General features: G+C 62.4%; 42 protein-coding genes and 1 riboswitch. Of the genes, 20 read left to right on the forward strand and 22 right to left on the reverse strand.

Annotated features, from left to right (window positions below):
• Positions 1 to 194: 194 nt before the first annotated feature.
• Both Q3C01_RS36035 and Q3C01_RS36040 read right to left on the reverse strand, forming a co-directional pair.
• Positions 195 to 1760 carry an indolepyruvate oxidoreductase subunit beta family protein gene (locus Q3C01_RS36035; protein WP_458150025.1) on the reverse strand — a complete coding sequence of 522 codons (1566 nt, stop codon included), beginning with the start codon at positions 1758 to 1760 and terminating at the stop codon, positions 195 to 197.
• Entirely contained in the window at positions 1757 to 3916 is a 2160-nt protein-coding gene (locus Q3C01_RS36040) for a thiamine pyrophosphate-dependent enzyme (RefSeq protein WP_458150026.1), read from the reverse strand. Before Q3C01_RS36040 ends, Q3C01_RS36035 begins: the two co-directional genes overlap by 4 nt.
• A 126-nt stretch (positions 3917 to 4042) precedes the next feature.
• On the opposite strand from Q3C01_RS36040, the gene Q3C01_RS36045 reads away from it, so the two are divergent.
• The 5 genes from Q3C01_RS36045 to Q3C01_RS36065 all read left to right on the forward strand — a co-directional run bounded on the left by Q3C01_RS36045 (position 4043) and on the right by Q3C01_RS36065 (position 8355).
• Complete coding sequence (locus Q3C01_RS36045) at positions 4043 to 5071, forward strand: carbon-nitrogen hydrolase family protein (RefSeq protein ID WP_458150027.1); 1029 nt, start codon at positions 4043 to 4045, stop codon at positions 5069 to 5071.
• Between the two features lie 82 nt (positions 5072 to 5153).
• Positions 5154 to 6260, forward strand: coding sequence for a cupin domain-containing protein (locus Q3C01_RS36050; protein ID WP_458150028.1), 1107 nt, complete (start codon positions 5154 to 5156; stop codon positions 6258 to 6260).
• A 45-nt stretch (positions 6261 to 6305) separates the two neighbouring features.
• Complete coding sequence (locus Q3C01_RS36055) at positions 6306 to 7214, forward strand: fumarylacetoacetate hydrolase family protein (RefSeq protein WP_458150029.1); 909 nt, start codon at positions 6306 to 6308, stop codon at positions 7212 to 7214.
• Positions 7214 to 7651 carry an acyl-CoA thioesterase gene (locus tag Q3C01_RS36060; RefSeq protein ID WP_458150030.1) on the forward strand — a complete coding sequence of 146 codons (438 nt, stop codon included), beginning with the start codon at positions 7214 to 7216 and terminating at the stop codon, positions 7649 to 7651. Before Q3C01_RS36055 ends, Q3C01_RS36060 begins: the two co-directional genes overlap by 1 nt.
• Positions 7648 to 8355 carry an EthD family reductase gene (locus Q3C01_RS36065; RefSeq protein WP_458150031.1) on the forward strand — a complete coding sequence of 236 codons (708 nt, stop codon included), beginning with the start codon at positions 7648 to 7650 and terminating at the stop codon, positions 8353 to 8355. The genes Q3C01_RS36060 and Q3C01_RS36065 overlap by 4 nt, the downstream gene beginning before the upstream one ends.
• Positions 8356 to 8627: 272 nt before the next feature.
• Here the strand turns inward: Q3C01_RS36065 and Q3C01_RS36070 are convergent, their stop codons facing one another.
• The 4 genes from Q3C01_RS36070 to Q3C01_RS36085 are packed head-to-tail and all read right to left on the reverse strand — an operon-like array spanning position 8628 to position 13339.
• Complete coding sequence (locus Q3C01_RS36070; protein WP_458150032.1) at positions 8628 to 9341, reverse strand: ABC transporter ATP-binding protein; 714 nt, start codon at positions 9339 to 9341, stop codon at positions 8628 to 8630.
• Entirely contained in the window at positions 9338 to 11107 is a 1770-nt protein-coding gene (locus Q3C01_RS36075; RefSeq protein WP_458150033.1) for a branched-chain amino acid ABC transporter ATP-binding protein/permease, read from the reverse strand. Before Q3C01_RS36075 ends, Q3C01_RS36070 begins: the two co-directional genes overlap by 4 nt.
• A complete protein-coding gene (locus Q3C01_RS36080) occupies positions 11104 to 12147 on the reverse strand; it encodes a branched-chain amino acid ABC transporter permease (RefSeq protein ID WP_458150034.1) in 1044 nt (347 codons plus the stop codon). The genes Q3C01_RS36075 and Q3C01_RS36080 overlap by 4 nt, the downstream gene beginning before the upstream one ends.
• 43 nt (positions 12148 to 12190) lie before the next feature.
• Positions 12191 to 13339 (reverse strand): ABC transporter substrate-binding protein, encoded by a 1149-nt coding sequence (locus tag Q3C01_RS36085; protein ID WP_458150035.1) that lies wholly within the window; start codon positions 13337 to 13339, stop codon positions 12191 to 12193.
• 14 nt (positions 13340 to 13353) lie between these two features.
• Between Q3C01_RS36085 and Q3C01_RS36090 the strand changes: the two genes are divergently transcribed.
• From Q3C01_RS36090 to Q3C01_RS36125, 8 genes are all read left to right on the forward strand, one after another.
• A complete protein-coding gene (locus Q3C01_RS36090) occupies positions 13354 to 13698 on the forward strand; it encodes a hypothetical protein (RefSeq protein WP_458150036.1) in 345 nt (114 codons plus the stop codon).
• Positions 13699 to 13949: 251 nt separating this feature from the next.
• The gene (locus tag Q3C01_RS36095) at positions 13950 to 14732 is read left to right on the forward strand and encodes an aspartate/glutamate racemase family protein (RefSeq protein ID WP_458150037.1); all 783 of its coding nucleotides are present in this window, start codon (positions 13950 to 13952) and stop codon (positions 14730 to 14732) included.
• A 35-nt stretch (positions 14733 to 14767) separates the two neighbouring features.
• The gene (locus Q3C01_RS36100; RefSeq protein WP_458150038.1) at positions 14768 to 15196 is read left to right on the forward strand and encodes an organic hydroperoxide resistance protein; all 429 of its coding nucleotides are present in this window, start codon (positions 14768 to 14770) and stop codon (positions 15194 to 15196) included.
• Positions 15197 to 15219: 23 nt separating this feature from the next.
• Positions 15220 to 16398 (forward strand): thiolase family protein, encoded by a 1179-nt coding sequence (locus tag Q3C01_RS36105; protein ID WP_458150039.1) that lies wholly within the window; start codon positions 15220 to 15222, stop codon positions 16396 to 16398.
• The gene (locus Q3C01_RS36110) at positions 16395 to 17636 is read left to right on the forward strand and encodes an SDR family NAD(P)-dependent oxidoreductase (protein ID WP_458150040.1); all 1242 of its coding nucleotides are present in this window, start codon (positions 16395 to 16397) and stop codon (positions 17634 to 17636) included. The genes Q3C01_RS36105 and Q3C01_RS36110 overlap by 4 nt, the downstream gene beginning before the upstream one ends.
• 33 nt (positions 17637 to 17669) lie before the next feature.
• Complete coding sequence (locus Q3C01_RS36115) at positions 17670 to 18452, forward strand: cyclase family protein (RefSeq protein ID WP_458150041.1); 783 nt, start codon at positions 17670 to 17672, stop codon at positions 18450 to 18452.
• 54 nt (positions 18453 to 18506) lie between these two features.
• Positions 18507 to 19664, forward strand: coding sequence for an ABC transporter substrate-binding protein (locus Q3C01_RS36120; RefSeq protein ID WP_458150042.1), 1158 nt, complete (start codon positions 18507 to 18509; stop codon positions 19662 to 19664).
• A gap of 11 nt (positions 19665 to 19675) precedes the next feature.
• Entirely contained in the window at positions 19676 to 21322 is a 1647-nt protein-coding gene (locus Q3C01_RS36125; RefSeq protein WP_458150043.1) for an ATP-dependent acyl-CoA ligase, read from the forward strand.
• Between the two features lie 19 nt (positions 21323 to 21341).
• On the opposite strand, the gene Q3C01_RS36130 is transcribed toward Q3C01_RS36125, so the two are convergent.
• The gene (locus Q3C01_RS36130; protein ID WP_458150044.1) at positions 21342 to 21848 is read right to left on the reverse strand and encodes a MarR family winged helix-turn-helix transcriptional regulator; all 507 of its coding nucleotides are present in this window, start codon (positions 21846 to 21848) and stop codon (positions 21342 to 21344) included.
• A gap of 505 nt (positions 21849 to 22353) precedes the next feature.
• Here Q3C01_RS36130 and dusA point away from each other — a divergent pair.
• A complete protein-coding gene (gene dusA / locus Q3C01_RS36135) occupies positions 22354 to 23433 on the forward strand; it encodes a tRNA dihydrouridine(20/20a) synthase DusA (protein ID WP_458150045.1) in 1080 nt (359 codons plus the stop codon).
• Between the two features lie 62 nt (positions 23434 to 23495).
• Here the strand turns inward: dusA and Q3C01_RS36140 are convergent, their stop codons facing one another.
• The 6 genes from Q3C01_RS36140 to Q3C01_RS36165 form a co-directional block, all read right to left on the reverse strand.
• The gene (locus Q3C01_RS36140; protein WP_458150046.1) at positions 23496 to 24164 is read right to left on the reverse strand and encodes an outer membrane protein; all 669 of its coding nucleotides are present in this window, start codon (positions 24162 to 24164) and stop codon (positions 23496 to 23498) included.
• A gap of 154 nt (positions 24165 to 24318) precedes the next feature.
• Positions 24319 to 24831 carry a TIGR02281 family clan AA aspartic protease gene (locus tag Q3C01_RS36145; protein ID WP_458150047.1) on the reverse strand — a complete coding sequence of 171 codons (513 nt, stop codon included), beginning with the start codon at positions 24829 to 24831 and terminating at the stop codon, positions 24319 to 24321.
• A 22-nt stretch (positions 24832 to 24853) separates the two neighbouring features.
• A complete protein-coding gene (locus Q3C01_RS36150; protein WP_458150049.1) occupies positions 24854 to 25057 on the reverse strand; it encodes a DUF1289 domain-containing protein in 204 nt (67 codons plus the stop codon).
• Between the two features lie 43 nt (positions 25058 to 25100).
• Entirely contained in the window at positions 25101 to 26696 is a 1596-nt protein-coding gene (locus tag Q3C01_RS36155) for a sensor histidine kinase (protein WP_458150050.1), read from the reverse strand.
• Between the two features lie 148 nt (positions 26697 to 26844).
• Positions 26845 to 28122 (reverse strand): sodium:proton antiporter NhaD, encoded by a 1278-nt coding sequence (gene nhaD / locus Q3C01_RS36160; protein ID WP_458150051.1) that lies wholly within the window; start codon positions 28120 to 28122, stop codon positions 26845 to 26847.
• Positions 28123 to 28145: 23 nt separating this feature from the next.
• Complete coding sequence (locus Q3C01_RS36165) at positions 28146 to 29015, reverse strand: NAD(P)-dependent oxidoreductase (RefSeq protein ID WP_458150052.1); 870 nt, start codon at positions 29013 to 29015, stop codon at positions 28146 to 28148.
• Between the two features lie 215 nt (positions 29016 to 29230).
• On the opposite strand from Q3C01_RS36165, the gene Q3C01_RS36170 reads away from it, so the two are divergent.
• The 3 genes from Q3C01_RS36170 (at position 29231) to Q3C01_RS36180 (ending at position 32134) form a co-directional block, all read left to right on the forward strand.
• Positions 29231 to 29668, forward strand: coding sequence for a VOC family protein (locus tag Q3C01_RS36170; RefSeq protein ID WP_458150053.1), 438 nt, complete (start codon positions 29231 to 29233; stop codon positions 29666 to 29668).
• A gap of 54 nt (positions 29669 to 29722) precedes the next feature.
• The gene (locus Q3C01_RS36175) at positions 29723 to 30853 is read left to right on the forward strand and encodes an Mrp/NBP35 family ATP-binding protein (protein WP_458150054.1); all 1131 of its coding nucleotides are present in this window, start codon (positions 29723 to 29725) and stop codon (positions 30851 to 30853) included.
• Between the two features lie 192 nt (positions 30854 to 31045).
• A complete protein-coding gene (locus tag Q3C01_RS36180) occupies positions 31046 to 32134 on the forward strand; it encodes a TRAP transporter substrate-binding protein (protein WP_458150055.1) in 1089 nt (362 codons plus the stop codon).
• A 307-nt stretch (positions 32135 to 32441) separates the two neighbouring features.
• Here the strand turns inward: Q3C01_RS36180 and Q3C01_RS36185 are convergent, their stop codons facing one another.
• The 4 genes from Q3C01_RS36185 to Q3C01_RS36200 all read right to left on the reverse strand — a co-directional run bounded on the left by Q3C01_RS36185 (position 32442) and on the right by Q3C01_RS36200 (position 36672).
• Positions 32442 to 33503, reverse strand: coding sequence for a Rieske 2Fe-2S domain-containing protein (locus tag Q3C01_RS36185; protein ID WP_458150057.1), 1062 nt, complete (start codon positions 33501 to 33503; stop codon positions 32442 to 32444).
• Positions 33500 to 33703 carry a hypothetical protein gene (locus Q3C01_RS36190; RefSeq protein WP_458150058.1) on the reverse strand — a complete coding sequence of 68 codons (204 nt, stop codon included), beginning with the start codon at positions 33701 to 33703 and terminating at the stop codon, positions 33500 to 33502. Before Q3C01_RS36190 ends, Q3C01_RS36185 begins: the two co-directional genes overlap by 4 nt.
• A gap of 44 nt (positions 33704 to 33747) precedes the next feature.
• The gene (gene metE, locus Q3C01_RS36195) at positions 33748 to 36078 is read right to left on the reverse strand and encodes a 5-methyltetrahydropteroyltriglutamate--homocysteine S-methyltransferase (protein WP_458150059.1); all 2331 of its coding nucleotides are present in this window, start codon (positions 36076 to 36078) and stop codon (positions 33748 to 33750) included.
• Between the two features lie 105 nt (positions 36079 to 36183).
• Positions 36184 to 36408, reverse strand: a riboswitch (cobalamin riboswitch).
• A gap of 33 nt (positions 36409 to 36441) precedes the next feature.
• On the reverse strand, positions 36442 to 36672 hold the full coding sequence (locus Q3C01_RS36200; protein WP_458150060.1) for a hypothetical protein: 231 nt from the start codon (positions 36670 to 36672) through the stop codon (positions 36442 to 36444).
• Between Q3C01_RS36200 and Q3C01_RS36205 the strand changes: the two genes are divergently transcribed.
• The 3 genes from Q3C01_RS36205 (at position 36653) to Q3C01_RS36215 (ending at position 42834) form a co-directional block, all read left to right on the forward strand.
• Entirely contained in the window at positions 36653 to 37741 is a 1089-nt protein-coding gene (locus tag Q3C01_RS36205; RefSeq protein WP_458150061.1) for a TRAP transporter substrate-binding protein, read from the forward strand. The two genes, Q3C01_RS36200 and Q3C01_RS36205, sit on opposite strands and share 20 nt — an antisense overlap.
• A gap of 303 nt (positions 37742 to 38044) precedes the next feature.
• On the forward strand, positions 38045 to 39154 hold the full coding sequence (locus Q3C01_RS36210) for an alpha/beta fold hydrolase (protein WP_458150062.1): 1110 nt from the start codon (positions 38045 to 38047) through the stop codon (positions 39152 to 39154).
• A gap of 305 nt (positions 39155 to 39459) precedes the next feature.
• Positions 39460 to 42834 (forward strand): AAA family ATPase, encoded by a 3375-nt coding sequence (locus Q3C01_RS36215; protein ID WP_458150063.1) that lies wholly within the window; start codon positions 39460 to 39462, stop codon positions 42832 to 42834.
• On the opposite strand, the gene Q3C01_RS36220 is transcribed toward Q3C01_RS36215, so the two are convergent.
• The 5 genes from Q3C01_RS36220 to Q3C01_RS36240 form a co-directional block, all read right to left on the reverse strand.
• A complete protein-coding gene (locus tag Q3C01_RS36220; RefSeq protein ID WP_458150064.1) occupies positions 42797 to 44329 on the reverse strand; it encodes a winged helix-turn-helix domain-containing tetratricopeptide repeat protein in 1533 nt (510 codons plus the stop codon). The two genes, Q3C01_RS36215 and Q3C01_RS36220, sit on opposite strands and share 38 nt — an antisense overlap.
• A gap of 188 nt (positions 44330 to 44517) precedes the next feature.
• The gene (locus Q3C01_RS36225) at positions 44518 to 45000 is read right to left on the reverse strand and encodes a GNAT family N-acetyltransferase (RefSeq protein WP_458150065.1); all 483 of its coding nucleotides are present in this window, start codon (positions 44998 to 45000) and stop codon (positions 44518 to 44520) included.
• Positions 45001 to 45276: 276 nt separating this feature from the next.
• A complete protein-coding gene (locus Q3C01_RS36230; RefSeq protein ID WP_458150066.1) occupies positions 45277 to 46269 on the reverse strand; it encodes an alpha/beta hydrolase family protein in 993 nt (330 codons plus the stop codon).
• 285 nt (positions 46270 to 46554) lie between these two features.
• On the reverse strand, positions 46555 to 46863 hold the full coding sequence (locus tag Q3C01_RS36235; protein WP_458150067.1) for a hypothetical protein: 309 nt from the start codon (positions 46861 to 46863) through the stop codon (positions 46555 to 46557).
• 22 nt (positions 46864 to 46885) lie between these two features.
• Positions 46886 to 47194, reverse strand: coding sequence for a hypothetical protein (locus Q3C01_RS36240; RefSeq protein ID WP_458150069.1), 309 nt, complete (start codon positions 47192 to 47194; stop codon positions 46886 to 46888).
• Positions 47195 to 47470 lie beyond the last annotated feature (276 nt).

A 47470-nucleotide genomic window follows, 5' to 3' on the forward strand; every position in this document is an offset into this window, starting at 1 on the left:
GCCCAAACGCGGGACCAATGCTCTCTTTGAGTGCTGCCGGCATCGCATAACCATCGAGTACAGAGTGTCTCAGGGAGGGGGAGAATTACAGTGGGTCTTCTGCTCCGATTAACGCCTTGAGAATCGCAGTCAAGACGTCCGATCCTGACGTCCACGGAAGCGAACGGCAATCCAATCCCGTGCCGTTCCCGACGTCATGCGAACGTCTTGATGGTCTGGATCACGCCGTCGAGCTCCTTGCCCGCGCTGTCCTTCAGCGCGGCTTCCCGCATCCGGCGCGCCCAGTCGGCGGCATCCTCGCGCTGTTCAACCAGCTTGATCGCGGCCAGCGTTTTGTCGAACTTCGACAGGCCGCGGCTGTGGGTATCGGAATAGCCTTTGACCAGCCGCCGGCATTGCAGGATCTCGACGCCCAACTGATAGTTGGCCTGGACCGCCTCTGCCGCGGCCTTGAGCCATGCGTCCCGATGGGCCGTTTCAACGGCATGACGCAGCGAGCGGCGGCGCATGCCGCGAAGTCCGCCCACGACATAGAGCGTGAGGAACCAGGGCAGCGCATAGGTCCGCACCCGACGTCCCTTGTTGACGCGACGGTCGAGCCAGCCGAGGAGGCGCGGCTTGCCGCCAAGCCAGCGGCCGAGGCTCGCCGGCAGCATGCCCAGGACCTCCTCCATGCGGGGATGCATGAACTCGGTGGTCTGGAGCACCTGGTCCCGCGACAGCTCGATCTCGTCTTCGATTCGTGCACGGCGGCTGGATCTGGTCTTGAGATCGGCCACGCGAATGACGTCGTCATAGGTCATGGCGTTGGCGAGATATTTTGCTGCGGCCTGCGTGAAGGCAAAGTTTCGGGAGGTGCCGCCAGAGCTCCGATCGGTAGCGTGGAGCTTGCCGAGGATGTCGAGATATTCGCCGCCATAGGCGGCGTCCTGGAAATCGACGACCTTCTTCAGCCCGGCCCGGCTCATGGCCTGTACGGCCTCGGGCAGCTCCTGCGTCAGTCGGGCGATGAGACCGGCAAGACGCGGATCCACAGCCGCGTGAGAGGGAGCGTTATCGGCTGCCCTGGGTGGCAGCGGCATCGCCGGCTCCGAGGATTTGGACTGCACCCGGTCCAACGCAGCCTCGAACGTGCGGATGCTGGCCTGAGCGCCTTTCCCACCGGCGCCGATTACGTCGAGATAGCTCTCGCGGCTAAAGGGCAGCACGCTGGCGCCTGCAAGCGCGCCGAGCATCGCGGCCGAGATGACGCTGCCATTCGCGGTCGCCAGCGCGTTCATGTCGAAGATGATCTCGGTCTTGGCGGCCACCCCGATCGCGCCGGTCACCGCACCCTTGTCGGCGATGCCGTTACCCGGCGCGATCTTCTCGCCGATCGCAAACGACCGGTGATTGGACGCGATCAGAGTGGTGCGGTCGGGCGTCACCAGACCGCGCAGGATCGAGCGTCCGGCCTCCATGAATTCGGCCGCCATGACCACGTCCACATCGCCGGGCGTCGGCATCAGCGAAAGGATCGGCTTGCGGCCATCGAGTGGCGGCATCGCCTCGATGTAGTAGATCGTGGCGCCGGTACGCTGGGCGACGCCTGGCACCGATGTCGACTGCGCGACCCAGCCATGGTTCTCGGCCAGTTGGACGATCCAATCGGTCAGGACGCCGCCGCCCTGACCGCCCATCGCGACGATGGCGATCGAGATCGGCCGCTCGGTCGCGTCACCCGCGGCAGGTAGTGCCAGTCGGACGGTCTCGTCTCTCATGCCAGCGCCTCGAGCGACGGACGCCGGCGCTCACGCCGCCGTTGCAGCCAGCCGATCACGGCCATGGTGACTTTGGACTTGAACTTGTCCCAGCCGGTCGGATTGTGGATGACGTCCGCGCGATAGAACGAGGGACACAGCACGGCCGCTTCCGCGACCTCGCCGCAATTGCCGCAGCCGACGCAGGAGTTGTCGATCGACGCAACGGGATCGTCGCGCAAAGGATCGTCCAGTTGCTTCACCGAGAGCGACGGGCAGCCGGAGAGGCGGATGCAGGCATGGTCACCGGTGCAGACGTCCTCGTCGACGCCGAAACGTTCCTTGACGATGCGCAACCCGTCCTTGATCGCCTTGCTCATTTGCGGCTTCACGCGGCGCTGCTTGTTCAGCATGCATTCGGAGGAGGCGACGATGACCTTGGGACCTTCCTCCTTGGTCGTGAGTGCTTCCTTCAGCGTGTCGCGCATCCGGCCGACATCGTAGGTGCGGTCGATCTGCCGGACCCATCGGCCGCCGATGCCCTTCACGGCCTGCACGATCGAATTGTTGGTGTTACGTCGCTTGTTGATCGCGCGCGACGACAGGATGTCCTGACCGCCGGTCGCCGAAGTGTAGTAGTTGTCGACGATGACGAAGACGCCGTCATGCTTGTTGAAGACCGCATTGCCGATGCCGCTGGTCAGCCCGTTGTGCCAGAAGCCGCCGTCCCCCATCACGGCGATCGACCGCTTGTCGGCCTTGACGTTGAATGCGGAGGTCGAGGCCGGGCCAAGGCCAAAACCCATGGTGGTCGCGCCGATGTTGAAGGGCGGGAGAATCGAGAACAGATGGCAGCCAATGTCGGCGGAGACGTGGTGCTGGCCAAGCTCCTCCTCGACGAGCTTCATGGCGGCGAAGATCGGTCGTTCCGGGCAGCCGGTGCAAAGACCGGGCGGACGCGCCGGCACGACCTGCTTCAGCTTCTCCACTGCGGGGTGATTGAGCACGGGGACTGCGTCCGGCGCCGGCGGCCGGTTGCCGAGCAGCCTCGGCTCGGTCTTCTCGAGGAATTCTCTGACCCCGCCAAGCAGCACCTGCGCGGTATAGTCGCCGCCCATCGGCAGCACGTCCTTGCCGTGGACGCGCGCCTGGATGTCCCTGCGGCGCAGCACCGTGTTGATCGCCTGCTCCAGATATTCCGGCTGGCCTTCCTCGACGATGAGAACGGCGTCCTTGTCGAGACAGAACTCCGCAACCTCCGTGTCGATCACGGGGTAGGTAACGTTCATGACGTAGAGCGGGACCTGCGTGTTGCCATACGCATCCGACAACCCGAGATATTGCAGTGCGCGGATGACGTTGTTGTACATCCCGCCCTGCATGATGATGCCGACCTTGCCCTGCTTCGGCCCCATCCACTCATTCAGCTTGTTGTCCCGGATGAAGCCGATCGCCGCAGGCATACGCGTCTTGATCTTCTCCTGCTCATGCTCGTAGGCCGCCGGCGGCAGCACGATGCGGCCGACGTCGCGCCTGGGATTGTTCAGCGCGTCCTTGATGGTGTGGGCCGGCCTCACATTGTCCTTGCAGGCAAAGCTTCCATGCATGTGACAGGCGCGGACGCGCACCTCGAGCATCACCGGAGTGTTCGAGACTTCCGAGAGCTCAAAGCCCTTCTCGATCAGGTTGACGATGCATTCATGATCGGGGCGCGGATCCAGCAGCCACATCTGCGATTTCATCGCGAAGGCATGAGTGCGCTCCTGCATGATCGAGGAGCCTTCGCCGTAATCCTCGCCAACGATGATCATGGTGCCGCCGGTGACGCCGCCGGAGGCGAGATTGGCCAGCGCGTCGGAGGCAACATTGGTGCCGACCGTCGACTTCCACGCGACCGCGCCGCGCAGGGGATACATCACGGAGGCCGACAGCATCGCCGCCGCTGCCGCCTCATTGGCGGAGCTCTGGAAGACGACGCCGAGATCGTCGAGCACGTCCTTGGCGTCGGCCAGCACGTCCATCAGGTGCGAGATTGGCGAGCCCTGATAACCGCCGACATAGGCAACGCCCGATTGCAGGAGTGCCTTGGTGATGGCGAGGATGCCTTCGCCGCGGAAGGTGTCGCCGTCGCCGAGCCGGAGATCCTCGACTTCGCGAGCAAAAGACCGTTCAGCCATTGCGCCCTCCAGAAATATGCGATAGCATACTTTTACATGTGAAGTAAGTCAACGCTGCGCTATGTAGTCACGCTTGCGGACCTCTGCTCCGGAAGGCGATCATGAGCCAGCGACAGGGTAGTGCCAATGCTGAAGCTGCCGCGCTTTAAAGCTGCCGCCGTCCAGGCTTCACCTGTATATCTCAACGCGAGCGCGACCGCTGACAAGGCAGCCTCACTGGTGCGTGAGGCAGCTGGCCATGGCGCGCAGCTCGTCGCGTTCCCCGAAGTGTTCGTTCCAGGCTATCCCTACTGGAACTGGATCACCGATCCCGTCACGGGAAGCGCATGGTTCGAGAAGCTCGCCAAGGCATCGGTCCTGGTGCCGGGTCCGGAGATCGACGTCGTCCGGAAGGCTGCACGCGATACCGGGTGCTACGTCGTCCTCGGCGTGAACGAGCGCAGCCCGGTGTCCCTGGGAGCAATCTACAACACGCTGGTCTTCATTGGCCCGGACGGCGCGCTGCTCGGCAAGCACCGCAAGCTGGTGCCGACCTGGGCAGAGAAGCTGACCTGGACCGGCGGTGACGGGTCGAGCCTGCGCGTCTATGATACCGAGATCGGGCGTCTCGGCGGGCTCGCGTGCGGCGAGAACACCAACACGCTCGCGCGCTTTGCGCTGTTGGGGCAGGGAGAGCTCGTCCACGTTGCGAGCTACATTTCGCTCCCCGTCGCGCCGGCGGACTACGACATGGCGGAGGCGATCAAGTTGCGCGCCATTGCCCATTCCTTTGAAGGCAAGATTTTTACGGTCGTCTCCTGCTCGACGGTCTCGGAAGAGATCATTGCGGCGATGGAGGCCATCGTTCCCGATGCGCGGGCGCGCCTGCAGCGCAAGTCGAGCGCATTTTCGGGGATCATCGGGCCGGACGGCCGCGTGGTCGGTGCTCCCCTGATCGACGATGAAGGCATCGTCTACGCTGACATCGATCTCGACCGCTGCATTCAACCGAAGCAGATGCATGACATCGTCGGGCACTACAACCGCTTCGACATTTTCGATTTGCGGGTCAATCGCCGTCCGCTGGGGCCGCTCGGCTTTGTGGAGGGCGAACGTTTCGCACCGGACGCCGCCGAGCAGGCAGGCTTCACGTCAATTCCAGACAAGTCGGAATGATGGTTTGGGACGCGTCGCGCCAGCGACGCCATGAGACAGGACTTACGAGGCAAGACTCACAAGTCGGGACTTGGAGGATGGGATGCGCGAAAACGTCATCGGCCGGGCCAATGTCGAGGATACTCCGGAGCTCAAGGCCTACTACAAGGATCTCGAGAAATTCGAAGCCGGCGCGCTGTGGACGGTCGCCAACAAGATCGAGCCGTGGCAGCCGCAGTCGGCGTCCGTTGCCGTGCTCTGGCGCTACAGTGATCTGCGCGAGCACGTGCTGCGCTCGGTGGAGCTGGTCTCGCCGGAGAAAGCGGGGCGCCGGGTGATCTACCTCAACAACCCTGGTCGCCGTGATGTGTCGGCGGCGGTCGGCTGGCTCTATTCGGGATTGCAGGTGATGCACCCCGGTGAAGTCGCGACCGCGCACGCGCACTCGGCCTCCGCCCTGCGCTTCATCATGGAAGGGGCGGGCGCTTATACGATCGTTGACGGTCACAAGATGACGTTGGGGGCGCGCGATTTCGTGCTGACGCCGAACGGCACCTGGCACGAGCATGGCGTCGAAGGCAACGGCTCGGTCTGCATCTGGCAGGATGGGCTCGACATCCCGCTGGTCAATGCGCTGGAGGCCAATTTCTTCGTCGTGCATCCAAAAATCCAGCAGGAGGAGTCCGGCTACCCCGTGGACGACATGACCAGGACCTGGGGCAATCCCGGTCTTCGGCCGGCTGACTCCAAATGGTCGAAGGGCTATTCGCCCATGTTCAAGTACGAGTGGGAGCCGACCTACGACGCTTTGCGGAAATATGCCGCCGCGACCGACGGATCGCCCTACGACGGCATCCTCATGAACTACGTCAATCCAATCACCGGTGGGCACGTGATGCAGACGATCGGCGCGAGCATGCAGTTGCTGCGGCCGGGCGAGACAACGAAGTCGCACCGGCACACCGGAAGCTTCGTCTACCAGGTCGCCAAGGGGCACGGTTGTTCCGTGATCGGCGGCAAGCGGTTCGAATGGGAGGAGCGCGACATCTTCTGCGTTCCGTCCTGGGCGTGGCACGAGCACGGCAACGCGTCTTCGAGCGAGGACGCCTGCCTGTTCTGCTTCAACGATCTGCCTGTCATCGAGGGCCTCAGTCTCTACAGGGAAGAGGCCTATGGCGACAATGCCGGCCATCAGCCGGTCGCCGCCTGACGCGTCCTTGCAGAATTCAACCAGAAGAGCCGGATAGAAGCTTACATGCGTCTTGTCACCTACACCTCCGGCACCAGCGGTGCCCGCCTCGGGGTTGTCGTCAACGGATTGGTCGTCGATGTCGAGCGCCTCGGTGCGTCGCGCAATCTCGCATGGCCGAACGACATGCTCTCGTTCATCGACAACGGCGTGACCCTGTTGCCGGCGCTGAAGGAGTGCCTTGAGAACGCCAATGGCCGCTTCGCGGCCGGCTCGGCCGTTCCAGTCGAGGACGTGAAACTGCAAGCCCCGATCCCGCGCCCGCGAAAGAACATTTTTGGCATCGGGCTCAACTATCGCGCCCATGTCGCGGAGTCCGCCAAGAGCCTCGATACCGACAAGGACCTGCCGAAGCAGCCGGTGGTCTTTTCCAAGCCGCCGACCTCCGTGATCGGTCCCGGCGCAGCCATCCAGCACAATGCGAAGATGACGCAGCAGCTCGATTGGGAAGTCGAGCTCGCCGTCATCATCGGCAAGACCGCCACGCGCATCCCAGTCGACAAAGCGATGGATCACGTCTTCGGCTATTCAGTGATAATCGATATTTCCGCGCGCGACAATCGCCGCGCGGGCCAGTGGATCTTTTCCAAAGGCATGGACACCTATGCGCCGTTCGGCCCCTGCATCGTGACGGCGGACGAGATTCCCGATCCGCATGACTTGCGGCTCTGGCTGACCAAGAACGGTGTCATGAAGCAGGACTCCAATACCAAATACATGATCTTCGACATTGCGGTTCTGATTTCCGACATTTCATCGGGCATGACGCTCGAGCCCGGCGACATCATCGCGACGGGTACGCCTGAAGGAGTTGGCGCCGGCCTGTCTCCGCAGGAATGGTTGTGGCCGGGCGACGTGGTGGAAGCCGGGGTTGATGGCGTCGGTGTCATCAGGCACCCGGTCGTCGCAATCTGATGACGCAGTTCTCCTTCGACCGCGAGCTAAGGTTCGGGGATTGCGACCCCTCCGGCATCGCCTACTTCCCGTCCTATCTGAACATCCTCAATGGCGTCGTCGAGGAGTTCTGGGCAACGATCGGTTTTCCATGGCCGGAATTGATCACGGTCCGGAAGATCGGGACGCCTACGGTGCATCTCACCTGTGATTTTTCCCGGCCATCGAAGTTCGGCGCCCGCCTGACGTTCGCGCTGCACATCGTCAAGGTCGGCCGCGCCTCGCTCCATTTGGCGCACGTCGTCTCGGGTGCGGACGGGACGCGGTGGAAGGCCCGCCAGATCCTCGCCGCGACGTCGCTGGTCGACCACCATGCCATACCCTGGCCCGACGACGTCCGCGCCGCGCTCGTGGCGCGTTGGCACGCTGGGGAGGGAACGGAGATAGTTCCCTCATGATCTCGTTCTTCATGACGTTCTCTGATCCGGCCGGCGAACGCCGGATCCAGTCCGATGATATTGCCGCCGCGGCGGCCATGATCGGATCGATTCCGCATATGACCGAGGGCTTGCTGTTCACGCCGCTGGAGCATTCGGTCGATCACCCCTATGGGGCCGATGGTCCGGGGCCGACTTTAGCCGTCCAACTGCGCTTTCCGGACCTCTTCGCCTGCGAAGCGGCACTCGACGGCGGCGGAGTTCTCGCTGGCCTCGCGGTGGGTGAAGGCCTGCCGAGCCTTGCGGGACTCGATGTCACGCACCAGGCGATGGTGACGCGCTCGTTCCCGGTCGACCTTGCCGCGCATCACGAGGGAACGACGAACCCGTGCAGCTACCTCGTCCACTATCCCGGGCCGGCTGACGACCTCAATGCGTGGCACCTGCATTATCTCGACCATCACCCCTCGATCATGCGGACCTTCCCGAACGTTCGCCAGGTCGAGATCTATACTGGGATCGACTGGGTCGACCGGTTGCCGTCGCAGCGGGTCGCGTACATTCAGCGCAACAAGCTGGTGTTCGATAGTCCCGAGGCGCTGTCGCACGCGCTGGCATCAGACGTGATCAAGCGCATGCGCGCCGACTTCGTGCAATTCCCGCCCTTCCAGGGCGGCAACAAGCATTTTCCGATGCTGACGAGGACCGTCCGGTCTGCGGTCTAGAGCTCGGTGAGGTTAAGTTCGGCTTGATCGCCGGCACCGTTTCACCTCTCTCCAGCGGCAGAGGTCGGATCGTGCCTGTATCGACGGGTCATGCAAGGGCTTTGCCCATCCGACAACTGCGATGATGGCATCTTGCAGGTGATTTGCCCGACGTGTCAATCCAATTTCGTAAAAGGCGAAAATTGTGGCGCCGGCGTCCGGCTACTTTGCATGGGGTTGTTTTCGATGTTTTTGGTGGTACGGCCACGAACGCCTCTGGCCGAACCTGGTCTTCAGTGTCCACCGAGATAGGCCGTGATCAGCCGGGGATCGTGGATGAGGTCCTTGGCCGGGCCTGACTGCACGATCTCACCGGTCTCGAGCACGTAGCCGTAGTCGGCCGTCTCGAGCGCGGCGCGGGCATTCTGCTCGACCAGCAGGATCGAGACGCCCAGCTCGCGCAAGGATGCGATGGTGCGAAAGATCTCGCGCACGATCAGCGGTGCGAGACCGAGGCTTGGCTCGTCGAGCATCAAGAGCTTCGGCTTCGCCATCAGGGCCCGGCCGAGTGCGAGCATCTGGCGCTCGCCGCCGGAGAGCGTGCCCGCGGCCTGTCGCTGCCGCTCCTTCAGCCGCGGGAAGCGATCATAGACCTCATCCAGTGTCTTCTGCACGCCCGAGCGGTCGCGCAGGCTATACGAGCCCAGGAGTAGGTTGTCGGCAACCGACATCTCGGAGAACAGCTCGCGCTTCTCCGGAACGAGGCATAGCCTGCGCTCGACGCGGTCCTCGACGGATATCCTGCCGATGTCGCCGCCTTGGAACATCATGCGGCCGCGCGACGCGAGCAGTCCGATTGCGGCCATCAGGAGCGTGGTCTTGCCGGCCCCGTTCGGGCCGATGACGGTGACGATCTGCCCTTCCTCGACCGACAGCGAGACGTTGCGGACGGCTTCGACGTTGTCGTAGCAGACCGTTACATCGGTCATGGAAAACATCTCGCTCACGCGACGCCTCCGAGATAGGCCTCTTGCACCCGCTCGTCGTTGCGGATCGCGCTCGGTGCGCCCTCGCAAATTTTGGATCCGAAGTCGAGCACGACGATGCGGTCGACCAGCGACATCACGAATTCCATGTCGTGCTCGACGATGAGGATGGTGAGGTGATCCGCCCGCAGCGAGCGCAGGAGCTCTGCAAGCCTCAACTTTTCCTGCCGGCGCAGGCCGGCTGCCGGCTCGTCCAGCACCAGCAAGGAGGGGTCTGCGGCGAGCGCGCGCGCGATCTCCAGTATGCGCTGATTACCGAGGGGAAGATTGCCCGCGAGCTCGAACGGCTTGTCGCCAAGCCCGACGCGCTCGAGCTGCATCAAGGCCTCGTGCCGTGCACTGGCTTCCTCGCGCTGGTTTAGGCCGAAGGCACCGGAAAGCAGGCCGGTGCTGGTGCGGGCGTAGGTGCCGAGCATCACGTTCTCCAGGAGGCTCATGCGCGGCCTCAGCTTGACGTGCTGAAACGTCCTCGCGATGCCGGCCTTGGCGATGCGGGATTGCGCGTCGCGCGTAATCTGGCGCCCTGCAAAGACGATCTCGCCCTTGTTGACCCGGAGCGCGCCGGTCAGGCAGTTGAACATCGTGCTCTTGCCGGCGCCGTTCGGGCCAATGACGGCGAGAATTTCGCCTGACCGCACCTCGAAGCTGACTTTATTGACGGCGATCAGGCCGCCGAACCGGCGCTCGGCGCCATCGACTTTCAGCAGCAACTCGCCTGGCGTCGGCCGCATGCGGCGAGGCAGGGGCGGTGCCGGCGGCGGTCGCTCGCGCTGAATCTTCGGCAGGAAGCGCGCAACGAAGGGCACGATACCCTGCCGCGCCCATTGCAGGAACAGGATGAACAGTGCGGAGAAGGCGACGATCTCGAGCTGTCCGGACGCGCCCTTGGCGATCAGCGGCAGATAGTCCTGCACGCTGTTCTTGAGCAGCGTGACGATGGCAGCCCCCACGACGCCGCCGAGCAGGCTGCCGGCGCCGCCCACCATCGACATCATTAGATATTCGATGCCCATGCCGGCATCGAACGGACCCGGGCTGATGAAGCGGCTCATATGGGCATAGAGCCAGCCGGAGAGCGAGGCAAGGAAGGCCGCGATCACGAAGGTAACGAGCTTGATCTGGAAGGCATTGATGCCGAGGCTCTCGACCAGCGTGTTGCCGCCGCGCAGCGCCCGCATGGCGCGGCCGAGCCGCGAATCCAGGAGGTTGTAACCGAGGAAGAGGACCGCGGCGACAATCCCCCAGATCAAGAAGAAGATCTGGACGCTCGAAACCAGTGCGAACGAGCCGAAGTTGATCGGCGGGATCGACGAGATGCCGTTGAAGCGGCCAAGCCCCTCGACATTGCCAAACAGGAAGCCGATCGCAAGGCCCCATGCGACGGTCGAGAGCGAGAGGAAATGGCCCTGAAGCCGCAGGGTGACGACGCCGAGAACGGCTGCGACACCGCAGGTCAGCACAACGCTCAATACCAGGCCAAGCCAGGGCGAATGCCCGTTCAGCGCGGAGACCCAGGCCGTGGCATAGGCCGCAACGCCCACGAAGGCCGCCTGCCCGAACGACACGATGCCGCCGACGCCGGTGAGCAGCGCAAGTCCAATGGCGACGAGCGAATAGATGCCGATGTAGTTCATCAGCGTAATGCTGAAGGGGCTGAGCACGAAGGGCGCGACCGCAAGGCACACCACCGCCGCCACTGCCGCGAGCTGAACATGAAAGCGCATCATTCCTCGATCTCCTCCTCGGAATGCAGCGAGGCGAGAGACCGCCAGATCAGGATCGGAATCAGCAGCGAGAACACGATGACGTCCTTCAGAGCACTACTCTGAAAGGATGCGAAGCTTTCGAGAATGCCGACGCCGACGGCGCCGATCGCGGCTCCGGGGTAGCTGGTCATGCCGCCGACGATGGCGCCGACGAACGCTTTGAGGCCGATCAGGAAGCCGGAATCGTAGAACACAGTGTTCACCGGCGCGATCAGGATTCCCGATACGCCGGCCATCAGCGAGCCCAGGAGATAGGCGATGGTGCCGGCCCGCGCCGGGCGTATTCCCATCAGCCGGGAGCCGGTTCGGTTCACGGCCGTCGCGCGCAGGGATTTGCCGACCAGCGAGAAGTCGAAGAAGAGATAGAGCAGGCCGCTGAAGACGATTGCGGCGATCACGATCAGCATGGTCTGGCCCGAGATCAGGACGCCGGCGAATTCCGTCGAGAGCGAGGTCAGCGGCTCGGTTCGGACCCCTTCAGGGCCGAAGAACAGCAGGCCGAGACCGACCAGCGCGAAATGCAGCGCGACGGAGACCGTCAGTAGCAGAAGCACCGTTCCATCCGCGATCGGGCGGAACACGATCCGGTCAAGCAGCGGCGCGATCGGCGTGATCAGCATCAGCGCGAGCAGGAGCCGCACTGCAAGGGGCGGATCGATGCGCATCACCAGCCACACGGTACCAACTGCGGCCAATGGCAGCACGAGGTAGAAGAGTAGCGCGCGTGGCAGCATCCGGAGTTCGCCGGCGCGCAGCAACGAGAGAATCTCGATCAGGGTCGCAAGGCAGGCCAGTATCACGACGAGCGCCCCCGTGCCGGGAAAGCGCTTCGCGTCGAGCGCTGCAAGTGTCAGAGCGGTAAATGCGGCGATGTCGCCGAAGGGGATGAAGATGACCCGCGTCACCGTGAAGATGAGGACGGTCCCGATTGCCACCAGCGCATAGATTGCGCCGGTGGCGATCCCGTCGATCGCAAGAATGGCTGCGATGTCGCTCGTCATGTGAGACGCCGTTCTCCCGTTTTATCCGCCAGCCGCTTATCGACTACGGCGCGTACTTCCAGGCGCCGCCGGTCAGACGCACCACGACCAGGGAGCGCTCGTCGACGCCCGTCACCGCACCGGGCTTGAAATTGTAGACGGCGTGTACGCCCGGGAGCTCCTTGGTGCTCAGGATCGCATCTCGCAGCGCTGTGCGAAATTCAGTCGTCCCGGGCTTTGCGATCTTGAGCGCGCGCTCGGCGGCGTTGGCGAAGATCAGCCAGGCGTCAAATGAGTAGGCGGAGAAGCCGTCGGTGGTCGGAATGTTGTGGGTCTTCTGGTACACGGCGCGGAAATCGAGTGCGATCTTCTTGGCAAAGTGCTCGTCCGGAAGCTGCTCGGCTACGATCACGGGGCCGGCGGAGACCTGAATGCCCTCAGCGGCCTTGCCGCCCACATTGACGAAGTCCGGATTGACCAGCGCCACCGTGCCGTAGGTCTTGCCCTTGAAACCGCGCTCGGCAAGGCTCAGGAGGGGCAGCGCGCCCTGTGTACCCGACCCGCCGTCCAGTACAGCATCAGGCCGTGCGGCGAGCACTTTAAGGGTTTGCGCGGTCACCGAAGTGTCGGTCCGGGCATAGCGCTCGTTGGTTTGCACCTTGATGTCGTCAATCGCCTCGGCGGCCTTGGCTCCATTGTAGACGAGATCGCCCCACGCGTCCGAAAACCCGATGTAGCCGATGTTCTTCATGCCGTCGCGCTTCATGCGGTCGGCCACGATCTTGACGAGGAGGGACGCGGGCTGCGGCACTGAGACGACCCATTGCTCCGGCGATTCCGGTAGTCTGCCGATCGGCGAGACCGCGATCATCGGCACCTTCAGTTCGCTCGCTACCGCTGCCATGGCAATGGTCGACGGCGCCGTGGCGGTCCCGATCAAGAGGTCCACCTTCTCTTCTTCCACGAGCTTGCGCGCATTGCGCGTCGCGGCCGACGGATCGGAGCCGTCGTCAAGCTGGATCAGTCGAACGGTCTCGCCGTCGATCGTCTTCCTGTATTCATAGGCGGCGTTGATGCCCCGGCCGTAGGGAATGCCGATCGAGGAGCCGTTGCCGCTTAGCGAGGTGACAAAGCCGATGGTGATGTCGGCCCGCGCGGCTGGCGCCGCTAGGACGCCGACAGCAAGTGCGAGGAAGCTCAGAGTCTTGCGCATTCGCGTTCTCCTCCATGGGTGCAGGGCATCAATGCCTGAAAGCCGGTAAGGGGCTTCCGGTTGCAAAAGAACCGATTGAAAGGGATGTTGCGGCGTCCGAGCCGGGCGCGATGACGATGAGCTTGCTGGGCGAAAACGTCAGCAGCCATGGCGACGCAGGCCGCGCGAACGTTGGGCGCCTGGGCGGAGATCACTGGCCGACTGATGCAGAGATGAGCGATCGCGATGCGCGGCCGGCGATGCTGCTGCCGGCTGTTCAAGCCCGACGACTGTCCACGCGATCGAGATTCTCAAAATCGGTGCCCTGCAACATCGTTGCCTTGCCGCCGGCGCGGGCCGGTGGATTATTTAAAGCCTAAAGTATTCCCGGTGGGGCCGTCAACACGTGTCACGGGGCTGTCAGAAAAAAATGTTGCTGCATACAATTTTTGTCAGGCTCCGCCACTTCCAAGGCATCTTGGACCTCAGAAGAGGGCGACACTGCCGTTCGCGGCCGACCTGGTCCGTTGCCGTTGTCGCGCACATTTGACGGGTCAATTAGTTTATGGTTGAAATATATTGTCGACTACCGAAAACCGATCCTCCGATGAGCCACTCGAGGAGAAGGACGATGCGCATCTTCTGGCAAAGCTTCGTTGATGCGAGCGTCAACGCGCCCTACATGGCGCTGCTGTCGGAATACCTCAACACGATCGCGGCGCACGGCACGACGGTGCATGTCGAAGGGATTTCGCCGCCGGACCGCGAGTTCGGACGGCTCGCCGAATTGCGCTGCGCCGTTCAGGCGATCGACAACGGCATCGCGGCCGAGGAGGGCGGGTTCGACGCCTTCGTGATTGGTCATTTCCAGGATCCCGGACTTTACGAGCTCCGCTCGACGCTCGACATTCCCGTGATCGGGACCGGCGAGGCGACGTTGCTTGCGGCCTCGCAACTCGGCCGGCGCCTCGGCCTCGTGACACTCGATCCCGTCTTCGAGGTCTGGCACTACGAGCAGGCTGAACGTTACGGCCTCGGTCATCGCGTCGTCCACGTGACGGGCCTTGGCTGCAAGCCCGAGGATTTCGCAAGCGCGTTCGCGGGCGATCAGGCCGCCCATGCCCGGATGATCGAGGATTTCATGACCTGCGCCCTTCCGCTGGTGGAGCGCGGTGCCGACGTGGTGATACCCGCGGGTGTGCTGCCGGGCCTGCTGATTGGGCGGGAGCACGGTCTGAAGGTCGGGCACGCGCCGGTGGTGAATTGCGCCGCGGTGGCGTTGAAGAGCGCCGAGATGTGGGTGCAACTCAGGCGGCTCAATGGCACCGAGCCGAGCCGCGGGCCGAGCTTCAAGCGTGCCAGCGCACTCGCTCGTGACGATTTTCGGGCGCTGCTTGCGCGCAACAAGCGTTAGCGCCGGAAGGGCCGGTCAAGTCTGGAGAGCAAGATATGATGAGACCCGAAAAGATCCTTTACGAGACCGAGGTGACGGCGATGGGGGGCCGCGACGGCAAGGCCGCGAGCGCGGATGGCTTGCTGTCGGTGTCGCTGTCCTTGCCGAAGTCGCTGGGCGGACCGGGCGGCGAGGGGACCAATCCGGAGCAACTCTTTGCGGCCGGCTATGCCGCGTGCTTCCTTGGCGCGGTCAAGCTCGTGGCGCGCACCCGGAAGATCGTTCCCTCTGCCGAGCCTTCGGTCACTGCGAAGGTTGCCATGGGACCGGTGCCTGTCGGGTATGCGCTCGCAGTCGAACTGAAGGTTTGCCTGCCCGGGATCGAGAAACCGGTGGCGGAGCAAATCGCCGCAGGAGCGCACGAGCGGTGTCCCTATTCGAACGCGACTCGCGGCAATATCGACGTCAAGCTGACGGTGATCTGAGGCGGGTCAAAGGCAGGCGGCAGGTGAAAAATTCGCTGCGCACACCCTACGACGGAATCGTGATGGCGGCGCCTGTCACGATACCCTATTTGCGCTATTCCATCGAGAGCGCGCAATGGTGGATCGGCCGCGCGCTGAGCGCGCTCGTCGCGCAGGCCGGCATCAAAGCCTCCGACATCGACGGTCTGTGCGTCTCGAGCTTCACCATAGGAACTGACAGCGGAATTGGACTGACGCAGCATTTCGGACTGTGCGTGCGATGGTTGGACACCATCCCGCTCGGCGGCGCCAGCGCCATCGCCGCATTGCGGAAGGCCGCACGCGCGGTGCAGGCGCGCGATGCCGACATCGTGGCTTGCGTGGCCGGCGACACCAACCACGTCGATTCCTTCCGCCTGACGCTAGAGAACTTCTCGCGGTTCAACCAGGATGCTGTCTATCCCTATGGTGCGGGCGGCGCCAATGCGAGCTTCGCGCTGATTGCGCGCAACTATATGCGGACGTTTGGCATCACGCGCGAGGATGTTGGCAGGATCGCGGTCGCCCAGCGCGCCAACGCGCTGCGCAACCCGCACGCGCTGATGAAGACGCCGCTGACGATCAAGCAATATCTGGCGGCCCGTCCGATTTCCGATCCCATTCATCTCTTTGATTGCGTCATGCCCTGCGCCGGTGCCGAGGCCTTCCTTGTGATGCGGGACGAGACCGCGGCATCGCTGGGATTGCCGGCTGCACGATTGCTGTCGACGATCGAGCGGCACAACGCCTTCGCCGACGACGAGATGCAGGTGAGGGGCGGCTGGGCAATGGACGTCGGTGAGCTCTACGCGATGGCCGGCGTTAGGCCTGACGATCTTGATATCGTCCAAACCTATGACGACTATCCGATCATCACGATGATGCAGTTCGAGGATCTCGGCTTCTGCGACAAGGGCGAGGGCGCAGAATTCGTGCGCCAGCACGATCTCACGATTGACGGCGACTTCCCGCACAATACCTCGGGTGGACAGCTGTCGGTCGGGCAGGCCGGCGCAGCCGGCGCCTATCTCGGTCTCGTCGAAGGGCTGCGGCAGGTCCTGGGAGCAGCGGGTCCCACACAAGTGAAGGATGCAAAGCTCGGTTTGGCCTCGGGATTCGGTATGATCAACTATGACCGCGGCCTGGCCTCGGGTGCCGCGATCTTTGCAGGGCCTTCGCGATGATCGATCCGATTGAGCCGCCCCGGCGCAAGAACCCGCTGCTGCGGACGCGGCTTCCTACATCGCCGCCGCGGCCGCGCAGCAGAACATCGCACGGGTTCACGCGCGCTGCCGCCGAAGGACGCTTCATGCTCCAGCGCTGCGAGGGCTGCGGTGCCTTCGCGTATCCGGCGCGCGAGGCGTGCCCCGCCTGCCTGTCGGCCGGTCTTGCGTTTGTCGATGCGCCGCGTCGCGGCACCCTGCTGGCAGAGACGACGGCGCGCGTGCCGAGCGACGTCTACTTCCGCGAGCGGGTGCCCTGGCGCATCGGCCTCGTCAAGATGGACGTCGGTCCGACGATGGTTGCGCATCTCCATGCCGACTGCGTCGAGGGCGCCCCGGTGCGCATGTCGCTTCAAATCGACAAGAGCGGGCAGGCCGTGGCCTTTGCCCGACCCGAGGCAGAGACTCCCAATATGGCAGACGACAGACAGTGGCGGGAAATGACGGCCGATCCAAAATTCAGGCGGGTGCTCGTCACCAACGGCCGCAGCGTGATCGGCCAGGAAGCCGTCGCAGCCCTGAAGGTCTCGGGCGCGAAGACCGTGTTCGTTGGCGTAGCCGAACCCTGGCGGCCTTTCGCCGGTGAAAAACTGCTGCGCGAGCAGGACGGGGTCGAGGTCGTCACGCTCGATGCTGCCGACGAAAAATCTGCCGCCGATCTTGCCGCAGACATAGGCGGCAAGGTCGACATCCTCGTCAACACGACGGAACATGTGCGGCCGGGCGGCCTGCTCGACCGCAGGGGCACGAGCATCGCGCGGGACGAGATCGATCAGGCCTATCTCGGCTTCATCAATCTCGCACAGGCCTTTGGACCCGCCATGCGCATGCGCGGCGCCGACGGCATCAACAACAGCGTCGCATGGGTCAACATCCTGTCAGTCTATGCGCTCGCGAACTGGCCCGCCTTTGGAGCCTACTCGGCCTCACAGGCCGCGTGCCTGTCGCTGTCGCACTGCCTTCGTGCGGAGCTACGCCCCGGCGGCATCAAGGTTATGAACCTATTCACCGGGCCCGTCGACACCGAGTGGTTCCAGACCGTTCCACCGCCGAAGGTCGCGCCGCGAGCCGTCGCCCAGGCGATCGTGTCCGGGCTCCGGGGCGGACTCGAAGAGATGTATGTCGGGGATGTCGCCGAAGAGATTCGGCAACGTCTCGCAGCCAATCCGAAAGCGCTCGAGCGCGAGCTCGACAGGTGAACCGGGATTTCAACCAAGCCGGAGGACGTGACGATGGAAAGCAAAAATCTCCTTGAGCTGGCAGGTGCGATTTCTTCCGGCGCGGTGCGCGTCGTCGATCTGACCTTCACGCTAAGTCCGGATTTTCCGGTCATCGTGCTGCCGCCGGAATTTGGGCAGGCGGCACCAGTCCGCATCCAGGAGATTTCGCGTTACGATGGTCGCGGTCCGGCCTGGTACTGGAACAATGTGACGTTCGGCGAGCACACCGGCACGCATTTCGACGCGCCCATTCATTGGTTCACCGGCAAGGATCTGCCGAACAATGCCGTCGACACTATGCCGTCAAAGGACATGATCGCGCCGGCTTGCGTCATCGACTGCTCCGCAGAGGCGGCGAAGGATCCGGACTTCCTGCTGACGGTCCCGCTTGTCGAAGTCTGGGAGGCGAAGAACGGACGCATTCCCGAGCGTCACTGGGTTCTGCTACGCACCGACTGGTCGAAGAAGGGTTGGCGCGATTACTCCAGCCTCAGGGATGACGGCGCGCACACACCGGGCCCGAACCCGGCCGTCATGAAATGGCTGGTAGAGGAGCGCGGCATCATCGGCTTCGGCACCGAAACCATCGGCACCGATGCGGGGCAGGCCGGCCATTTCGAGCCGCCTTATCCGGCGCATCATTTCCTGCACGGCGCGGGGCGCTACGGTTTGCAGTGCCTCTGCAACCTGGACCAGCTTCCCGCCACCGGCGCTGTCATCGTGGCCTCACCGCTGAAGATACAAAACGGCTCCGGCAGCCCGCTTCGGGTCATCGCGCTGGTTGCGTCGAGCTGACGCGAACAGATGGCGCTTGCATAAAAGAAGAAACCGCTCACGAAAGATAAGTGCATGAACGTCATCAAGAGCCTGCTCGCCACCACCGCGCTGCTCCTCGTTGTTCCCCAAGCCGTGCAGGCGGAGATCCTGGTCGGTTTCGTCACCGGCCTCAGCGGGCCCGTGTCGTCGATCGGGATTCCGAACGCGAAGGGAATCGCGGCTGGGGAGGCGTATGTCGACGAGGTCGGCGGCGAGAAGCTCCGTCTCATCCAGCTTGATGACGGCTCCGATCCGACGGCCTCGGCGCGCAACGCCCGCAAGCTGGTCGAGCAGGAGAAGGTCGATATCCTCATTGGCACGTCCGGCGCACCCCAGACGCTCGCGATGGCGACGGCGGCGATCGAGATGAAGATCCCGATGATCGCCGTGTCCCCGATCGCGCCGGTGCCGGCCGGCGACGGCGGTCCCTGGGTGGTGCAGACGCCACAACCGACGCCGCTCCTCGTCCAGGGCATCGTCGATCATATGAAGGCACGCGGGCTGAAGACCGTCGCCTTCATAGGGTTCTCCGACGCGTTCGGCGATCTGATGTACGACTCGCTCTCGCAAAGTGCCAAGGCGGCGGACATCAAGGTCATCGCGAACGAGCGATATGCACGATCCGATTCGTCGGTGACTGCCCAGGTATTGCGCGCGCTTGCCGCTCGCCCTGATGCGATCATGCTCGGCGGCACCGGAACGCCCGGTGCATTGCCGGTCATCGCTCTGTCGGAGCGCGGTTACAAGGGGCCTCTTTATGGCAATCACGGGCTCATAAGCGCTGATTTCCTGCGCCTGGCAGGCAAGGCCGCAAACGGCATCATCTGCCCGACCGGGCCGGTGACCGCTGCCGAGCAACTTCCGGCCAGCAATCCGATCCAAAAGGTTGCCCTGGATTTCCGGGCGGCCTTCGAGAAGGCGAATGGCGAGATGCCGACGGACTCATTCTCCTCTTATTCGTTCGATGGCTGGCTGGTCTTCGTCGATGCGGCCAAGCGGGCGGTCGCGACCGGCGCCAAGCCGGGCACGCCCGAATTCCGCACCGCGCTGCGCGAGGCTCTGTTCACGACCAAGAATGTGGTGGGGACGCAAGGCGTCTATACTTACATGCCGGCGGATCGGCACGGTGTCGACGATCGTGCGCGCATTTTGGTTCAGATCGAAGACGGAAAATATAAGCTGCTGCCCTGAGCGAGGCGCATATGACGGAGGGCAACGTGCAGGCAGGGGTCGGGCAGGGGGGCGAGGCGCCGGCCTGGGCTCGCGCGGTCGAACTGTTTCCATCGTCCGATCGGATACTCTCCACCATCCTTACGAGACAGGCCGAACGCTACGGCGACCATGTCCTGCTGGTCTCGGGGGAGACGCGCTGGACCTACGCACAGACCGCGGCGATTGCAGCAGCATCTGCCCAAATCCTCGCGGACGCCGGGATCAAGCCCGGCGATCGGGTCGCGCTGATGTGCTCAAACCGGCCGGAATTTCTTCAGATCTATCTCGGATGCGCCTGGCTCGGCGCGATCGTGGTGCCGATCAACACGGCGCTGCGCGGTTTCCAGCTCTCCCACATCCTCCGCAATTCGCGTCCCTCGCTCCTGGTGGTTGAAGCGCCGTTCCTTGCCGCGATCGACACGGTCGAAGCGGACGTCGAGCTTCCCTCTCAGGTCTGGATGATCGGGACCGCCGCCAAGACAAACAGCGCGAAGATCTCGCCAGTCCCGCTGCCCGTTCTCGGCGACCGAGCGACTGCCAGTATCGCACGTCCCGGCGACACCGTGGCCATTCTCTACACGTCCGGCACGACCGGCCCCGCCAAGGGCGTGTGCTGTCCGCAGGCGCAATTGTTCTGGTGGGGCATCTATTCGGCGCGGGCACTGGGCATCCGTGAGGGCGATGTGCTGTTCACGACGCTGCCGCTGTTCCACACCAACGCGCTGAATGCGTTCTATCAGGCCGTCCTGAACGGATGCACTTACGTGCTGGAGCCCAAATTCTCCGCCTCCGGGTTCTGGATTGCCGCGCGACGGCACGATGCGACCGTCGGCTATCTGCTCGGAGCCATGGCATCGATGCTGCTGGCGCAGCCGAGGACCGAAGGCGACGTAGCGCATCGGCTTCGCGTTGCGCTCGGCGGCGGCGTGCCCCCACAAATCCACGGGCCGTTTCTTGAACGGTTCGGCGTGCCCCTGGTCGATGGCTACGGATCGACGGAGACCAATTTCGTGTTCGCAGGCGCGATCCCGTCTGATCGCCCGGGGACGATGGGATATCTCGCCGAAGGTATCGAAGCCCGGATCGTCGATGCCGACGATTCCGAGTTTCCTGACGGGCAGGCGGGAGAGCTGCTGCTTCGCGCCAAAGAGCCTTTTGCATTCGCGACCGGGTATTTCGGCATGCCGGAGAAGACGGTCGAGGCTTGGCGAAACCTGTGGTTCCACTCGGGCGATCGAGTGGTCCGCGATCCGGACGGGCACTATCGCTTCATCGATCGCATGAAGGATTCGATCCGCAGGCGTGGTGAGAATATTTCTTCATGGGAGGTCGAGCAGGCCATCCAGTCCCATCCCGCGGTCGCAGCCTGCGCGATTTATCCGCTGCCGTCGGAGTTGGGCGAAGACGAGGTCGCCGCCGCTATTCTGCTTGAGCCCGATCAATCGCTCGAGCCGGTCGAGATCATCCACCATTGCGAGGGGCGGATCGCCTATTTTGCCATTCCCCGCTACGTGCGGATCGTGAGCCAGATGCCGCTGACGGAGAACGGCAAGATCAAGAAGGGCGTACTGAGCGACGCGGGTGTGACGACCGATACGTGGGATCGCGAGGCGGCAGGAGTCAAAGCGCGGCGTTAGCCACTGATGCCACGTGGCTTCACGGCTTTTCCAGCGAGTCTCTAACGACGCCCTTGAGTTTGTCGAGCTCCCCGATCAAGCCGTCGAGCCTGTCAGCTGGGAATTCCGCCAGCAGTTCCGCGAGCCATGAGCCATGGCTCTTCGCCATGCGCCTGAAAGCCTTTCGGCCCTCGACGGTCATGCAGACAATCTGCACGCGGCGATCAAGCGTCGATGGCGTGCGGGTGATGTACCCGTCCTCGGTCAGGCGTTCGACGATTGGCGTCAGGTTCCCGGCGGACACCATCAGCCGCTTGGGCAGCTCTCCGAGCACCAGTCCGCTCGGCTCGCGGTCGAGCTGGGCCAGAACATCGAAGCGAGGCATCGTGAAATCGAATTCCTCGCGAAACCGGCGTCGCAGCTCGCCCTCGATGAGGGTCGTGCACGCCAGCAGCCGGAGCCAGAGCCGTGTTTGGGCCCTGTAATCGGCCTCCGGATCGGCCCCGTTCTTGGTCGAAACGGGCGGGGACTCCTTTGCGAGTGCCAAATCGAATCTCCTGGGAGCTTTTGCCTGTCGAACGCTGACGGCTTCGTGAATGCTTGGGCAGAATAGTTTGTGCCAAAAGTAAATTCAAGGTTCAGGCGGACCGCCGCCGCTTGGGTCGCCCGTGGCCGGATTTGCGATCTTTAGCTAGAAATTCGCAACGAAGGTGGCCATCTCCGAAGAGCCGCCGAGAAACGCTTTGTATCCCGGGCCTGGCCAAATATTTTATGATTAAAATAAATGGACACAGTGCTCCCGTCGAGACCGAGGTGACTGCCGTCGTCTTACGCCGACGTGCGCGAGCTTCGATTCGATGTCGCGCCAGATGTCGTTGCAATTATTTGATCCGGTCAGCTGCGTGTCCAATTTGAAGCGGCGGTTGCGGTGTTGGACAAATACACGCCGACGCGCGATGCCGATCGATCTCGTCGCTAAACGTGTGATCAGCTTGGCTCTTGCTGGATCGACTCGATCCCTATTCCGGTTGAACGGGAAGCGCTTTTGCGCGATGGATGCGCACGAAGAGATTCCAATAGTCAGCTCCAAGCGAACACCTTCGTGGTTTCACTTGGGAGGGCGAGTTAACCGGTTGAAGTCGCAAGATTATTATCGCTTTTCTGTGGCACCCATGATGGATTGGACCGACCGGCATTGCCGGGTGTTTCACCGTCATCTGACGCGGCGCGCGCTGCTTTATACGGAGATGCTGACGACCGGCGCGGTCATTCATGGCGACCGGGCGCGGCTCTTGGCATTCGACGCCTCCGAGCATCCGGTGGCGCTCCAGCTTGGCGGGTCGGATCCGCGCGAGCTTGCGCTCGCGGCACAGATCGGTGCGGACTTCGGCTATGACGAGATCAACCTCAACGTCGGCTGCCCATCCGACCGGGTAAAGGACGGCCGCTTCGGTGCGTGCCTGATGGCCGAGCCGGAATTGGTGGCGACCTGCATCGATGCGATGAAGCGCGCCGTGCGCGTGCCCGTGACGGTGAAGTGCCGCATCGGCATCGACGATCAGGATCCGGAAATCGCGCTCGATCGGCTAGCGCGCGCGGTGGTCGCGGCAGGCTCTGACGCGCTGATCGTGCACGCCCGAAAAGCCTGGCTCAACGGCCTGTCGCCGAAAGAGAACCGCGACATCCCGCCGCTGGACTACGATCGCGTCTATCGCCTCAAGAGGGCAATGCCTAACGTGCCCATCATCATCAACGGCGGGATCTCCGGCATCGATGAGGCGAAAGCACATCTCGCCCACGTTGATGGCGTGATGCTGGGGCGCGCCGCCTATCACGATCCATGGCGGCTGCTTGCGGTCGATCCAGAGTTCTTCGGTGAGGTCGCGCCGCATGCGACGATGCAGGCTGCGTTTGAAGCCATGATGCCCTACATCGCGGAGCAGCTTGCGCGGGGCACACGACTGCACGCCATCACGCGCCATTTCGTCGGCGCGTTCCATGCCGTGCCTGGCGCGCGTGCCTTCCGCCGCCATCTCGCCGAGCATGGCGTGAGGCCAGGGGCCGGGCTCGACGTCCTTCGTGATGCGATCGCGCGCGTCAGCGATCGTGCGGTAGCGGAAGCTGCGGAATAGCGACACCCTCTGAATGTTGAAGGCTAGGAGCCGGATCGGCGATCCGGCTCCTCGTCGTTCGGTCAGCGGAACAGGTCGAAATGATAGTTCACGCCGACGCGGAAGCTGTGAAATTTTGCGGCATTCCAATCCTGCAGATCGTCGTGCTTGAACTCGGTGTAGAGATATTCGGCCTTGGCCGACCATTTGGGCAGAAAGGCCCATTCGACGCCGCCGCCCGCGGTCCAACCCATCTTCATCTTGTTGATCGGGCCGTCCTTCAATTCGCCGGTGGCAAGACCTGCAGTCCCGAAGAACAGCAGCCGCGAGTCCATCGTGGCGATGCCGGCGCGGGCACGACCCGTCATATACCAGGGCACGCTGACGGCGGCGCTGTTGAGCGCGTCGTGATTCTTGATGTCGCCGCCCTCGAAGTCGTTCTCGATACCGACCACGAACATCGGTGAGAGCTGGTAGTTGTAGCCGATCTGGACGCCGCCGACGGCGCCCTTGACCTTGCCGCCGCTCGTGCCGACGAGGTTGTTGTAGGCGTCATCGCCGCTCGTGGCGTAGCCGGCGTTGAAGCCGGCATAAAGGCCCGTCCACGAATAGGCCGGCGTAGGCGCCGTGTAGGCGGAAGCCGGCGCGGCATAGCGCGCCGAAAGATCAGCGGCGCTTGCGCCGCCTGCGGTCAGCGCGACGGCAAAGGGCAAGGCGCAAACCGTGCGACGTCGTGCGGCTCTGGCATTCATAACTCTCAATCTCCCACTGGGCCGCGTCGTGAACGCAGCGCTTGTCCAACCCCGATCCGGGATGAGACTTTGTTATAAACCGACTGGACGGTTTGTAAATAGATGGAAATGACACACCCGCGATCTTTCGGTGGTCGGGCCACGTCGTTTGTGCCTAGGGGTAGCCGTGCAGCATCAGGCGGTCGGCGCGGACTTCCCAGCGCTCGAGGCGGTCGAGGAAGGTCATGCCGAGCAGGTTGGTCTTCATCGTGCCGTGTGGCACCACCAGTGCGGGCACCGAGCGCTCGACGAGCTTGCCGATCGCGAGCCGATCCAGTGTCAGGCGCGCCGCTTTGGTGCGGCCGCCGGCAGTCTCGACGTCGACGTTATAGTCGAGCAGTTCCAGCGGGAGGCCCGCTGCCTTCGCTGTCTCATAGGTAAGCACGACGGAGGTCGCGCCGGTGTCGACCACCATGGGCGCAGGCACGCCGTTGATCCGCGCCTGCAGCGCGAATTCGCCGCCGCGGCCGCGTTGGACTTCGACGGCCCGCGTCTTCAGGCTGGTGCGGTGGCGCATGAGATCGGACACGGTGTCGCTGGCGCGAGCGACCTGCTCGGGGTCCCTGTAGGCGACCACGGCGCCGGCGGTCGCGGTCAACAGGAACAGCACCAGGAAGAGGCGGCTCATCGCGCACCTCCGTTTCCCGGCGTCAGGCGGATTTCGGCGCTGAACCGATCGGTGAAAGTCCAGCATTCGCCATGCGCGCCGGAAGCTGCGCCATGAGGGCAAGCCGTTCCGCGCGCTCCATGGCGTGCCAGCGCGCGATCTCCGGCAGCGTGCGGCCGCAGCCGAAGCACAGCTTTGTCTTGGGATCGATCATGCATACGGCGACGCACGGAGTGTCTTTGCTCATTCCCGCATAATGAAGGATCGCTGGGCAGTTCTGCAAGCATCTCTCAGGAGCCCGTGCCTGCACTCATGATCGGCTTGTGGCGCGGCCGGCGTCTCTCGTCCGTGACACCGGAGCCGTCGGGCTGCAGCGGCGGAGCCTCTTCCGTCATCGGTGCAAGCGCGCTCATCACGCGCTCCGGCGGGAAGGTGACGATCACCTCGGTGCCGATGCGCAGTTTCGATTTAAGCGTGAACGTGCCGCCGTGCATGTCGATCAGGTTCTTGGCGATGGGAAGGCCGAGGCCTGCGCCCTGTTCGGCCGATTTGATCGAGTTCGAGCCTTGGCCGAAGGAGGCGAGAACGACCGGGATTTCGTCTTCGGGAATGCCCGAGCCGGTATCCTTCACCGAGAGGTATTGCCCACCCGAAGCGGTCCAGCCGACTTTCAACCAGATCTCGCCGCCCTGCGGGGTGAACTTTATCGAGTTGGACAAGAGGTTAAGCACGACCTGGCGGATGGCTCGCTCGTCGGCCCACAGCCGCGGCATCGCTTGCTCATAGACCTCGTGGATGGTGATGCCACGGCTCGATGCGCGCAGCTTCATCAGATGATGGCAGTCGGCGACGATGCCCACCAGCGACACCGCTTCCTCGTTCAGCTCGTAACGGCCGGCCTCGATCCGGGACAGGTCGAGGATCTCGTTGATGAGATTGAGCAGATGTACACCGGAATTATGGATGTCGGCGGAATATTCCTTGTAGACGGCGACCTGATGCGGGCCAAAAATCTCGCTCTTCATCACCTCTGAGAAACCGAGGATCGCGTTCAGCGGCGTGCGCAACTCGTGGCTCATCTGCGCGAGGAAGCGCGACTTGGCGACGTTGGCGGATTCGGCGCGGTGCCGCGCCTCGTCTGAAATTGCCTTGGCCTGTTCGAGTTCGCCGATCAGCGCGTCCTTCTCCGCGCGCGCTTCCAGCGTTGCGAAGGTCGAGGAGTGCAGCCGGTGCGCCAGAAGCACGAAATAGCCTTCGGCGCCGAGCGACAGCGCCGCCAGGATGTAATTGTCCAGCGAGCCGCTTATCGCAAAGCTCAACGCCATCGCGACTGCAACGGGCGCGGTGGCCGCAAGCGCGGCAATCGGCAAGTTAGCGGCCAGCATGCTCGACACTGCGATCACCAGCAGCATCAGGAACATCATCAGCGTTTCCGTGACGACGTCGAACACGGGATGGATCAGGATCGCCATCCAGCACAGGCCGTAGAGCAGGTCGAGCACGACGAATCGCGTGCGCCATTTGCGGGTGATCGTGGGTGAGGTAGGTTCGGCAAGATAGCGGCGGCAGCTCCGGATCATGGCAGCGTGGACGCAGAGCATACCGACCGTCCAGAGCGCCGCGGGAACCGGCTGCATCCAGAGCCCGAACAGCACGCCGGTCGCGACCACGAGCAACATCACGACGTAAGAGGCCGACAGCCGCGTCTGCGCATATTGGCGCAGCATTTCGCTGTCGAAGGCGGGCCGTGTTCCGCTGGTCGACGTTAACTTGTCGCGTGCCTCGCGAACCCGCTGCGCCGCAGCCCGGCGACTACTCGCCGATGGCACGCTCGCCGGCTCGGCCGGAAGCTGTACGACCTCGGGCTTTTCAGCGGGGTTACTCATCAAGCAACACGAATTCCTGCCCACGCCGACGCGGGCCTTCTGCATTCTCTATCTCTGGCAACAAATCCTTAAGAGCTGACTTAAGGAGCTAAAGAATTGCGTTAACGGGGAGTTAATTCGACGTGTCGAGCTGCGGCGAATGGCCGGCTCAGTGCATTGCTGCGTGCTGCACGATATAGACCACGGCCCCGGCCAGATATCCGGCAAGCGCCGGTCCCGCGATGCGGCGGGCGTACCAGAAGAACTCGATCTTCTCGAGCCCCATGGCGGCAACCCCGGCGGCCGAACCGATGATCAGGATCGAGCCGCCGGTGCCGGCGCAATAGGCGATGAACTCCCAGATGAAGGTGTCGGGCGGGTAGTGCGCGAGGTCGTACATGCCCATGGTCGCGGCGACCAGCGGCACGTTGTCGACGATGGCGCTGAGCAGGCCCAACAGGACGACGATGATGTCCTGGCGGCCGATCGTGGTTTCAAGCCATCTCGCCAGCATCGTCAAGAGGCCGGCATGCTCGAGGCAGGCGACCGCGAGCAGGATGCCGACGAAGAACACGATCGAGCTCATGTCGATCCGGGTCAGCGCATGCGCGAGCGTAAGGGGCTTCCGCACGTGCTCGTCCTTGTCGCGATGGATGATTTCGCCGACCAGCCAGACGATGCCGAGCCCGAGCAGAACACCCATGAAGGGCGGCAGATGTGTGAGCGTCTTGAAGGCGGGCACGGCGATCAGCACGCCAAGCCCAAGGAAGAACATCAGGTTGCGCTCGAACAGCTCGATCCCTTGCAGCCGGTCTTCCTTCGGCGGCGGCGCAATCGCCTTGCCCCGCAGCGAAAAGCTGATGAATGCGAGCGGCACGAGCAGGTTGGCGATCGAAGCCGGAAACACCGCGCCCATGATGTTCACCGGCGAGACTTGTCCGCCGATCCACAGCATGGTCGTGGTCACGTCGCCGATCACCGTCCAGGCGCCGCCGGCATTCGCGGCGATTACGATGAGGGAGGCGAACAGCAGGCGGTCATCGCGCCTGGCGATCAGTCTCTGGATCAGCGAGACCATGACGATGGTGGTCGTCAGGTTGTCCAGAACCGCACTCAGGAAGAATGTCACGAATCCGACGAGCCACATGAGCTGAACCTGGCTCGTGGTGTGGATTCGCGAGGTGATGACCTCGAAGCCGTTGTGGGCGTCGATGACCTCGACGATCGTCATGGCGCCGATCAGGAAGAACACGATCTGCGCCGTCGCGGCGACGGATTCGTCGAGCTGATGTCCGACCAGGGTGTGGTTGCCGATCGTGACCGCGTACACAGTCCAGAGCAGAACCGCGCCGATCAGCGCGGCCGCACTCTTGTTGATGCCGAGCGGATGTTCGAGCGCGATCGCCACGTAGGCAATGACGAAGATGGCGGCGATCGCGATCAGCAAGACAGGTCTGCTTTAAACGGCCATCAGCGTTGCAGCCGCGCCAGCAGGCTCGACGTATCCCAGCGCTTGCCGCCCATCTTCTCGACTTCGGCGTAGAACTGATCGACCAGCGCGGTCACCGGGAGGTTGGCACCGTTGCGGCGGGCTTCCGCGATGCAGATCGAGAGGTCCTTGCGCATCCATTCGACGGCGAAGCCGAAATCGTACTTGTCGTCGTTCATGGTCTTGTAGCGGTTCTCCATCTGCCAGGACTGCGCGGCGCCCTTGGAAATGGTGTCGATCACGGCGGCAACGTCGAGGCCCGATTTCTTGGCGAAGTGAATGCCTTCGGAGAGGCCCTGGACGAGACCGGCGATGCAGATCTGGTTGACCATCTTGGTGAGCTGTCCGGAGCCCGCAGGCCCCAGCAGCTTGCACATCCGCGCATAGGCCGCGATGACCGGCTCGGCGCCGGCATAGGCGTCCGCGGAGCCGCCGCACATCACGGTCAGGACGCCGTTCTCGGCGCCGGCCTGTCCACCGGAGACGGGGGCGTCGACGAATTTGAAGCCGCCCTTGGTGGCAGCCGCGTCAAGCTCGCGTGCGACTTCGGCGGAGGCGGTGGTGTGGTCGACGAAGGTCGCGCCCTTCTTCATGCCGGCAAACGCGCCGTCGGGACCGATCGTCACCGCGCGCAGGTCATTGTCGTTGCCGACGCAGCACATCACGAAATCCTGGCCCTCGGCGGCCGCCTTCGGGGTAGGCGCGGTCTTGCCGCCGAACTTGTCTGCCCATTCCTTCGCCTTGGCCGCGGTGCGGTTGTAGACGGTGACCTCATGGCCACCTTTCTTGACGAGGTGGCCAGCCATGGGGAAGCCCATGACGCCGAGACCGAGGAAAGCGACTTTAGCCATATGGGTGACCTTGCTTGTGCTTGGGCGTTCTTGCGGTTGTGACCGGCCTTTGAGACAGCCGGCCCACACGATCGCGGGTTTTTGGCGGTTCCGCCCAAAAAGGGCGGATCGGGGGCGCACCATAAACCCTTGAGGCCGGAGGGCAACGGCTTCGTTTGAAGGTCTCCTGTGCTAGGATGAGCGGACAAGGACGTAAAGAAAAAGGGAGTGAAGGCATGGCCGTGAGCGTCGGGGTGCTCGATCATTTCAACATCAGGACCCGGAAACTGGCCGAGACGATCCGCTTCTATTCGGACGTGCTGGGTCTCGAAAACGGTCCGCGGCCCAATTTCGCTTTCCCGGGTGCGTGGATGTACAGCGAGGGCAAGCCGGTGGTGCACCTCGTCGACATTTCCGTGACGGACGAGGCTCAAAAGCCCGATTCAGGCGTTGTCCATCACGTTGCCTTCGCCAGCCGCGGTTTCGACGGCATGAGGCAGCGGCTGAGCGGCAAGGGGATGAAATTCGATTCCCGGCAGGTGCCCGGCGGCGACCTCTGGCAGATCTTCGTGCACGACCCCAATGGGGTCATGATCGAGCTGAACTACGAGGCGGCCAAGGAGCAGGGGGCGGCGGCCCCGGTCGAGACGGCCGGCGATATCGGCAGGCAGTAGCCTTTTGGGCGTTTCCGCTCTAATGGGTCGCATCGTGACTTTAGGAGATGCGCTTTGAGCGTGACGCAGCAACAGGTTCTCGACAGCCTCAGCCGGATCAAGTCGCCGCGCGGGGTGGCGCTCACCAATGCCAATGTGCTGAGCGCGATCAGCGCCAGTGACGGCAAGGTGTTCTTTTCGATCAATGTCGATGCCGCGGAGGCGCGGGCTTGGGAGCAGGTTCGGGCCGAGGCTGAGGCCGCCGTCCGTGCCATTCCCGGCGTCACCACGGCCATGGTGGCGCTGACCGCCGATCGCAAGCCGGGGAGCGCACCACCGCCGCCGCCGAGCCGCGGTGCACCTGGGGTGCAGCCGGCCCATGCCCATCGGCCACCGCAGGGCGGCACCTCGCCGATGTCGCGGCAGTCCGAGATTCCCGGCATTTCCGCCGTCATCGCCGTGGCCTCGGGCAAGGGCGGGGTCGGCAAGTCGACCACCGCGCTCAACCTCGCGCTTGGTCTGCGCGACCTCGGCCTCAAGGTCGGGCTGCTCGATGCCGACATCTACGGTCCCTCGGTGCCGCGGCTGACGGGCCTGCACGAAAAGCCCGAGTTGAACGAGGAGCGGAAGATGATTCCGCTGAGGCGTTTTGGTCTGTCGATCATGTCGATCGGATTCCTGGTCGAGGAAGAGACCGCGATGATCTGGCGCGGTCCGATGGTGATGTCGGCGGTGACGCAGATGCTGCGCGACGTCGAGTGGGGCAAGCTCGACGTCCTGGTCGTCGACATGCCGCCGGGCACCGGCGATGCGCAGCTCACGCTCGCGCAGAATGTGCCGTTGAAGGGCGCGGTCATCGTCTCGACCCCGCAGGATTTGTCGCTGATCGACGCGCGTCGGGGCCTTGCCATGTTCAAGAAGGTGAACGTCCCCGTGCTCGGCATCGTCGAGAACATGAGCTATTTCCAGTGCCCGCATTGCGGCACCAAATCGGACATTTTCGGCCATGGCGGAGCGCGACACGAGGCCGAGAAGCTCGCCGTCCCGTTCCTGGGCGAGGTCCCGCTGCACATGGCGATTCGCGAGACCTCGGATGCCGGAAAACCGGTGGTCGACAGCGAGCCGGACGGGCCCCATGCGGCGATCTATCGCGCCATCGCGGGCCAGATCCGGGACCAGCTCAAATCCGTAATTTCCGCAGGCTAAAGCCTTCCCCTCGAGGCATGCGACTTTCGTACAGTTCCGTCATGCCATTGTCGCGTTCCGAAAGCTGAGCTTCCGTGCTAAAGGCCGCGGCAGTCAAGCGCCTTCGGTTCGACGCGGCCATCACGCATCGCCGAGACTAGCGGCGGCAAAAGAGACGTCGGGGAAAACGCCCCAGCAAGGAGAGACCTGAAGATGAAGCGTCGTGATTTCTTGAAAGTGTCGGCAGCAGGGGCGGCGGCGACCGCGGTGGCCTCGCCGGCGATTGCGCAGTCCTCGCCCGAGGTGAAGTGGCGCCTGACGTCGAGCTTTCCGAAATCGCTCGATACCATCTATGGCGGCGCCGAGCAGTTGGCGAAGTACGTCGCCGAGATGACCGACAACAAGTTCCAGATCCAGGTGTTCGCGGCCGGCGAAGTGGTTCCGGGCCTGCAGGCGCTGGATGCGACCTCCAACGGCACGGTCGAGATGAGCCACACCGTGTCCTACTATTACGTCGGCAAGGACCCGACCTGGGCGATCTACGCCTCGGTGCCGTTCGGCCTCAATGCGCGCCAGCAGAACTCCTGGTGGTACCAGGGCGGCGGCGCCGAGCTCGGCAACGAGTTCTTCAAGAAGGCGAACGTGATCGGCTTCCCCTGCGGCAACACCGGCACACAGATGGGCGGCTGGTTCCGCAAGGAGATCAAGACGGTCGCCGATCTCTCGGGTCTGAAATTCCGCATCGGCGGCATCGCCGGCCAGGTGCTCCAGAAGGTCGGCGTGGTGCCGCAGCAGCTCGCCGGCGGCGACATCTATCCGGCGCTGGAGAAGGGCACCATCGACGCGGCGGAGTGGGTCGGCCCCTATGACGACGAGAAGCTCGGCTTCGCCAAGGTCGCCAAGTACTACTACTATCCGGGTTTCTGGGAGGGCGGTCCGATGGTCCACGCCTTCGCCAACCTGGACAAGTGGAATGCGCTGCCGAAGAACTACCAGGCGATCCTGACCAACGCGACCGCGAACGCCAACAGCTGGATGGCCGCGCGTTACGACCTGCAGAACCCGGCTGCGCTGAAGCGCTTGGTGGCCGGCGGCACCCAGCTTCGTCCCTTCACCAACGAAGTGCTCGAGGCCTGCCTCAAGGCGACCAACGAGCTGTGGGCCGAGATCTCGGCCAAGAACCCCGACTTCAAGAAGTCGATCGACGCCATGCAGGCCTACCGCTCGGACGAATATCTGTGGTGGCAGGTCGCCGAATACACCTACGACAGCTTCATGATCCGCTCGCGCACCCGCGGCTGATCTTTCGAAGCGTCGCAAGACGACAGAGCCCGGCTTCGTTCGCGAGGCCGGGCTTTTTCTTTGGCGCCTGCGAGTGCCCAAGCAAAAATATGAAAAACAACCCCATGCACAGTAGACGGGTGGCGAGGGGACCACACGTTGGGCCTTTTTCGGCAGGAAGCGGCGATCACCCGTGCAACCGGCGACAGGCGCGCGATATGCAGCGCTTTCCGCGAGACTCTCGACGATCCGCAAAACCGTTTGACTCGTCGGGCAAAACAGTGGCAAAAGGTGATTATCGAATAATCCGAAATTTATGCCGCCTGCGCTAGCGGGCGTGATGCAATCCCTGACATGCGAGCAGTTCTCTCAGTTCACGGATTGCGGGAAACACCTCCTGGTTCCAATCGCCGCCCTGGGCGTCGTAGGCGACCTGTTCCATCTCGACGATTTCACGGTCTTCGTCGAAGACGCGATCCGTGAATTTGCAAAGGAACGGCCAGACGATCTCGAGCAAGCCTGGAATTCTCGGCCGCAACACCGATAGCACGATGAAAGTCCTGTTCTTGCGCTGACCGGCATCAACCGGCGTATAGCCGAGCCAGACGTGCAGGACAGGCTTCTCGCCAGACGTCCAGAGGCGCAAGGACTGGTGCGGGTATTCGGTCCGGATCGTCATGAGATCGCGCGGTGCCGCCGATGCGGAGCGCAGGTGGCCCACGATCATGCTCTCGCCGATCGGTGCCCGTTCGCCGGGGCGACGGAAGCTGTAGTCCAGCTCCATCCAGCCCTCGCCGGATCGCTTGCCGAGATAACGCGGGCCGACCTTGCCTGTCGTTCGCCGGTGCAGGAACTGATGGTTCATGTCCATCAGGTTCTCGTGCATGAACGTGTAGTGGCAGTTGACGATCTGGCCGAAGCGGCGCGTCTTGTAGCTGAGATCGGCCGCAGCGCCCAAAGTTGCGGGCGGTGGCTCGGCCGGAAGCCGTCCGGGCCAGACCAGCACGATACCGTCCCGCTCGCAGCAGGGATAGGCGCGTACGCCGTTCGGGAGTTTCTCCTTGCCGAGATAGGGGACATCGACGCAGCGGCCGGACGCGTCGTAGCTCCAGCCATGATAACAGCAGTGCAGGTGACAATCCTTCACCACGCCTTTCGACAAAGGGACCTGCCGATGGGCGCAGCGGTCTTCCAGTGCGAACAGATCGCCGGTTTCCGTGCGAACGATGACGATGGGTTCGCCGGCAAAGCAGGAAGCGAAGGCGCACCCGCGTTTCACTTCGTCCGACCAGGTCGCGGGATACCAATGATCGGGGTGCGAACCGACCTTTCGCAAATCGGCCGGCACCGGAGTTGCGTCGATGCCGGCCGTGTTCGTTACCGGATTCACGAAGCGGACGCCCCCGATGTACCGAGGTGGATGTTGAGGATCTCCTCGGGTGTCTCCCGGACCTCGACTGTCTGAGCCCCGCTGCCGACGAACTCCAGGACGGTCTTGTCGCCGTCGCGCCACATCCCGCCGACCAGCGAGAAATTGACGTGATAGGGCTTGCCGCTGTCAAAGCGGGTGCATTTGATCCAGAAGCGCATCGGCAGTCTCCGTGCAGAATCGGGGGGCTATTGCTACGCCAGAATCAGGACGCCTTGCGCAGTTCGCGCGCGGCGGCGACCATGTTGACGAGCGCGGGGCGGACTTCCTCCCATTTGCGGGTCTTCAGGCCGCAATCCGGATTGATCCAGAGTTGCGAGTCCGAGAGCCGCTTCCGGGCCATCGTGATGAGATCCCTCATCTCGCTGGTCTCGGGGACGCGCGGCGAGTGGATGTCATAGACGCCAGGACCGATGTCGTTCGGATACTTGAAGCCGGTGAACGCATCGAGCAACTCCATCTTCGAACGCGATGTCTCGATCGAGATGACGTCGGCGTCCATCGCTGCAATCGCGTCGATGATGGCGTTGAACTCCGAATAGCACATGTGGGTGTGGATCTGCGTAGCATCGGCAACGCCGGTCGAACAGATGCGGAAGCTTTCCACGGCCCAGTCGAGATAAGTCTTCCACTCGGAGTGACGCAGTGGCAGACCCTCGCGCAGAGCGGCTTCGTCGATCTGAATCATGGTCGCCCCGGCCTTTTCGAGGTCGGTGACCTCGTCGCGGATCGCGAGCCCGATCTGGCGGCAGGCTTCGCTGCGCGGAATGTCATCCCGGACGAATGACCAGTTCAGGATCGTCACCGGCCCGGTGAGCATCGCCTTCATCGGCTTCTTGGTCAGCGATTGGGCGTAGCGCCACCATTCAACCGTCATCGGCTTTGGGCGCGAGACGTCGCCAAACAGGATCGGCGGACGAACGTAGCGCGAGCCATAGGACTGCACCCAGGCATATTGGGTGAACACGAAGCCAGACAGCTGCTCGCCGAAATACTGCACCATGTCGTTGCGCTCGAACTCGCCATGGACCAGCACGTCGAGCCCGATCTCCTCTTGCCACCGTACGGTACGGGCCGTCTCCTCCTTGAGGAACTGCTCATACTGCGCGTCGGTCAGCTTGCCCTTGGCATGGGCCGCGCGGGCGTTGCGAACGTCGGTGGTTTGCGGGAACGAGCCGATCGTCGTCGTCGGGAAGGCTGGCAGGTCGAAACGCTTGCGCTGGATTTCCGCGCGATGTGCGAAGACGCTGGTGCGACGGCGCATGGCATCGTCGATCGCGGCCATACGCTTGGCAACCGCAGCATCATGGATTTTCGGGGAGGTCTGGCGGGCCTTCGCGGCCTTGTCTGAGACGGTGAGGGCGTCTGCCACGCTCGCGTCGCCCGCCAGTGCCCTCGCCAGCGTGGAGAGCTCGGCGATCTTCTGCACGGAGAAGGCCAGCCAGCTCTTCACGTCCGGATCGAGACCGGTCTCGAGTTCGAGATCGATCGGCGTATGCAGCAGTGAGCATGAGGGCGCGATCTGCACGCGATCATTGCCGAGCTTGCCGATGGCAGGCTTGTACCGCTCGACCAGTGCTGACAGGTTGGAGCGCCAGACGTTGCGGCCGTCGATGACGCCGAGCGAAATCACGAGATCGGCGCGGGCAGCGGATTCTATCTGGCTCAGCTGCTGTGGAGCGCGGACGAGATCGACGTGCAGGCCGGCGACCGGGAGCGACAGGGCGGTCGCGAGGTTGTCGCCGATCGCGCCGAAATAGGTGGCGAGCATGATCTTGATGCCGGGCACGTCCTTGGCGAAGCGCGCATAGGCGCGCTGAAGCGCGTTCCGCTCGGTGCCACTGAGGTCGAGCACCAGGCAGGGTTCATCGATCTGGACCCATTCGGCGCCACGCTTCGCCAACTCCTGGAGAACCTCGACATAGACTGGCAGCAGGCCATCGAGCAGCGAGACCGGATCGAAGGCTGCATCGTGGCTCTTGCCGAGCTTCAGGAAGGTGACCGGGCCAACCAATACCGGGCGCGTCTGATAGCCGAGCGACTTTGCCTCGTCATATTCCTCGATCGCCTTACGCGAGGAGAGCTTGAAAGTCTGACCCTTGTGAAACTCCGGAACCATGTAGTGATAGTTGGTGTCAAACCACTTGGTCATTTCCTGTGCTGTCGCGCCATGGCCATGATGGGCGTGACCGCAACTCGCGTCGTGTGTGTCGCCCTGTGATCCGCGTGCCATCGCGAAATAGGTCTTGAGCGAGACCAGGCCGCCCTTCCAGTCGTAGGCATCGGGGATTGCCCCGACCATGACGCTGGTGTCGAGCACCTGGTCGTAGAGCGAGAAATCGTTCGAGGGGATGATGGTTGCGCCGAGCGATTTCTGGCGTGCCCAATTGGCAGCGCGCAGGCCGGCTGCGGTTTCGAGAAGCTGTTGCTCGCTGATCTTGCCGGCCCAGAAGCCTTCGAGCGCGAGCTTGAGTTCGCGGCGTGGCCCGATGCGGGGCGTGCCGAGTGTTGCGACTGGAAGTGAAAGAGAAGTCATAGCTTTAACCCCATTGTGGTGGGGGCAAAAGGCCATGGCGGACGCTGGCAGGAGTGCCGCGATTGCGGCAGCTGCTTGGCGTACCACCGGGACACCCCGCCCGTGGACGATTATGCTGTCGGGGCAGGTCTCCTGGCTCGCGGGTCGTCGCCTGCATCCGGGCCTTCCCGAGGCTTTCGCCTCAGTGACACGATTGGATACGGGCTCGCCGCTTACAGTTGCGGGGGCAGCGCCGGCATTGCATCAGTCCAAATAGACTGAAAGCGCACCGGCTTCCCTCTTAGCTCCGGGTCAAGCGGGACCCGGAGAACCTCGACAGCTTCGATTATCTGCAAGAGAGGGGGCGCGTCAACCTCTCTCCGCTCACGTACACTGTGGCATGCCGGACGGAACGATCGTGCAAGCCCTTTTTAGGTAAGCCCTGTAATGACCGGAAAGCCCGGCCTCGCGAGGCCGGGCTTTTTGCATGCCTTGACCTTCGTCGGGATGGAAATCGGTACCGGGTTGTTCCATGCTCGCCGCAAACGCCTCGTCAAGAAGGCGCGCGCAGTCACCACCATCAGGGTAGGAAATCATGAAAAGAAGAGACTTCATCAAAGTCACCGGACTTGGCGCCGCAGGCGCCGCCACTCTCGCTGCTCCCGCTATCGCGCAATCGATGCCGGAGATCAAATGGCGCATGCCGACGAGTTGGCCGAAATCGCTCGATACGCTCTATGGCGGCGCCGAGATGATGTGCAAGATGGTCGCGGAGGCGACCGACAACAAATTCCAGATCCAGATCTTCGCCGCCGGCGAGATCGTGCCGGGCCTGCAAGTGCTCGACGCCGTGCAGAACGCGACCTGCGAGATCGGCCACACCGCGTCCTACTATTACTTCGGCAAGGACCCGACCTTCACCTTCGGCTCGTCGGTGCCGTTCGGCCCCAACATGCGCATCAACCAGGCCTGGTACATGCTGGGCGGCGGCCGTGAAGTGCTCAACGAGTTCTACAAGAGCTACAACGTGATCTCGCTGCTTGCGGGCAATACCGGCTGCCAGATGGGCGGCTGGTTCAGGAGAGAGGTCAACACGCTCGGCGACCTCGAGGGCATGAAATTCCGCATCGGCGGTTTTGCCGGCCGCGTGCTCCAGAAGCTCGGCGTGGTGCCGCAGCAGCTTGCCGGCGGCGATATCTATCCGGCGCTGGAGAAGGGGACCATCGACGCCGCCGAATGGGTCGGTCCCTACGACGACGAGAAGCTCGGCATCTACAAGATCGCGCCGCACTACTACTATCCGGGCTGGTGGGAAGGCGGTCCGATGCTGCTCGCCTTCGTCAACCTCGACAAATGGAATGCGCTGCCGAAGTACTATCAGAGCGTTCTGGAGCAGGCCGGCCACTACGCCAACAACTACATGATGTCGCGCTACGACCAGGCCAATCCGATGGCGCTGCGCAAGCTGCTTGCGAACGGCGCCAAGCTGCACGCCTTCCCGCCGCCGATCATGGACGCCTGCTTCAAGGCGGCGAAGGAGCTGCATGCCGAGGTCAGCGCGACCAATCCCAATTTCAAGAAGGTGTACGAGTCCCTGACCAAGTTCTCGAACGACGGCTACGCCTGGTTCCAGGTCGCCGAAGTCGGCTACGACATCTTCATGGCGCGTCGCTCGCAAGGCTGATCACGCCCACGGTTGCGGCTCGATCATTCGTCAAGCAGCGAAAACCGGTCTCGCAAGGCGAGGCCGGGTTTTTGCATTGGGAGGGCACTGCCTGACGCCCGTCGCGGCGCGGCTCCAATCGTCAGAACTGTAGGATGGTCGAGCGAAGCGAAACCCATCATCAGGCATTGACGCGATATGCGATTCAGCACGATGATGGACTGGTCAGGGCCTTTCCTGCGGTAATGTCTTCAGCGCGTATCGTCGGCAGACATGTCGAACTCTCTGTGTGCTTAGCGGCTTATTGCCAAGGGCAGCGCGTCGATGAAACGTTGGATTCCGAGGATCGCCAAGGCCGGCTTGCTTGCAGTGACCATCCTGGTGGTTCTGGCAGGTTCGGGACTTGGATTTCGCGCTTATCGCCAGAACATCAGCGCACGTGTCCTCGCGATTCAATCTCCAAACGGAATCCAGGAGGGAATGTACGTCAAGATCGGCGGCATCGATCAATGGATTCAGATACGCGGCGAAGATCGCGGCAACCCTGTTATCCTCTTTGTTCACGGTGGCCCAGGTGCATCGACCATTCCGATCTCGTCGAGCTGGCAGCCGTGGGAAAAATATTTCACGGTCGTTCAATGGGACCAGCGTGGCGCCGGACGTACCTTACGAATGACCGGCGAATCGATTGCGCCGACCATGACCTTGGCGCAAATGACGCAGGACGGCGTCGAAGTGGCGGAGTATCTTCGAGCGCATCTTCATAAGGACAGGATTGTCTTGATCGGGCATTCATGGGGCTCGTTTCTCGGCATCCATATTGTCAAGCAACGCCCGGACCTGTTTTATGCGTTTGTTGGCACCGGGCAAGTCGTCGGCAAGCAAACCTTCGAAAAGCAGTTCGAACTCACCGTTACTCATCTAAAGGCACTCGCGCAGGCCGCAAACAATGGAGTGGCGTTGGCGGAGCTAGCATCTATTTCCCCGTCCCCAGGTTGGGATCCAAGCAAGCACGCCATCATGCAAAAGTGGGAAAAACTGCTCCCCCTTCCTTCGATCGAAGCATTCCAGCTCGTCAGCCCGATCCCGCCGCCTTTCATGCCGGATTTTTCGCTGCTCGATTGGTACTATTGGCGAAGAGGAATTTCGTTTTCAGCGACGCAACTGCGCGGGAGGAACGGGCCAATGCTTCGGAGCGACCTGTGGTCTCTAGGCACTGATTTTTCGATTCCACTGTTCTTTTTCGAAGGTACAGAAGACTTCAATACGCCGGTTGAGCCTGTCTACTCATACTTTCAACGAATGAAGGCGCCACAAAAGGAATTCGTGCTGTTCGAGGGCGCCGACCATTTTATTCCGTTGGATCGTCCCGATGAGTTTCTAACGCAATTGATAAAGCACATTCGACCGCTAGTTGGACTGTCGGATGGGTAGAGCGCAGCGAAACCCATCATCCCTCCCGAAGTGATCAAGGGCACTGCTACCATCGTCGTCCAGGGCCCACCGTTAGGCGATGGATTTGAGTGATGGGGCTAGGAGTGTCTCACCGAATGTTCGACATACCAGTGATGTCCTAGTCGAGAAGACTTTGAACAATCCGTACGCTGGTACCTGCGATCGCAACAGAAGTTTTAGCTTGCCTACGGGAACATCCGTGCGCAGGATAATCGCGCAGTCTCGCCGTGCCCGGTCGGCGAATCTTGGCGTGGCCGCCTGAAGCGTTCGGGTTGTGTGCCAAGATGACCGATCTGCAGCACTGGCTGGAAGAGATTGGACTGGCTCAATATTTCGAGCTGTTTGCCAGGAATGACGTTGATTGGGAAATCCTGCCGGATCTGACCGAAAGCGAGTTGGAAAAACTCGGCGTTTCTCTGGGGCACCGGAAAAGGCTCATCAAGGCACTACAGGCTCGTTGCGAGACGTTGCAGGTCTCCAACCGACCTGTTGATCCCAGGTCGACGCCGGCGGCAGCCCAGAGTGCCGAGAGGCGCCACCTCACTGTGCTCTTTTGTGATCTCGTAGGTTCGACTTCGTTGTCTGGGCAGCTCGATCCCGAGGAGACGCGTAAGATCCTTTTTGACTTCCAGCGCTGTTGTGGTGACGCCATTCGTCGCTATGACGGGCATATAGCACGTCTTATGGGCGACGGAGTTCTCGCCTATTTCGGCTTTCCATCGGCCCACGAGGATGATGCCGAACGTGCGGTGAAGGCGGCTTTGGAGATCGTTCAGTCAGTTCCAGCCGTAGCCATACCGATCGCCGGAAAGCTCGAGGTCCGGATCGGTATTGCAAGTGGCCTCGTGGTTGTCGGTGATCTGATCGGGGAGGGGCCTTCGCGCGAATTCGCGCTCGTCGGCGATGCGCCAAACCTGGCGTCGCGCTTGCAAGCCTTGGCCGAGCCCAGCCAGATATTGATCGCTCCGCGCACTCGGCTCCTGCTCGGCGGGCTGTTTGAATTTGCCGACCTTGGTGATCACAATTTTAAGGGATTTGAGCGACCGGTTCGTGTGTGGCGGGTCGTCGCGTCAGGTTCGCTATCGAGTCGCTTTGAGGCGCGCACTTCATCGCATTTGACGCCCCTGATCGGTCGGCAGGATGAAGTGCGCCTGTTGCACAAGCAGTACAGCAAGGCGAAGCAGGGCAAAGGCCAGATGGTCCTGATTTCCGGCGAGCCTGGAATAGGCAAGTCTCGGCTCGTCCTGGCCCTGCGACACCGACTGGCCGAAGAGAGATACGGTTTCCTGCAATTTCAGTGCTCGTCGTATCATACGAGCAGCGCGCTACATCCAGTCATTCATTACCTGGAGCATGCCGCCGATATGACTCGCGATATCTCGCCTGCGGTTCGATTGAACAAGTTGGAGGACCTGGTACGCCGGACGACAGAGCAAGCCAAATCAATCGTTCCGCCGTTAGCCGCGTTGCTGTCAATTCCGATAGGAGATCGTGACCTTCAGCGAGAGCTGACGCCCGAGCAGCTAAAGGGCCAAACCTTCAGCGCTCTCCTCGCTCTGCTGCAGGCCAGTGCCGAGCAGCAACCGGTTGTTCTCGTATTCGAGGACGTACATTGGGCAGATCCAACCTCCCTGGAGCTGCTTCGGCGCATCCGCGACAACGTCAAGAATTGGCGGATGTTGGTCGTCCTGCTGCATCGTCCGGATCTTACTCTGCCTTGGGCCGAACAACCGCACGTGACCTCGTTGACGGTCAATCGATTGGATCGGCAGCAGGTGACTTCGATGCTCCAATCTCTGACCAAGGGCAAAGACTTGCCGCGGACTGCAATCGATCAAATTCTGGTCAAGACGGATGGCGTGCCACTCTTTGTCGAGGAAATCACGAAGGCAGTCCTCGAAAGCGGAGGCATTGGATCGCGCGAGGAACGTTCTGGTGCACATTCCATGCTGCTGGTGCCAGAAACATTGCATGACTCGCTAATGGCTCGTTTGGACCTGCTCGCACCAGCGAAAACCGTCGCTCAGATCGCATCCGTGATCGGTCGTGACTTTTCCCTTGAGCTGCTGAAGGCGACGGCCCCGTTCTCGGAAAGCGATGTTCAGGCAGCCGTCGATCGGTTGCTGGCATCCGGTCTGGTGTTCCGAACCGGTCACCTGAGCGATCAGAGCTTCTCCTTCAAGCACGCACTCCTTCGAGACGAAGCCTATGCGAGCATACTCAACGACCAACGCCGAAAGCTTCACGGAAGAATCGCGGACATCCTATGCAGAGACTTCCCGAAAGATGCTCATGCTGCTCCTGAAATCGTTGCACAGCACTATGCCGAAGCTGGCAGAGCCAAACTAGCGATCGATTATTGGACAAGGGCTGCTCGGCAAGCCAGCGCCCGATCTGCTTTTGTCGAAGCCAGTACCCACCTTCAATTGGCTCTCAAGCGGCTGACCGAGTTTCCCTCGGACATGGAGCGCGATAATCTCGAGTTGCAATTGCAGCTGTCGCTGGGAAACGCCTTCGCGGCTTCAAAGGGGTTTGCCGCCACGGAGACCGTTGAGGCCTACAAACGGGCGCTTGACCTGTGCAGCACTGCCAAGAATTCCGATCAGAGATTTGCGGTACTCAATGGGATCATTGCCTTCCATGTCACGCGAGGCGACTTCGAGCAGTCTCGGACATTGGCAGAGGAGTTATTGGCGAGAGCCCAGCAGCAGGACAATCCGATGCCCAAGCTGATCGGGCATCGTGCTCTCGGCCAGGCGCTGTTTCTGATCGGCGAACTGGCCGCTGCGCGTGACCACCTGGTGGACTCGCTCGGATTGTACGATGAGACGCATCACGCACCGCTCACCCCGATTGTCTCGCAAACCTATTTGACGCTTGCGTCTACGCTGCTCGGGGACATCGATCGGGGCCTGGCATTTGGCCAAAACGCGGTGCGACTCGCCGAGCAGCAGCGGCATCCGCATAGCCTCTGTAATGCGCTCGCTTTTCTGGCGGGAGCGCATGTGCTACGTGGCGACCCTGAGGCAGGTTATCCGATTGCCGAACGAACGGTCGTGCTGGCCTCCGAGTATGCTTTTCCGCTTTGGTTGGCTGGCGGCCGAATGCTGCGAGGCTGGGCAAGTTGTCATCTCGGAGATGTGGAAGAGGGCCTTCCTGAGCTTCGCAAGAGCGTGAGGGCGCTGGAAGCGACTGGTGCGCTGATCTGGGTGCAGTTCGCCCGCTATCTCCTGGCCCAGGCCCTCGCGAAATCAGCACAGGTCGCCGATGCCATGAAGCTCGTTGATCAGACGTTGCTGACCGTAGCTGGAACGAGCGGACGCTGGTACGAGGCCGAGCTTCATCGGTTAAAGGGCGATTTGCTGGTCGGTGGAGGCGGCTCTCCAGCAGCCGCAGAAATCTGCTACGAAAAGGCGATAGCTGTTGCCGCACGGCAGGGAGCGCGGCTTTGGCAATTGCGCGCCTCGAATGCCCTTGCCGGGCTATGGTGCAATCAGGGCAAGATGCCGGAAGCGCACGCCTTGTTGACCCCACTCGACACTAGCTTTGACGGGAAGACCATCGTACCGGATCTGCGGCGCACGAAGGCGTTGCTTGCCGAAGGCGCAGTGGCTGAGGGGTTCACTCCGGAAGTCCGGCCTTGCGCAGCCCCTCGATGATCATCCGACTCCGTTGACCACGCGCCATCAGTTTCGATATCCGGAATTCAGGTTCGATCTCGAGAAGTCGGGTCGCCGTCTTCTTGGCTTCCATATCCTGCCCAAGGTGCGTGAGCGCAGCCGCAAGGCAGCGATGGGCCGCCCCGTAAGTCTTGTCCCTTTGTAGAGCCTTCCTGGCGGACGCGACTGCCTCATCGAAACGACCGAGGTCGATCAATGCACAGCCGATCCCGACCAGATTTGAAACGAGTAGCCGGTCAAATGGACTCAATCGAATCGCACGCTCAAAGCTCCTGATCGCCTCTTCAGGCCGCCCCGCTGTGAGGTAAGTCCAACCTCGATGGACCCATGCGTCGGCCGCATTAGGGTTGGCAGAAACCGCGCGGTCGGCCAGGTCTTTGGCGGTATCGAAATCGGAAGTCCACATCGACGTTGCGCGGCTAAGTGCGCTCAACGCCTCACAGTCGTTCTCGTCAATGCGAATTGCCAACCGGAGCAGCCGAAATCCTTCCGCAATCGCCGCAGCTTGCGACTTCGGATCGGCCGCCCATTCCTCTGCAACATTTACGAAGTGGCAGGTGCCCGCAAGGGTCGCAGCAAAGCCGTACCCCGGGTCAATCTCCAATGCGCGAGAAGCAAGCCGAAGCGCCTCGGCTGCTCCTTCGGGGGTGCGCGAGTTCAGATGCGGTACCGCTCGAAGGCAGAGGTCGTAGGCACTCAGGTCGTTCGGCCGACGTGCCGCCAAACCGATTTCAATTTGAAACATTTTGGGTGCAACGGCCGAGACGACACTCTCGGTCATGCGATCCTGGAGAGCGAATATATCGGTCAGGTCACCCTCAAAGCGATCAGCCCAAAGGTACATCCCCGTCGCGGCATCGATCAGTCGGCCAATGATGCGGACTTTTCCCGCTGCCTTGCGCACGCTGCCCTCTAGCACGTATCGCACACCGAGTTCGCGCCCGACCTGCTTGATGTCGACGGCTTTGCCCTTGTAGGCAAAACTGGAATTGCGTGCGATCACGAAGAGAAATTTGAACCGTGACAGCGCAGTGGTGATTTCGTCCACCATGCCGTCAGCAAAATAGTCCTGATCGGGATCACCGCTCATGTTTTGGAACGGCAATACCGCTATCGAGGGTCTGTCCGGAAGCGCGGGGACTGATTTGGACGGATCTACGCGATCGTCGGGAAATGCGATGGGTCCGGGGACTTCCAGCACTGGCCCGAGGAAGCGGAAGCCCTTGCGTGGTAGGGTTTTGATGAGGCGCTGCTCCTCGCCGGAATCGCCAACAACGCTTCGAGCGACATTGAGACGGGTCGTCAGGGCTGCATCCGATACGACGCGGCCGTTCCAAATGGCATTGATTAAATCGTCCTTGCCGACCACGCGCTCCCTGTTGCGGATCAGATATTCGAGGAGGTCGAATACCTGCGGCGCAACGGAGATCATTTCCGTCCCGCGACGCAACTCGCGCCGGTCGGTGTCGAGCACGAAGTCCTCAAAGTGGTAGCGCAATCTACCAGTCCTTCAGGGGCTTCTGATCGTGGCAGCCCTGAACCTAGACAATAGGCGCTGGCGACGAGAATGTAAGCCGAATGTGTGCCATGCCTTCGACCGCGCGATGGGTTTCGCGTCCGCCTTCGCTCACTACGGCGGACAGTTGCTCGACCCATCCGTACTTACGTTCCAGCCAGCTCCGTCAGCTTTGCGCCGGCCAGGCGGAAGAACCGTTTCTCCTGGAGCGCCCGCCCGCCGAGCATCTCGTAGAACCGTTGAAGTCCTGGATCATCCGCATCGACAGTCCAATCGATGCGAGCGTGGCCCTCTTGCCGAGCCATTGTGGCCAGTTGCGCCACAAGCCGTTTCCCTAATCCGCTCCTGCGTCGTTCGTGACGAACGTAGAGCTCTTTCAAGAAAAAGCCTGATGTCAAACCGGGCCCAGGATAGATGGCGCTAAAGCATGCAAACCCGGCAATCCCGTCGTTCTCATAAGCAAGCAGAATTCGCGATCCCGCGGGCCTCGTCCTCAACCCGTCAATGATCGATTCCCGCGCGGGGCAGCGGGCGCGATAATGAGCTTGCATTTCGATCAGGGCATCGGCCATGTCATCGAAATCGGTTTCGGCAATCTCCCTGAAAACCGTCAGAGCAGTGTCGCCCATGGTCCATCGATCCCTGTGGTTTGCCGAATATCCAGCCCGTTTCCGAGCGCGATGATCCACCTTTGCACCTGGTTCTGTTTCGTGTCGAGGTGAATGGAGGCGTGCTGTTGAATAGCAGTCAGGTGTAGGACGGGTTGAGGGAGCGAAACCCATCATCTCTCCCAGGAAGCTCAAATGGACGACTACGAGCGTCGTCTGGGTCCGGCTGCGCGATGGGTTTCGCTCCGCTCTACCCATCCTACGAGCAGGCCGAAACCCGGCCCCCTCAGGGGCTGATCAGCTCTTGCCAAATGCCTTTCGGAGGAAGGCCAGCACGGCGGCGTTGAACTCCGTATGAAAGGCGACCCGGTCGAAGCCGGGGCGGTCGGTGCATATATTGGGAAGTCTCTTCGCCAAATCCGGCGCGCAAGGTGGAAGGAATGCGTAGTGACCGGCGCCCGGCACAAGATGGTAATCGGGTTTGACCGGCAGGTCGCGATCAATCGCTGAAACATAGGCCGGCGTGACTTCGCCGCCGGTCCTGTCTTCTCCACTCAGCTCCGACGCCCAAAGTTGAGTTGGGATTTTCACGCTCTTTAATCCATCCGGATCGAACAATGGACCGAAAGCCGGATCGGCTATGACAAGGGCCTTTACGCGCTGGTCATGCCCGAATGCTTGTGTCGGAATCTCGTTTCGTCGCAGTTCTGCGCAGCTCGGTTTCGGAGAACCCTCGGGACAAAATGCGACAGCTTTTCGGAGATCGGGATTGCCGCCTGCGACGACCAGGCCCGTGTAACCGCCTCTCGAGAAGCCAAAGAAACCGATATTTTGACGATCGAGTTTCGAATGATCAGGCCATGCGGTGAGCATGTAATCGATCACTCTCGTGATATCGGCCGGACGCTCCGTCCATGCGGCGAGCGTGTCCGCACGGCTCATATCGCCGCCTCCTGCGTCGACCGGATGGTTGAGCGCGACAACGACGAACCCGCCATCGGCGAGTGCCTCGGCGGTGTCATGGTGGCCGACGAAAGATCCGCCGTAGCCATGCGAGATCACGATCAATGGCAGCTCTTCGCCGGATACAACACAGTCCTGTGTTGCAGGCAGAGTGGTCGTGCGGAATTTCACCTCGCCCGCCTTTTCCAGGCAAGGAGACCACACGGCTGCTCGGATCTCCGGAAAGCCGGCCTCGGCTGGCACCGTGATCAGACGAAAACCGGCCGCCTGGACGAGCGTCGCCATCAAGCAGAATGCGGATGCGAGCGTGAACTTGAGGAGGTGCATGCGTGCTCCCTTCAGCCATTCCTGGTCTTGCCGCAGGTTTGTTCGTGGAACAGACCAGTGCGCCACCCACGTATCCAGCACCCGGATCTTTGCTACCGCCTCAGCGAGGCGACAACGTGCTCTCGCTGAACTTCATGGCAGGGCCAGGCCGGTCTGCAAACACACATTCGCGCCAGACGGCGTTGTGCATTGTGCCGGCCAGCCGCCGCCGAGCGCCATGAACAGAGAGCCGCGTCGCTTCCGCCTGCACGCGAGTGATCGCAGACGCGAGGCCGGGCGTTGTCGTCAGAACGGGAATGCGAATCCCCGGACGGGAGTGCGGCTGTCGAATCCAAATCCCGTGGCAGGTCCCGTGCGGTAATGGCCGTTGTAATAGCCGACCACGGGGCGACCAGTTGCCGGCGGCGGACATGCGAGGTCGGCGCGATCGGCCAGGAGCGACCGGTGCTCCTGATAGCGGGTTCGCCAGCAGTCGCAGTTTTGGTCGCACACCATCCGCACCTTGGCGACCGGAGGCCGATCGCTGCGATCGACAGCAGGGCCGGCTGCTGCGAGCAGGGCGACTTGAACGAGGCCGAGAAACAGATTTGCCATAAAGGCTCCTAGGGCACTGCGGCTATTGGGGCGGCGTCAGCGAGACGGCCCATGCATCCCGAAGGCGCTCGCAATCGAACCAGAACGTGTCACCCCGGCGAACGACGGTCTGCCAGGGCGTATTCCTGGCGAAGGTTGAGACGACCGTCGGGCCGTGCGGATAAGTCACGCGCACCGTGGCCTTGAGCAGCCAATAGCCGGGCAGTGCATAGGGGAGCTCTTCGGAGGAGAGAACCTCCGCATGACAGTGCGATGACGTCGCGGCGCCGGCCGCGCCGGTGGAGAGGAACGCCAGTGCAAGGGCGACAGCAGGGGTGATTCCGTGTCTCATGGCGAGCTTTCAGTTGAAAGAAGCGGCACTGTTCGGCGCTGCGGCATGATGGCTTCCCCGGCCGGCTCGTGGTAAGATTCGGTTCGGCGCTGGATGGCACGTATGCGGTTCCTCGGTCTTTTTCTGCGGACGCTCTTTCTCCTGGTGGTGATTGCGATCACCGTCCGTGTTGCGGCACCCCAGAACGAAACCCTGTGGTCGGCGTACGACACGCCGTCCGATATGTTTCGCTTCATCCTCGGCCTGACCGTCGGTGGCTTCGTTGCCGTCCAGATC

This window comes from Bradyrhizobium sp. UFLA05-109 (assembly GCF_054185165.1).

Coding starts and splice junctions, on each gene's coding strand:
- Q3C01_RS36035 (WP_458150025.1), bottom strand. CDS start 1,760: ATGAGAGACGAGACCGTCCGACTGGCACTACCTGCCGCGGGTGACGCG.
- Q3C01_RS36040 (WP_458150026.1), bottom strand. CDS start 3,916: ATGGCTGAACGGTCTTTTGCTCGCGAAGTCGAGGATCTCCGGCTCGGC.
- Q3C01_RS36045 (WP_458150027.1), top strand. CDS start 4,043: ATGCTGAAGCTGCCGCGCTTTAAAGCTGCCGCCGTCCAGGCTTCACCT.
- Q3C01_RS36050 (WP_458150028.1), top strand. CDS start 5,154: ATGCGCGAAAACGTCATCGGCCGGGCCAATGTCGAGGATACTCCGGAG.
- Q3C01_RS36055 (WP_458150029.1), top strand. CDS start 6,306: ATGCGTCTTGTCACCTACACCTCCGGCACCAGCGGTGCCCGCCTCGGG.
- Q3C01_RS36060 (WP_458150030.1), top strand. CDS start 7,214: ATGACGCAGTTCTCCTTCGACCGCGAGCTAAGGTTCGGGGATTGCGAC.
- Q3C01_RS36065 (WP_458150031.1), top strand. CDS start 7,648: ATGATCTCGTTCTTCATGACGTTCTCTGATCCGGCCGGCGAACGCCGG.
- Q3C01_RS36075 (WP_458150033.1), bottom strand. CDS start 11,107: ATGATGCGCTTTCATGTTCAGCTCGCGGCAGTGGCGGCGGTGGTGTGC.
- Q3C01_RS36080 (WP_458150034.1), bottom strand. CDS start 12,147: ATGACGAGCGACATCGCAGCCATTCTTGCGATCGACGGGATCGCCACC.
- Q3C01_RS36085 (WP_458150035.1), bottom strand. CDS start 13,339: ATGCGCAAGACTCTGAGCTTCCTCGCACTTGCTGTCGGCGTCCTAGCG.
- Q3C01_RS36090 (WP_458150036.1), top strand. CDS start 13,354: ATGGGTGCAGGGCATCAATGCCTGAAAGCCGGTAAGGGGCTTCCGGTT.
- Q3C01_RS36095 (WP_458150037.1), top strand. CDS start 13,950: ATGCGCATCTTCTGGCAAAGCTTCGTTGATGCGAGCGTCAACGCGCCC.
- Q3C01_RS36100 (WP_458150038.1), top strand. CDS start 14,768: ATGATGAGACCCGAAAAGATCCTTTACGAGACCGAGGTGACGGCGATG.
- Q3C01_RS36110 (WP_458150040.1), top strand. CDS start 16,395: ATGATCGATCCGATTGAGCCGCCCCGGCGCAAGAACCCGCTGCTGCGG.
- Q3C01_RS36115 (WP_458150041.1), top strand. CDS start 17,670: ATGGAAAGCAAAAATCTCCTTGAGCTGGCAGGTGCGATTTCTTCCGGC.
- Q3C01_RS36120 (WP_458150042.1), top strand. CDS start 18,507: ATGAACGTCATCAAGAGCCTGCTCGCCACCACCGCGCTGCTCCTCGTT.
- Q3C01_RS36125 (WP_458150043.1), top strand. CDS start 19,676: ATGACGGAGGGCAACGTGCAGGCAGGGGTCGGGCAGGGGGGCGAGGCG.
- dusA (WP_458150045.1), top strand. CDS start 22,354: ATGGATGCGCACGAAGAGATTCCAATAGTCAGCTCCAAGCGAACACCT.
- Q3C01_RS36140 (WP_458150046.1), bottom strand. CDS start 24,164: ATGAATGCCAGAGCCGCACGACGTCGCACGGTTTGCGCCTTGCCCTTT.
- Q3C01_RS36145 (WP_458150047.1), bottom strand. CDS start 24,831: ATGAGCCGCCTCTTCCTGGTGCTGTTCCTGTTGACCGCGACCGCCGGC.
- Q3C01_RS36150 (WP_458150049.1), bottom strand. CDS start 25,057: ATGAGCAAAGACACTCCGTGCGTCGCCGTATGCATGATCGATCCCAAG.
- Q3C01_RS36155 (WP_458150050.1), bottom strand. CDS start 26,696: ATGAGTAACCCCGCTGAAAAGCCCGAGGTCGTACAGCTTCCGGCCGAG.
- Q3C01_RS36165 (WP_458150052.1), bottom strand. CDS start 29,015: ATGGCTAAAGTCGCTTTCCTCGGTCTCGGCGTCATGGGCTTCCCCATG.
- Q3C01_RS36170 (WP_458150053.1), top strand. CDS start 29,231: ATGGCCGTGAGCGTCGGGGTGCTCGATCATTTCAACATCAGGACCCGG.
- Q3C01_RS36180 (WP_458150055.1), top strand. CDS start 31,046: ATGAAGCGTCGTGATTTCTTGAAAGTGTCGGCAGCAGGGGCGGCGGCG.
- Q3C01_RS36190 (WP_458150058.1), bottom strand. CDS start 33,703: ATGCGCTTCTGGATCAAATGCACCCGCTTTGACAGCGGCAAGCCCTAT.
- metE (WP_458150059.1), bottom strand. CDS start 36,078: ATGACTTCTCTTTCACTTCCAGTCGCAACACTCGGCACGCCCCGCATC.
- Q3C01_RS36205 (WP_458150061.1), top strand. CDS start 36,653: ATGAAAAGAAGAGACTTCATCAAAGTCACCGGACTTGGCGCCGCAGGC.
- Q3C01_RS36200 (WP_458150060.1), bottom strand. CDS start 36,672: ATGAAGTCTCTTCTTTTCATGATTTCCTACCCTGATGGTGGTGACTGC.
- Q3C01_RS36210 (WP_458150062.1), top strand. CDS start 38,045: ATGAAACGTTGGATTCCGAGGATCGCCAAGGCCGGCTTGCTTGCAGTG.
- Q3C01_RS36215 (WP_458150063.1), top strand. CDS start 39,460: ATGACCGATCTGCAGCACTGGCTGGAAGAGATTGGACTGGCTCAATAT.
- Q3C01_RS36225 (WP_458150065.1), bottom strand. CDS start 45,000: ATGGGCGACACTGCTCTGACGGTTTTCAGGGAGATTGCCGAAACCGAT.
- Q3C01_RS36230 (WP_458150066.1), bottom strand. CDS start 46,269: ATGCACCTCCTCAAGTTCACGCTCGCATCCGCATTCTGCTTGATGGCG.
- Q3C01_RS36235 (WP_458150067.1), bottom strand. CDS start 46,863: ATGGCAAATCTGTTTCTCGGCCTCGTTCAAGTCGCCCTGCTCGCAGCA.
- Q3C01_RS36240 (WP_458150069.1), bottom strand. CDS start 47,194: ATGAGACACGGAATCACCCCTGCTGTCGCCCTTGCACTGGCGTTCCTC.